The sequence below is a fragment of the Streptomyces actuosus genome, assembly GCF_016921115.1.
In the GTDB taxonomy this organism is placed as follows: domain Bacteria; phylum Actinomycetota; class Actinomycetes; order Streptomycetales; family Streptomycetaceae; genus Streptomyces; species Streptomyces actuosus_A.
On the sequence record NZ_JAFFZS010000035.1, the window covers coordinates 1 to 57,671 of the forward strand.

A 57,671-nucleotide genomic window follows, 5' to 3' on the forward strand; every position below is an offset into this window, starting at 1 on the left:
ACGCAACCGGATACTTCTTCTGCGAGGACACGACACCCCTGCCCGGCCGAACGGAAACGACAAGGGGAGCCTGCCCGACCCTCAACTCCACCAACCAGAACAATACTTAGCCGCAACAATCTACTAGCTCAAGCGATCGGGAGCGTCCTCCCGGCGCCCGGACCCCATTGCTCGTCTGTGGGTCACCGCGGCCGTGCCGGACATCGTCCTCGAACCCCCGCACCGCGGAACGGGCTCCTGGTCAGGCGCCAGCCACCTCGACGGCGCCGTCGGCGCTCGCCGCACACGGACCCGCCCCCTCGACCGGAGCGGGATGTCCCTCGATGACTTCGTGCGGTGTTGGAACGCTGACGTTCCCGCTGCGGTCGCCGTCGTGGACATCCTCACCCAGCGGGCCGCGCCGCGGGTCAGAGAGGTACCGGCCGCCCGGGCAGCACCGGCCGGGAGGTGAAGCTCCGACCGGTGGAGCATCCGCCCCCGGCACAGTGCGCAACTCGCACCGCGGGCGGGCCCGGGGTGCGGCTGTGCCGGACAGCCCGGACCTCTGCCAGCCGGTCAGCGCGGCCGTACCGGTGGAACGGCGACGCGGGAGCCGCCGCCCGGCAAGGGCCGGCCCCGCGTGTCGTGATCGAACCCGGTTCCACCGAGGGCTGGGAGATGAGGGACGTGGCGGAACGGCAGAACGGAACCGTGAAGTGGTTCAACGAGGAGAAGGGCTACGGCTTCATCACTTCGGAGTCCGGCCCCGATCTCTTCGTGCACTTCAGGGCGATCGAAGGCAACCCAGTCCAGGGCCAAAAGGGCATGCAAGCCGACAAGGTCCAGGTGGTCGGATAGCCCCGCTTGGGCGTCATCCCGGGCGACCAGCCCCATCGAGGCTGCCGGTGCAGCCGGTGAATCGAGGGTGTCCGCAAGGAGGGCGGCCGCGACGACGATCGCCCCGGCGGCCGCCGTGATGGTGACGGCGTGGTTCACCCCAACAGGTACGCGTGAGCTGCCAGATGATCAAGGGGTTCTGTTGCAACCGTCGTTGGCGCCGCGACCCTGACCATGGCGGGAACTCGTATGCGTTGCGGACACCAGGAAATCGTCGACGATTTCCTGGTGTCCCGGCTTCCCCTTCTGGGTGAGCGTGGTGATTGCCGGACGGTCGAGGCCGGCCTCACTCCCGCAGGCCGCGGGTGTCGTCGACAATGCTGGGGGCAGACGCCCTGCAGCCCGAGGCGATCACCGCAGGCGCGCCGTCGGCCCAGCGGGTGCGAAACCGCGTACCCGTCGCGGTGCCCGGCCGGACCGCAGCCAAGCGCCCGCTGTGACCACCAGAGCGGCGACCCCGTACGCCCACGCCTGAAGTGGGAAGCCCGGAAGGAGTCGGCCCGCGAGGAAGAGGACGGTCCCTGCGAGGGTGACGGTCAGCCACTCCCAACGGCCGTCCAGGGCGACGAAAGCGATGACGAGCAGGGAGTACCAGGGGTAGCTGGGCGAGAAGAGGAGCAGCGCCGTGCCGGTCAGCAGCAGGGCGCCGCGCCATGGGCGGGCCGGGTCGCCGCGCCACCACACGTACAGGGCGGTCAGGGCGAGCAGCACGGCTGCCGTGGCACCCGCGGCGGCGTTCGGCAGCAGGAGTCGCAGCAGGGCGAAGCGACGTACATGGTCCGGGTCGTAGCCCTCCTCGTGGAGGTATCCGGGAAGGTAGCCCAGGACGCCCGTGCCGGAGGCGAGGACGTAGGGCAGGTAGGCGAGCGCGACCGCCGCAACGGTGCATGCGAGGACGCGCAGCACGCGTGCCGGATCGCGCTGCCCGGACAGGGCACCGGGTAGCGCGAGGACCGGCAGGATCTTCACGGCGACGGCGGCGCCGAGCAGCGCGCCGCTGCGGGCTCCCGCGGTCGTGGTGCCGAGCGCGAGTACGGCGAACAGGACGCCGAGCGTGTCGATGTGGGCGTTGCTGACCGCTTCGAAGGCCGCGGCCGGGCACCAGGCCCACAGGGCGGCCCGGGCCGGTGCCCGCTCCGGGTCCCCGCGTCGGCGCAGGACGTCGAGCAGGACCACGGTCGTACCGAACGCCAGGACCGCGCCGCCGACTTGGAGTGGCTTGTGGCGGCTGTCGGGCGGGGAGACGGCGTGGACGGCCAGGTACCAGCCTTCCGTGACGGGCGGGTAGATGGTGGGGACGGTGGGCCGGTTGATGCTGACGCACAGGCCACTGTCGGTGTGGGTCAGCGCCCAGCCCTCGCAGGTCGGGCCGCTGGGAAAGAGCCAGTTGTCGCGCAAGGGGGCCAGTTCGGGGGCGGCGGGCGGGTAGGCGTAGGGGGAGATACCGGCGGCCTGGACACGACCGTCCCAGGCGTAGCGGTACATGTCGTTGCTGGTACGGGGCTGCGTGGCGAGCCCGGCCAGCGCCACGGCCGCCGCGCCGAGCAGCACCAGAACGGTCGCGGCGCGGGCCGGAGCCCGCCGTACGGTCCACGCGGCGGCGGCGAACAGGGCCCAGGCGACGGCGTATCCGGCAAGCAGGCGGCCGGGGTTGCTCAGGTTGTCGCCTGCGTTGAGGGTGTCGACGACGACGGCGGTGAGCGCGGTCAGGAGCACCGCGGCAGCGGTGACGGCGATCCGGGACCGGCGGCGCTTCGCCGGAGTGGCGGATCGAGGAGGAGGCGGCGTGGAAGGTCCGGAGTCCTGTCGGTGAGGGGCTGCGGTGTCGGTCATGGGCGTGTGGGCCCTCTGCGGGCCGTGAGGTGCTCGTCGTGCGTCCTGGGCGACCGGCGGACCTGCATGGCCCGGCCGCACGAAGTACGTCCTGTTCGATCTCGACGGTGCGTCGCCACTTCGTCGGCCGGCGCGAGGCGGTCCCGCACATCCTGTCCTTCGCGTTCGACGCTCACGGGAATGCCATGACCTGATTCCTCTTCCTCGACACCAGGCATCCAGCCGCGCCCCGGACCCGCAGCGGACCGTACGGCAGGGGGACGTCACAGGCTGGTGAGCCCTCCGGGGGTCACCACGTCGTCGCCGTTGCGCGACACCGCCACTGTCAGCAGCGCGAAGCCCAGAGCGAAGCCCAGCATGGTGAACACACCCCGGGGCCAGAAGATGTGGCTGTCGACGAACGACCAGCACGCGGCGAGCAGCACCAGCGCACCCGGCAGCACCCGGACCCCGTGCCGCCGCCAGAGCACCACGCACGTGGCGAGAGAAGCGACGGTCAGCCCGTACACGCCCGCCCGGCCCAACTCGTCGCCGGTCGCGAACAGCCGCCCGGCCGCCCCGTGGACGCCGTGGCCCACCACCGTGCCGGCGGAGATCCCGGCAACCGCGTCGAGACCGGAGTAGTAGACGGCGTAGCACAGGCATCCGGCCCAGGCCAGCACGGTCAGGCCCCCCTCGGCATCGCGGCGCGGCCTCCCCCACAACGGCACCACCAGGCCCAGCACAAGGAAGGGGAACACGGCCAGCAGGGCTATGTGCAGTCCGGCCCACTGGCCCGCCGTCGCCGCCGTCAGGTGCCGGGGGTGCACCAGCCCGGTGACAGCCAGCACCAGGGGAGCGGCTGTCACCAGGCCTGTCGTACGAAGAACTCCGAAGGTTCGCATCCGCTCACCGTAGGAGGCCGGCTCGCTGTACAGCGCACCTGCGGGCAAAGCGTAAGACACACGTAAGACGGCGGAGCAGGATGTGCCCCGCCCTTGCTCACGACGGTGGCCGCCGACCGCGGGTGAATCTCCGCACGGCCATCGACAGCACCGTCACCATGGCGACGGCGACCAGTGCGACCAGCCAGTTGCGCAGATAATCCAGGGGCAGCACCGAAGAGTTGGCCCGCGGCCCCGGCCGCAACAGCACCGGCAGCGCCACCACCGTCAACGCGCCCGCCACCACCAGGGCCCCACGCACCGGCCCGCGCACACCACCGCGCACCAGGAGCAGCCCGATCAGCAGCACCAACGGCGCGATGAGCGCGTCGTGCAGCACCACCGCCCCGCCCAACCAGACCAGCACGCCGCTCAGGTCACGGACGTCCATGAGCAGAGACACACCGACGCCCATGAGCGCCAGGCCGGCCGCACCCCCGAGGAATCGTGTCACCTTCATGCCAGCACCTCCAGTCGGCTTCATGCCAGCACCTCCAGTCGGCCCACCCACTTGGTCTGCAGCACGCCGGGACGGTTGGGGGCGATGAGCCGTGCCGGGTAGCCATGGTCGGGATCGAGTTCCTCGCCGTTCAGGCGCAGGGCCAGCAGGGTCAGGGGATCTCGGGCGTGCTCGTGGCCCATCTCCGACACCCGGTATCCGCCGCGCAGTTGCAGCGACACCACCCGCACCCGCGCATGCCGCGGTGCGTCCGCCCGCTCCAGCAGGTCGACGACCCGCACACCCGTCCACTGCGCGGACTTGCTCCAGCCTTCCACGCAGGCGATCGGCAGCCGCACCTCGTGCTGAGGCAGCGCACGCAGTTCCTCCAGCGTCAGGGTGTACGGTCGCGGCCCGGCCACCACCAGGCGGTACTCCTCGTCCTCGATCCGGCCGACCCCGGCGGCCGCGGCGGTCCGGTTGACGGGCAGGTCCTGCGGACCATGGTCCGGATGGCGAGGCGCCAACAGGATCAAGCTCTTCAGAGGAGTGAAGGACTGGCCGACCGTGGTGAGGGTGACGGCACTCACGGCCGCGCCCACCGCGGTGAGCAAGGACCGACGTTCCGGACCGTCCTGAGCCGGCAGCGCGAGGGTGCCCGGCGACCGCCGGCTCCAATGCGTTCGAATCTCGGGGGCCTTGACCGCGATGTGCAGGATGAGCGCCCCGACCACCAGCCACGCCACTGCGTAGTGCACCGGCACGAACGAGAACGGCCACGGATACCACTGGGCCGTGTTCAGCAGACCGGTCGCCAGCTCGAAGCCGGCTCCGCCGACGAGCACCGCGACCGACAACCGCTCCAGCGCGTGTCGGACCGACCGCAGAGGCGGCCACTCGAACAAGCGCGGATACACGGTCCACAACTTGGCCAGCAGCAGCGGAATCGCAGCGATGCCGGAAGCGACATGCAGGCCCTGAGAGACCCGGTAGCCCCACGCCGGACGGCTCGGGATGTGGTTGGCCAGCCAGTCCGGCGGATGTTGCATGTAATGGCTGATCAGACCAGTGAGGAAGCAGACGACGAAGGCCGCCCCCAGCCACCGGCCGATCGAGGTCGCCGTGCGGGCGTCATGCAGCCTGCCCTTGAACACCGGTGGAGAGACACGCAGTTTCATGCTCTCCATCCCACCCGGCACGAGGCCGTTCCGGAACCTTTGAGGTCTTACGGAGCGGGGACGTCTCCGGGCAGACGTGACCGTCGGCGGCGTAGATCTACGTGCCCCGGCGGCATGCTGGTGAGTTTGGGCGATCGTGGAATCCACGCTGACGTCCCACGTGCTCAGGCCTTTCGCATCAGCAGCGACCTGCAACTACTCGAAGATCCGCTTCCAGGTGCCGTCGCGGTGCCAGTGCCGGAACAGGTCGCAGGCCCGGCCCCACGGCCCGTGCCGCTCGGGCACGTCCCGCTATGGGGCCCAGTCCTGGTCCGCCCCCGTAGGCCGTCTGTCAACTGCCGCAGGGTCCGCACCGGCGGACGGCCCGGCTCCCTGCCTCTCGGCGGCAACGGCTCAAGCCAGGCCCACTGGATGTTCGTCAGATCGCCACGCCCCACGGCAGGTGATCCTGCACGACCAAGATCGACTTTCGCGGCACGCCCCAGCAGGACTCGACTGGGGACGGGTAGGACCACCGCACGAAGGTAGCCGTGCTCTCAACGCGGTTGGATGCGGGCATCGTTGACTTCGTTACGATCTCTCCTTCCGAGTACTGGAGGTCGCAGTGAGTGAACGCCATGTCCACACGGTCGAGGTGCCGTTGGGGGACGACAGTGACGAAGCGATCCGCGTTCAGATCCGTGAGGTGGACGAAGCCCTGGTCCGAGTGGGCCGCGGTGGCCGCTCCGTAGCCCGGGCCGAGCGGTCGTTCGGACAGATGTTGGACACGGTGCGGCCAGTGGCGGAGAGCTTCGTGGGCAGGTTCCGGGGCCTGGCGAACGCACCGGACGAGATCACGCTGGAGTTCGGGGTGTCGCTGTCGGCCGAGGCGGACGTGGTCATCGCCAGCACCGCCACGGCGGCCAACTTCTCCGTGAGCCTGACGTGGCACAGAAGTGACGCAGCGGACCCAAGTTGACCTGTTCCCCGCTAAGTTGACCTGGCCGGCCCACGGGGGACGAGGAGGTCACGATGTCGGGGGAAGAGTCACGGAGTGCCGACGATGCACTGAACGCGGCGGTCGCCCGGATCAGGGGAGAGAACGGTGCGATCGCCGGGGCTGGTGTCCTCGTCACGCCGGACCGCCTGCTGACCTGCGCCCATGTCGTGTCGGATGCGCTGGGGAGGAAACGGCACCTCAACGTCGCCGTCGGAACCACGGTGCTGGTTGACTTCCCACTGGCCGACGGAGCCAGGGGGCAAGAATTCACTGCCAAGGTCGAGCGGTGGATACCGGAGGAGCCCAAGCAATGCGGGGACCTCGCGGTCCTTCGGCTGCGGGACGCGGTTCCCGGCACGTGTCCGCTGCCCATGGCCGACTCTGACGACCTTTCGCGCCGTCCGGTGCGTGTTGTGGGATTTCCGGACGGTGAGCCGGGCGTGATCTGGCACCGAGGGGAACTCAGCGGGAAGTCAGAAGGGGACTGGGTTCAGCTCTCCCGAGCCGACATACGGACGGCTCACGTCACAGAGGGCTTCAGCGGCAGCCCTGTCTGGGACGAGCAGCGGGGTGCGGCGGTCGGCATCGTCGCCGCGGCCCAAAGCAAGCACGACGACACCCAGCAGGCCTTCGGGATCAGTGTGAAGTCGGTGCTGCAGAAGCTGCCCGGTCTCGCTCGCGCCCTGACTCAGGACCCCTTTCGTGGTCTGGCCACCTTCCAGGAGAATCACGAGGAGATCTTCTTCGGGCGCAGCGACGACATCAAGAAGGTGGTCACGGCCCTGAAGGGGGACCATCCGGCCGTCATACTCTGCGGGCCATCGGGCTGCGGGAAGTCCTCCTTGACGCTGGCCGGAGTGGTACCCAAGATGCGCCGGGACAAGGAGGACGGCCCGTACGATGCCGTGGTGGTGAACGCCGGGGCCGACGGGACCTTGCTGTCCGGTCTGGCCACCGACCTGTACGAGGCCGTTCGTACCAGGCGGTACGGGGATCCGCGGGTGGAGAACGTCGCCCAGGTGGAGGGATGGCTCGCGGACAGGGGCCTCGTGGACACGCTGAACCGACTTCGCGGTAAGGCGGGAGGCAAGTACATCGTCGTACTCGACCAGGCCGAGGCCCTCCTGGACCGGACCGAGGCCGAGATCGACGAAGCCGCCCGGCTGCTCTTCCCCCGAGGCGGCACGGGGACTGCATCACGGCTGCTGGTCACACTCCGGTCCGACTTCATGGATGCGGCACTCAAGCACCCTCGGCTCGGCCCCCTGCTGCGGGACAGCAGGACACTCCCCCTGACGCCGATGTCCCGGGACCAGCTCAAAGAAGTGATCAACAAGCCGCTGGAGAAGGCCCCGGCTGTGGCCTACGACCCAGGACTGGCTCAGCGCATCCTCGACGATGCCTGCGGCCAGCCGGAGAACCTGCCGCTCCTCGGATTCCTGCTGCGACAACTGTGGGACGACCAGTTCGCCGGCCGGCTGCGCATGACGACGTACGAGGCAATGCACGGTGTGAAGGGCGCACTGGCGGAGCACTGCAACCAGGCCTGGAAGCAGTGCGTAGGGGAGAACGAGAAGGTCGCCGCGGCGCGGCTGCTCAGAGGCCTGGTCAGGGTGCTGCCCGGGAGTGAGACACCGCTTCGCCGCAGGGTCACCCGAGAGGAGGCGGGGGAGGAGGCGTGGAAGCTCGCGAGGTCTTTCGCCGACCGACGGCTACTCGTTCTGCGCGGAGGCAAGGGAGAACCGCAGACCGCCGAGCTGGCCCACGAGATGCTGATCAACGTCTGGCCCGCGCTGAGGAAGCAGGTACAGGAGGACGACAAGTTCCTGGCGGGCCGCGCGGAACTGAACCATGACCGCGACCGTTGGACGAAGCAAGGCAGGTCGGGCACTCTACTGCCCGGTGCGATGCAACTGGTCGCCATCAAAGGTTGGTTGAAGGACCGAGAAAGTGAACTGAGCGAGGAGGAGCGGGAGTTCCTGGCGCGCGCACGACAGCGCCAGCGTGCATACCGAGCCCGCATCCGCACCGCCTGGACTGCGGCCGCCATGGTGCTCGCACTGATTGCCAGCCTCGGCACCCTCCTCGCGTATCAGCGACGTGTCAGTACCCAACGCGAGGCGGAGTCGCGTTCGCGTCTGCTGGCCAGCTACTCCGCCGAAGTGGCGAAGCAGGATCCGGGGCAGGCCGCGTTGATCGCCATCGGGGCGTACGAGACAGCGCCGACGGATGAGGCCCGCAACGCCATGCTCCGCAGGTACGACCAGTTCAAGGAGGCCGCATGGGTGCTGACCGGGGCAGAGGGGAGGATCCGGAACACGGCGACGAGCGTGGACGGCACGGTGACGCTCGTGGTGACCGACAACGGGCGCGCCACATTGTTCGTACGCCAGGCCGGGGGAAGAACGCAACGACTCCACCTCGACCTCGATGAGATGGCCTTCCATCCGCTGGTCAGCCGGGACGGCCTACGGATCGCCTATGTGTCGGCGACGGGGGCGTTCATCTGGCACGACGTCGACCCCACCACCGACGAACCCGAGGACCTGCTCGGAGCGCCGCACACCCTGCGAGCCGCGGATTTCAAGGACATCGCCGACCGGATGGCCTGGCTGAGCGAGGACGAGAGCTTCATGGCCTTCGGACCCGACTCCGGACACCTGGCCACGATCGTGGATGGACGGCTACGGCTGTGGGATCTGGCGACGGAACGCCACCAGGACGTGCCTGGCCGGATGCCCACGAACCACGTGTCCGTGTGGTTCGGGCCGGACGAGAACACACTGGTGGTGAGACACGCCCCCTCCAATACCGGCGCATATGACCTGGAAGTAGTGCAAGCCGACACGGGAAGGGTGCGTGAACTGGCGGACCAGGTCGCCGGGAGCGCGCTGTACGGCTCGCCCACCGCGCTGTCGGGGGACGGCAGCGTGCTGGTCGTGTGCGACCAGGTGAAACAGGGCGACGAGACCGGCGCCGCCTACCGCGCCCTGCGCGTGGCCGATGGACGGGCGCTGAACGGCTACACCTATACGGGGCCCAACAGTGACTGTGGAAGCATCGCCGTCGACGAGAAAGGCGAGCACTTCGCGGCGAGCCACGGCAATTCGTGGATGATCGTCGACACCCGGCACGACCGCCGCGTGCAGCAGGCTATGGCGCCCTCGCCCGCGATGGTCATCGGCCGTCTCCTCGCAGACCCGCGTCACCTGGTCGTGCTCACGGTCGCAGACGGCGGCAACGCACTGACCGCCCTGCCACTGACCCCGACTGATGTCGACGGCTCCGACATCGTTGTGGGCTCGCCGCGGCTGATCGACGGTGGCAAGAGCCTGGTGGCCCGCGTCAGGCACTGGGACAGACCCAGCGGCGAAACCCTGGCGCTCATCGATGCGGCCTCCGGACAGATCACAACCTCGGTGAAGCGACCCGAGTCACCCGCGGCACCCGAGCCGGCCGCAGAAAACTCACTGACGGTGAACGACGTCGGAACCCTCGTAGCAGATGTGGTCGGCCGGAACACGATCCTGATCCGGCAGATACCGTCCCTGCGCGCGCTGGCGGAGATCACCACACTCCCGCCTCCCGTCGACAGCCGCGGAAACGTGGAGCCGCTGACGGTCACCTTTCTCCGGGGCGGCGACGAACTCCTGACGCTCTCCGGCAGCAGGATCGAGCACTGGAACGCCCGGACCGGCCGCCGCCTGTCCGAGACTCTCGAAGCCCGTGCGCTCAAGCTCAGCGCGAAGAACCCGCCCCGCTTTGGCACGTCCGAGAAAGCCGACTCGGGTTTCGCGATGAACAGCCACCCCGAATCGGGCTACGTACAGATCATGATCTACGGCGACCCGGTACTGCACGCAGTACGTCTGAGCACGGGTAAGGAGAACAAGGCTCTACGTGTTCGCCTGGGCCAGGATGTCGATCGGGCCTTTCTGGACAGCAGTGGCCGCTACGCAGCCGCGAAGACGCCAGGCGGCATGGTGGAGTTGTGGTCGGCTGAGGCCGGACAACGGCCCAGCAGAGTGGTCGGCCCACTCGGGCCGCTGGGCTCGAATGACAGATTCACCGGTGACGGGTTCATCATCAACTTCTCCAGGAACGACGGCGAGTTCTATGTAGCCAACGGAAGTTCCGTGCGCTTCCAGCAGCTGTCAGACCCCAACAACTTCAAGACGTACGACTTCGCGTCGAACCAGTACTTCATGGCGGCCACCAAGGACGGCAAGACCCTGCTGCGGACCCGGTCCGAAAGCGGCTTCGGAGGCAACGACGGCAGCGGCCGCTTGGACCTGATCCACCTGGACCCCGAACTCTGGAAACGCCACCTGTGCGACGCTGTCGGCCGTGACCTCACCGATGACGAGCGCCGCGGTCTGCCGTCGGGGCTGCCAAAGGTGATTTGTCCGTCCTACTAGCATTCCTGCGTGGTGATCGGCACTGCCCATATGCGGGCTACTCCGCAGGGACGAGTGGGTGACGGGCTGGCCGAGCTGGGTGGGGCGGGTGGTGGCCGTCTGGATGACGAAGTCCTCGTCGTCACGACTGAGCGGGCGGGGACGGCCTCCCGCCCCACCGAGGGTCCGGGCAGGCCAGGCCGATCTCAGCGAACCGGTGGATCACGTCGCCCACGGTGTCCTCGTCTGCCTGCACCAGCTCCGCGATCACCGGGGCGTCGGTTCCCGCCGGCCGGGGCCAGCAGCATCATCGCGCGCCGGTAGAGCACCGCAATGGTGCCGCCCCGGCGCACGATCTGCTGCAGCTTCACCGGTGCTCACCGCCTCGCGGGGAGCACCGACGTCGCCGCCAGCCTGCGGCGCAACGCCCGCGATGCCTGGCAGGCCGGTCGCCCTCCTCGGGCACACATGATCACGAAGCGGACGGCGCATCACTTCGCCGAAGCCGCGCAGGGGTGCCCGGTTCCGCTTGACTCGCCGACAACCGCACTCACGGTAGAGAGGTAGCCGCGACGTTGGCCCACCGCAGTCGGGTGAAAGGAAGCAAAGCTCGGTGTCACCAACGCATTGATCCATGTCGGGATTTCCCCGGGTCCGCACACTCCGTGGCCAGCGAAAGAGCGGCGCACATCGGCGAATCTGAATCCTTGCTCCTTGCCGGTCCTCCGAATGAGGTCGTCCAACTGATCCGTCAGGGCGTTGATCCGGATCCGCCGTTCAGGAGTGCCGTACGGGCACGCGCTCGTTCCTGTTTCAAGCAGATGAGGGTACCCCGCCAATACCACCCTTGCTTTGGGGGCAGCTGCGGCGACGTCCTGGTACGTGCGCCGCAGGTTGCCGGGAAGCTCGTTCTGCAGGATGTATTCCGAATAATTGAGCGCCGCGTCGCAGACCGCATCGGTACTCGTGGGGAGCAGGCATGCGGCGACAGCCGTGGAAAAACCCAGGTCGTTCCCTCCGACGGTGAGAGTCACCAACGTGGTGGCCCGTGATACTTCAGGCACCTGGTTCTGCTGTACATCGGTCGTAGTCGCCCCGCTGCACGCGATGAACTGGAACGCCTTCGGGCGGTGCGCCGCAGCCCAGAGGGGGCCATAGGCGCGTGGGCTGCGGTAGCAGTCGCCGCTGGCCGGGATGTAGTCGCCAGCGCCCACACCGGATGCGAACGAGTCGCCGAGCGCGGCGTACCGTGTCTTGCCCTGCCCTCCGTGTGCCGACGTGTCGGCATGGGCGGGAGACGCGCCCAGCGCAAGAGGAAGAGACAGCACACCGGCGATGACAGACTTGGTTCCCAGGACTTTCACGAAGGCTCCATACCGGTAGTAATACACGGCGTTCATGTAACTACTGAGTAGATATCATGGATCATCAGTTTCTGAGACGCAGACACGCCCCGGAACGTGACGGACCCAGGGCTCCGTCGTTCTCGCGGCCGGCCCGATGCAGTCGTCATGGGCCTGATGCTGCGATGCGGACCTCATGGTGCTGGATCGGCGGGAAGAGCGCGGGCCCGGCTTCCGGTGATCATGGAGTGTCGAGTTCGCCTTATCACCACAGCGGAAGACCGTGTCTGCTGCGCCGTCATCGCCCATCCCTGCCGGGCTGGAGCGCTCCGCAGGGCTTCGGCGTAGCGGTGAGGAGCCCGGTTCGTGACGAACTATCAGCTTGGCGGTATTCCGGGAACGAGACAGGCACGGACTCCCGAGATCATGGAGTTCTCGATGCCCCGTGTTCGGATTGAAAGACCGTGCCTGTCAACGCATCATCGCCGATCCCGACTGCTCTTGACCAATTCCACGGCCATCCACGAATCGAACCCGCACACGTGCCGCGTCTGCTGGAACGGCTGACCGAAGTACCCGACCCGCGTGACCGTGCGGAGTGCGGCACGCCCCGGTCGACGTGCTCGCGCTCACTGCGTGTGGTCGGTGGTTTCGATGTGTCGGCCGGGGACGAGCTTGAGGGGCTTGGTGGTGCGGTGTCGGATGCGCGGGGTTCGGCGCTGGGGTCGTTGACGGCGGTGCCGCAGGTGATGTGAGCGGGCGGCGTCGTGCGGGCCGTTGCGTCGGCGGGTCGGTTCGTGGCGGTGCGCGGCCCGGTCGGGGACCCGCTTGTTCGTGTGGTGGTCGGGGTGTGTCTCGGTGGCCCTGCGGAGCGAGGGGGCTGGGAGGCATGGGCGTGGTCTCGCGTTCGGCATAGGGGGTGGTTGTCGCATGTGGGTTGTGGGTGAGGGTTGGTGGGTCGGTTCGTGGTCTCGTGGTCGGTCGCTGGGGTGGCGCGGGGGCCGGGGGGAGTGTGTCGGCCGTGGGCGTGAGCCCGTACTGGGCGGCCTGGGCGTTGAACATCCCCTGATTCAGGGAGCCCTCGCGGTCCATCAGGTCTTCGTGGATGCCGTCCTCGACGACGCACCCCTGATCGAGGACGTAGCTGTGGGCGTGCATGGTCGCGGGCGGCCGGTGGGTGACGAGCACGACCGCGTGCCCCTGTTCGGCCCGGGACCACAGGCTCTTGGAACGCGGCGATCTCCGCGTGTGGATCCAGGGCGCTGGTCGGCTCATCGACCCGCAGGAACGACGCCTGGCCCCCGCGCCGAGGTCCTCATCGGCTGTGTCCGACAGCCGGGCATGAGACGTGTTCGGCCGATCGATGTCGACCGGCTGCCTGACGGTTCGGACCGGGGTCCATCCAGATCGTGGTCAGTCCCTACGATTGCGTGATCCGGTCGCGTAGCCAGGAGTCGACGCCGCTGAGCGCCGTCCTGGCCATTGCCGTGGGGTGGCTCGTGAAGCCGTGGGGTGACTCGGGGTAGACCCGGAGCTCGACGTCATTGCCGGCCGCTGACAACCGACCTGCCAGCGCCAGGTTGTCTTCCAGCAACACGTCTGCGCTTCCGACGATCAGCAGTGTGGGAGGAAGCCCGCCAAGAACGCCGTAGACGGGAGAGATCCCGGGAACAGTGCGGTCTTCCGCGTGGCCGACATACGCCTGGATGAAGTATTCGTCCGCGATGCGGCGACCGGCCGGGGTCCGTGCGCTCAAGTCATAGGCCCCGAATTGGAGCGCAGCGCCGGTGAATTGGCCGACTGCGCCTCTGTCTCTCAGTCGGAGCAGGGTCGCCAGGGCGAGTGTGGCTCCCGCGGAGCTCCCACCGATCGCAAGTCGGGACGTTCCGAAACGGGCTTCGGCTTCTTCGACCAGCCAGAGCGCCGCCGCTTCACAGTCGTCGGGTGCCGCCGGCCAGGGGTGCTCCGGGGCCAGCCGGTAGTCGACGCTGACAACGGCGAAGCGCAGGGCGTCTGCGAACTCGCGGTTGCGTCTGTCTCCTCGTGCTGCGGAGTCCATGTAGAAGCCGCCGCCGTGTATGTCCAGGTAGACGCCCCGCGGCGGACCGCCGACAGGCGTGAAGATCCTTACAGGGACGCGCGCTTCCGCGGCTTCGATCGTCTCTTCGAGGGCTGGCGGATCGGCGGCTTGAGGAGCGGACCGCTTCGCCCGTGCCTCCTTCAGCTCCTCCAGTGTGCTGGGGCCACGGCCTGCCACCCTCGACTTGTAGAAGTCACGAGCTTCGTCGACCTGCTCCGCGGGCACGTCAGCGAACAGTGCGTCCAGCGCGAATCGCATGCGCCCTCCTCATCGTCGTGGTGTCGACTCCACGCTGTCGAGGAAGTGTGCGGACTGAGCTGCTCCAGGATCGGTGGAGGCTCCGGCCTGCACAAAGTCGGGACACCTGATTCAACGCTACAGGTTCCGCACGCTCCTGGAGCGGCTCGCGCGGGCGGCGCTCGAGGTCGTGCTGCCGGCCGCTCGGACGGCTTCCCCATCGGTGCGTATCGGGCCTCCTCGGGCGCCTCGATGCATTGCGTCGCGACAGGGGCGTCGATGGCGTCCTTGATGCCCTCCGCCGCTGAGTCCGCGTGACCGAGGCCTGCCCCCGAGGTCGTCGCCGAACTCCAGGGTCCCGCCGTTGCCCCCGTGAGCTGCCCACAGGCGCATGCTTTGGAGCGCGGGGCCAACAACACGGCAGCGTCACGCCCTGACACGCCCTCACCTGGACTCTGGCCGACAAGCTGCAACGGCCCTGCCGTGTCCTCAATACATCCTTTCCACAGACCGCAATACTGTGTGTGGCGGACTGCGCGAGTGCCTGACCGTTCCTGCGCGTGCCGTGTCCCTGCCTGCCGGGTGCGCACACGCCGACGATGCCCGCAACCTGTGCGGGCATCGTCGTGTTCTGTGGCAGGGCCGGAGCCGGGAAGGGAAGGTGGTCGGCCATGCCACCGGTGCGCCTGCCGGCATCACACGTAGGTGAAGCCTCCGGTGACGGTGGCGGACCCCGCCGTGGTGGTTACCACGACCGCTGCGTTTCCGACCGTTCCGGCCGGTGTGATGCCGGCGAGTACCGTCCCGGTGGGGTCGACGATGACGTTGGTCGCCGCCGCTCCTCCGATGGTGACGGTGGCGCCCGACAGATTTGAGCCCGTGATGGCGAACGGAGTGCCGCCCGCGGCGGGGCCTGAAGTCGGCGTGATGGCCGTGGCCGTGGGCAGGGCCGGCCCGACGTAGGTGAATCCGCCGGGAACGGTGGTGGTGCCGTCCGGCGTGGTCACCTGGACGGAGACGAGGCCCGCGGCGTGAGGAGGAGTGACGCCGGTGAGGAGGATTCCGCCGAGCACGTTCACGCTGGTGGCGGGGACACCATCGAAGGTGACCGAAGCACCCGTGAGGTTGGCGCCGATGATCGTGAAGGGGGTGCCGCCCTCGGTCGGTCCGCTCTGGGGCGTGATGGCCAGCGCGATGGGCGGCGGCGTCACGGGCGTCACGTAGGTGTAGTTGGCCGGAGTGCTGGCCCCGGCGGGGGTGGTGACGACGACCGGCACGTTGCCGGCCGCGTGCGGCGGGGCGATGACGGTGAGCAGGACTCCCAGGGGGTCCTGTGCGACGATCGACGCGGGTACGCCGTCGAAGGTGACGGAGGTCGCCCCGCCCAGATTGGTGCCGATGAGGAGGACCACGTTGCCCCCGGTGGTCGGGCCGCAGCCCGGGACGGCGGCGATCAGGGTCGGCTGCGTCAGGAGCTGCGGGAGGGGGGAGAGGATTGCGACGGACATGGTTGTCTCCTTCTGTGGAGCAGGGGTTGAGGTGTTGCCGCTGGGGTGCCCCATCGGTGGGCGTGAGCATGGGGGTGTACCCCCACGCGGTACGCGGCCGTGAGTGACGGTCACCGGTCGCAGGCCGGGCCGGCTATGAGCAAGACCGGGCGGGTGAGGCAGGCGACGGAATCTGCGGGCGGCGCTGCGCGGCTGGCGTGTCTTGCTGCTTGGGCGGCGCAGCTCCTGCGCGAACTCGTTCGCGCCTTGAGAGACCGGCGAAGCAGTGTCGCGCTGTCCGGCTGAATGGGCGAACTGCCGGTGTCTCTAGTGACCCATACGAATGAAAGCAGAGGCAAGGGGAGGAACGGAACATCGACCGTATGGCGGGCGTGCACGAGGAATCGGCAGGCGGGGGCGCACAACCTGGTCCAGGCTGTTTCCTCAAGCACGCCTCCCGCCGTGCGCCGCACCGTGGGCCCGGCCATCAGGTCCGACACGGTCCTGCGACGGTTGCACCGCGAGCACGCCGGCTGGGGCATCCGCGTCCTGGGTGCCCTTGCGCGCCCGACCGCCTCCTGGGTGGCACAGGCCGTGGAGAACCTCGTCATGGACCTCGATGACGGCGGCTGCCGTGTGCGGTTCCCATCCGGCACCGGGAGGGGAAGTCCCCGCCCTGCTCGACGCCGTGCTGATCGACGCGGGGATCGACGTGGTGCTCAGCGCATCCGGATACCGTGGAAGAACGCACCGACTCGCGTGTCTTGGACGACGTGGAACTGGTCCGCACGGTGCCCGCGATCCGCGGCGACCACCGCGCCGCCGAGACCTACCGCTGAGGGCCGGGACCGCCCCTGGAACGCCTTGTCACGGCGGTCACGGCAACGACGGCCCCAGGACGAGACGCCCGGTCGTCCTGTCTCCTCTCAGCACGTGGAAGGTCCGCGACGGGACGGCCCCCCGGCTCTTCGCAGTCGGCCGCCTCCTTGACCCTGGACTGATCACCGGAATCACCGGGCGGTGCGGGTCGTGTCGTATCTCGCACAGCATCCGATCGAGCAGGGCGATCACCTTCACGCCGATGTCGTGGCAGCGGGCCGAACTCGTCACCGAGGTCAACGCCGTGGGCGTCCTGGGCATGCTGGAGGCGATCCGCATCGTCTCCAGCATGCCCGCCTCGCCACTGGCCTGGTGACGGACGTACTCGGAGCCACGGCCTGACCGGAGCCCGACTCGACGCCCATCCCCTCTCCAAGGTTCCCGACGTCAAGCTGAAGCAGAGACGCCGAACTGAAACGCCGAAGTGAGCCGACCCGGAGCGCAGTCGGCGGCCGCGGGCGGGGCGGTGGGTGGCCTGGCCTCCGCACCGGCCGTGACGTGCAGAGCGGTGGCGTGCGGATCAGGGGCTTTTCCCTGCACGTTCACCGGATGGTTCGTCCAGACCTGCCTGGGCCGCGCGTCGCCGAGAGCCGACCCGAAGGAGTGAATATGCCCCCGGCACCTTGCAGCATGCGCCGAATCACTGCGTCACTGTACATATCCAATCGGTGGGCAGCCCACGTCTCTCAGGGACGTGACGATGGTGCGGCTCGCGCTCCCTGCGCGCGGGGGGTACGGACGCACCAGAGTCGCGATGGGCACCCGGAGAGAATTGGATCGCCAGTCGGTGCCGCTCACGCGGCACCGACTGGTCGTACGACATGGCTCGTCCGCCGCGTGGCGCATACCCGGCAGCCGTCGCACCGCCCCGGCGTGGGACGCACAACGCTCTGAGCTCCGGCCGGAGCCTCGGACGCAGGACCGTCTGCCCCCCTCGTCCTGGGGCGCATGCTTGTGGCGCCTGCCGGAGTCGTGTCTGACAGTGTGCTGCTCCGTACAGGTGAACAAGGGAGCTGACGCCTTGCCGGCATCACCCCCGTATGGGCTAGTTGATGTAGCAAACCGGTGGGCCGCCCATCCAGTAGCCAGGGGTCGTGAGGGCGATTCCCTCCGTCCTTCCTTGTTGCCCACACTCGACGCCACCGCCCACACCGGCACCTACCAGGACGTGCAGCTCGGTACGGCCGGCGCACCGGTGGGCGGCACGGACACCGCGGCGACCTCCAACGGCAGCACCTCCTACCGAGGCCGCTGTCGGCGGCGGCACGGTCCCGGCGGGCCTGCTCGCCATCACGACCGACGTGCGCGGCGGCGCCACGAGCCGGCAGTACACCGCAACCGGCGACCTTGCGCAGGTCGCCGACCCGGTGGGCGTGGTCACCTCGTAGGCCAGGAGGCCAGGCGTTCTGCCTTGGGTGGGTCCGCGCCGGGGACGGAGCAGGTGAGGGCTGCGACGCGGGCGGCGAAGGAACAGGCGTCGGAGGTGTCGTCGAGGGTGAGGGCTTCGAGCCGGCCGCCGAGGTGTCCGAGTGCGGTGAGGCGGTGCAGCAGGCCGGCGGTGAAGGCGTCTCCTGCGCCCACGGTGTCGGCGACGGCGACGGCCGGAGCGGGGACGGACGTACGTGCGCCGTCGAGGGAGGCGAGGGCGCCACGTCCGCCGAGGGTGATGACGACGAGGCGGGCGCCGGCCGCGTGCCAGGTGTCGCAGGCTTCTTCGGGGGTGGCCCCGGGCAGGAGGAGGGCGAGGTCGTCCTCGCTGAGGCGGAGGATGTCGGCGAGGGCGCACCAGTGGTGGAGCCGTCGGTGGTAGGCGGCGGGCGATACGAGCAGGGGGCGGACGTTGGGGTCGATGGAGACGGTGGCGTTCTCGCGCGCCTTGGCGAGGTGGTCCTCGATGTGACGGCCGCCGGGCGGGCGTATGAGTGCCAGAGAGCCGGTGTGGACGGCGACGGTGTCTCCGTCCGGCGCGGTGGCGGACAGCTCGTCCGGGGTCCACTGCCAGTCGCCGGCGCCGTCGGCGAAGAAGGAGTAGGTGGCCTGGCCGGTTTCGTCGAGGTCGGCGATGGCGAGGGTACTGGGTTCGGCGGCGGTCACACTGTCCGTCAGGTCGACGCCGGAGGCGCTGAGGTGGTTACGGAAGAAGGCACCGAAGACATCGTCGGAGAACCGGGCGAGGAAGCGGGTGGGGGTGCCGAGCCGGGCGAGGGCGACGGCGGTGTTGGCGGGGCCGCCGCCGGGCAGGACGTTCAGCGCGAGTCGGGCGGGGAGGGAGCGGGCGGGATCGGTGAAGGCGTCGGCGACGCACTCACCGATGACGGTGATGCTGCTGGCGGCCGTGTTCATGGGCTGTCTCTCTGTGGATGAGGCGTAGTGCGCGTGGTGACTCAGCCCTTGACGGCAGAGCTGGCGACGCCCTGGACGAACCACCGCTGGAAGAACGCGAAGACGATCAGCACGGGCAGGATCAGCAGGACGCCGAAGGCGAGGACCTGGCCCCAGTCCACGGGCATCTGGCCCTGGAACACGCTCATCTCCAGGGGCAGGGGGCGTACCAAGGGGTCGGAGACCATCAGGACCGGCCAGAGGAAGGAACCCCACTGGGTGAGGAAGGTCAGGATGGCGACCGAGGCGAACACCGGCTTGCTCATGGGAACGATGATCGCGAAGAAGGTACGCCAGGGGCCGGCGCCGTCGATGCGGGCGGCTTCTTCGATGCTGGGCGGGATCGCGCGGAAGAAGGTGGCGAACTGGTAGATGGAGAAGGCGTTGGCGATGAAGGGGACGGCCTGGATGTAGATGGTGTTGCGCTGGTCGTTGAACAGGTAGAACAGCGGGACGGCCACCGCTTCGAAGGGGACCAGCATCAACAGCAGGACGAGGGTGAAGACAGCGCCCTGGCCCTTCCACCGGAGTCGGGCAAGGCCGTAGGCGGCCATGGAGTTGATGATCAGCCCGCCGAGGACGACGACGGTGGACAGGAGCAGCGAGACGCCCATGAAACGCCAGAAGTAGCCGGTGGCGTCGGAGTTGAAACTGTCCAGAACGGCCTTGTAGTTGTCGAAGGACAGGTGGGTGGGGAGGAAGCCGGCCAGGCCGCTCAGGACTTCGCCCGAGGGCTTGAAGCTGCCGAGGATCAGGTAGAGGACGGGCAGGACGAAGACGAAGGCCAGCACGCTCAGGACGGTGTAGTCGAGGAAGCGGCGCAGTGGTGTACGGGTTCGGGCCATGGGATCAGTCCTCGTTGCCGGTGCGGGCGACACGCCGCTGGATGAGGGTCAGGGCGACGACGACCAGGAAGAAGACGACGGTGATCGCGGACGCCTGGCCGATGTTGTTCTGGTCGAAGGCGGTGGTGACGGCCTGGTACATCACGGTGCGGGTGGAGTCCTCGTCGAGTCCGCCGCCCTTGACGAGGATGTAGATCTGGTCGAAGACGCGGAAGGACAGCACCGAGGTGAGCATGGCGACGAAGACGAGGGTGCCGCGGATGCCGGGCAGGGTCACGTGGCGGAACTGCTGCCACGCCGAGGCGCGGTCGAGTTGGGCGGCCTCGTAGAGCTCGCCGGGGATCTGCTGGAGGCCGGCGAGGAGGATGACCATCTGGAAGCCGACGCCCTGCCAGACCGACAGCACGATGATCGAGGCCATGGCGGTGAGGCTGTCGCCGAGCCAGTCGAAGGCGCCCCAGTTGCCGAAGCTCACCACGTTCAGGGCGGAGTTGAGCAGGCCGTCGCCGCCGCGGGCGAGGATGAGCCGCCAGATGACGGCGACCAGGGCCATGGGGAAGACGACCGGCAGGAAGAACAGTGACCGGAACAGGCCGATGGCCTTGAGTTTGCGGTTGAGGAGGATCGCCAGTGCCAGGGCGAGGCCGGTCTGCACGGGGACCACGACCGCGGCGAAGGTCAGGTTGTTCAGCAGGGACCTGAGGAACGGGCCGGACATGTCTGGGTCGGTGAAGATCCGCCGGTACTGCTCCAGGCCGAAGAAGCGGGGTGGCAGCGGCGAGCCGAGGCGCACGTTGTAGAAGGAGAGCACGACCGCGTAGACGAACGGTACGCCGACGAAGGCGATGAGACCGCCGAGGGCGGGTGCGGACATCAGCAGCCCGTGCACCCGGTCGCGGTTTTTGTGCCCGGACCGCCGGGGTGCGGCGGAAGCCGGTGTCGGAGCCGGTTCGCGTCCGGCGGGCGTGGCAGGTGCGGGGTTCACGATGGTCACGGTTGGGTCCTCTTCCGGGCCGGGAGTGACGGACACGGTCACGGGGACGCCCGTCCCTCCCGGCGACTGGATGTCGGCTACGGCAGCTGGTAGCCGTCGTTGTCCGAGAAGTCCTGGTCGATGGCTCGGGCGGCCTTGGCCAGGGCGGTCTCGGGGTCGGCCCCGCCGTAGACGTCGCTGAGCGCTTGGCTGAACTTGGCGGTGACCGTGGGGTATCCGGCGGTGACCGGGCGGGTCACGGCCACACAGGACGTGCCGATGCGTGAGTCGCCGCAGGGCTTGGCGAGCTGGTCGGCGAAGAGCTGGAGTGGGCCGCCCTGCTTGTACAGGTCACTCTTCGCCAGCACGGACACGGTCCCGGGAGGGGCACCGTTGGCCGTGGTCATCGCGGTGACGTTGGTGTCGTTGAGGAGGGAGTCGAGGAAGGCTCCGGCAGCCTTGCCGTTCTTGGTGCCGGCGCTGATGCCCCACTGCCAGGATCCCTGGCCGGTCTTGGGGCCGTTGCCGAAGTCGGGCAGCGGCAGGACTATGAGGTCGTCACCGAGGGCCTTGCTGTAGGTGGGGTACATCCAGTGGCCGACCCAGCTCAGTGCGACCCTGCCCTTGGCGAAGGCGTTGCCGTCGGTGTTGGGGTCGACGTACGTCTTCCAGGACTGGAAGGTCTTCAGGGCCGAGACCACGGCCGGGGTGTCGAGGGCGCCCTCGGCCTTGCCGTCCTTCAGCAGGGAGCCGCCGGACGACCAGACGACGGGGGAGAAGCCGTAGGTGCCCCATTCGGTGGCCAGCCCGTTGCCTTCCTGGATGTCGAGGGTCCTGCCGTCCGCGTCCTTGGCCTTGAGTGCCTGGAGCGCGGCCGTGAACTCGGCTGCCGTCCAGTCGTCGGACAGGCCCTCGGGATACTTCACGCCGGCGGCGTCGAGGAGCTTCTTGTTGCCGTAGATGCCGAGCCCGGAGTCGTACATGCCCAGGCCGTAGTGCTTGCCGTCGATCTCGCCCTGGGCCTTGATGGCGTCTGTGGCGTTGGCCATCGTCCTGACCGAGACGTAGTCGTCGATCGAGGCGAGTTTCTTGTTGTAGACGAAGTTCGCCATGGTCGGGCCGTCGAACTCCATCACGTCCGGCAGCTTGGAGGCGTCGGTGGCGGTGATGGTCTTGGTGTAGTCGGTGTCGGGGATCAGGGTCAGCTTGACGTGGGTGTTCTTCTGCGAGGAGTTGAACGACTTCACCGCGTTCTGCAGGGCGCTCGCCTCGCTCGCCTGGCCCTGGTGGGCCCAGACGGTGATGGTGGCGCTGCCCTTCTCGGCGGAGGTGTCGGTGCTGCTGCCGCCCCCGCAGGCGGCCAGCGCGGCCAGGGGAAGGGCGAGGGCCAGGGCCGTACAGGCCGTCCGGCGGGATCTCCCGCTTGGGGTGTTCATGGTGGGTGCCTCCGGTGTGTGGTGCGGGTGCGGGTGGACGGTGCGGATGTGCGTGGGGGGATTCGGGATCGTCACGGAGCCGTGGCCACGGCTCCGTGACGACGGTTCCGTCAGGGGGACTGCTCGTGCGGCAGTCCGGTGCCGGCGCTCGGCTCCTCGACCGTGAGGGGCAGCAGCTCCCACGCCTCGACCGCGTAGGTCAGGCGGGCGTCGGGCGCGCTGCGGGCCTCGAGCCGCCACGGGGCGTCGCCCGTCGGGTAGAAGCGCAGGGTGAGCACCTGGCCGGTGGAGGTCAGGAAGACTTCGGCGATGGAGTGGTCGACGACCACCCGCAGCTCGACCGGTCGGCCGGCGGGGCACGGCATCCGGTACGTGCCGCCCTGGGCACGGGTGTCCAGCGAGGCGCGGTCGCGGTCGACGGCCAGTTCCCCGGCGGCCGGATCGAGGCGGATGTCGAGGAACTCGGAGCCGTCCGGGCCGGTCAGGAGCCGCAACCCGGTCGGTCCGGTGGCCTCCAGACGGGCCGTGAGATCGAAAGCACGGCCCACGCCCCCGAGGTCCACCGCCTGCGGGCCGTAGATCTCGCCGTCGGCGTGGACGGTGTGCTCGCCACGCAGGGCGAGCAACTCGGCGGCGGGCTGCTGCCGAACGACGCCGTCACCGTGGGCGGAGATCTCGCGGGGCAGGGTGAGCATGCCGGCCCATCCGTCCGCGACCGCCCACGCGTCCTCGCGGGCTTCCCAGGACCAGCCCCACAGCAGCCATCGGCCGTCCGGAGCGGGCAGCAGCGCGGGTGCGTAGCACTCCGGTCCGTGGTCGACGAGGACGGGCGGGCCGGCTGCGAAGGTGTTGCCGCGTTCCTCGCCGACCAGGGCGGTGACGCAGCGGTCGCCGCCGTTGTCGTTCCAGGCGCTGAAGATGAGGGCGCCGGGCCCCCGGGAGCTCGCCGGGAGGTACTGGGGGCACTCCCAGCCCTCGCCGGTGTGCAGGTCGGTGCCGCCGACCGGCTCCTGTGTGCGGGCGTCGAAGGGGCCCAGGTAGCTCCAGTTCTCCAGGTCGGGCGACGCGTACAGCAGTGCCGCGCCGCGGCCGTCGGCGAGCGCGGCGCCGACCAGCATGCGCCAGCCCGCACCGTCGCACCACACGTACGGGTCGCGGTACATGGTGCAGTCCTCGGGCCACTCGGGGATGAGCAGCTCCGTGCGTGGGGTGAAGGTCCGGCCGCCGTCGAGGGAGGTGGCTGTGGTGACCGGCTGGTGCTGCGGTGAGCGGTCCAGGCGGTTCGCGGAGTAGAAGGCGACCAGCCGGCCGCCGTCGGAGACGGCGTTGCCGGAGAAGCAGCCGTCGGCGTCCTCGCCGCCCGGGGTCGGGGACAGCGCGACCGGCAGCAGTTCCCAGCTCAGCAGGTCGGGGCTGCGGAAGTGGCCCCAGTGCATGTTCGCGTGCGTCGCACCGTAGGGGTTGTACTGGTGGAAGACGTGGTAGTGGCCGTCATGGAAGACCAGCCCGTTGGGGTCGTTGATCCAGTTGCGGGGCGGGCGCAGGTGCGCGACGGGCCGGAACGGATCACGAGGCGCGGTGGACACACACGTGCCTTTCGGTGAGTACACGGGACGGGCGGAGAGCGGTCACCGGACGAAATCCGGTCCCGGCCCCACGCAGAACTCGCAGAAGGTGGCCTCCGCCAGAACTCGCGACCAGCCCCTGGCGGCATGACGACGGGAGCGGCGTCCGGCAGATGCCGGAGGCGAGCTGCGGGAGGAGGCTGCTGAGGCGCCGACACGGCAGTCGGCGAGGAGCGGGAGGGGTCAGTAGCCTCGCGCCACGGCGGCCCAGGCACCGGCGGGGTGGAAGGAACGGGCGGAGCCCCACTCGTCCACGGCTGTCGGATCGGTGGGGGCGACGCCGGGTATCAGCAGGCTGCGGCGGCTCGGTGGCGCATTGAGAATCTCAGGGGACATGCGTGTACCCTCGCTGTGTTCCAAGTTACTGACAGGGATGACGACCGGTCGCAACGGTCGCCTGTCATGGTGCACATTGCTTCGCCGTCCCGGGGTCAGAGTCGGGGCGGCGAAGCGACCGATGCCCGCGCCACCAGCGGGCAAAGCAGCAATGCGTTAGTGTCCGGGCCCGGTGGCCGGCCCGGAGTCTTGGTGAGCGCGAGCAACTGGGCCACAGCCCGTGCCCCCATCTCGTAGTGCGGGAGCTGAACCGTGCTCAGCGCCGGATAGACCGACTCGCAGACCAGCTCCTGATTGTCGAATCCGATGACCGACAATTGGCCGGGGATGGACAGCCCCAGCTCAGCGGCAGCCCTGTAGGCGCCGGCGGCCATCCGGTCGTTGAAGCAGAACAGCGCCGTGGGCCGCTGCTCCGCCGTCAGCAGACGCCGTGCGGCCCGGTAGCCGGTCTCCACATCACCCGGGGTCGTATTGAACGGCACTGCCGTCTCGGCGGCGACCAACGACGGGTCATAAGGGATACCTGCCTCGGCCAGTGCCTTGCGGTAGCCTTCCAGGCGGCCTTGGCGGGCGGGAAGGTCGACGGTCTGGACGGTCACGCCGATCCTGCGGTGCCCGTGGTGGATCAGCTCTCGCACCGCCGTGTAGCCGCCCTGCACCTCGTCGGGCACCACGAAGGGGACGGCAGGGTCTTCGGAGCGCGCGTCGAGCAAGACCGTGGGCGTCGCGCCCAGGCTCTCCGGTAGGCGCACGGTGCGGTGGTACATCGCCGCGTACAGCACGCCGTCCACCTGCCGCTGGAGCAGCATCTCGATGCTGGTGCGCTCCAGTTCGGCGTCCCCGCTGGTGTTGACCAGCAGCAGCAGCAGGCCCTCGGCGGCGGCGGCCTCCTGGGCCCCCAGGATCATCCGGCCGGCGTGGGGGGTGGTGGCGATCTCGTCGCTGACGAAGCCGATGGTCTGCGACCGCTGCAGCCTCAGACCGCGGGCGAGACCGTTCGGGGCGTACCCGAGTTCCTCCGCGGCCTGCCAGACGCGCTGCCGGGTCTTCTGACCGATCCGCTTGCCTTCGACCCGGTTCAGGACATGCGACACGGTCGCGGTCGACACACCTGCCGCCGCCGCCACGTCCTTGATCCCGATCCGACGCGCCATTACCTCTGTCCAAAGTAGGAGACACCGGGTTGGTTAATCGTTTAGCCAACCGTGCGGACACGAGAATGCCCATGGCCGGAGCTCCTGTCAACGGGTCGTCACAGACTCTTACGGGCCGGCCCGAAAATGACGTCTGAACGCCGGGCCGTCAGGCCGCCGGTTCAGGGTGCGCCAGCTGCTTGCGGCGGTCAGCAGTCGATTCCAGCGGGAGCGGTGAGAAGGCTGGGGACGGCCCCCCGTGACGTCCCCACCCGTGATCAGCTCAACGACCAGCCGGACCGCCGGTCTTGTCCGGCATGGGCTGGTGGATCCGGTCGTGCGGCGGCGGAAGCGGTCGGATCACAAGGACCGGTCTCGACTGGATCGACGCGCGACCGGGAACCGGCGGCAAGGCGGCGGATCGCCGGTCTCCCCGCCGACGACCACGCTGTGCGGCGGCTGAACGCGCTGACGGCAGGGGGCGCACTGCTTCACCTCGCCCTGCCCGACTCGTCTTCCCTCACCTCGTACTCCTCGGCCCCGCCCTCCTCGCCTTCGCCAGGAGCGCCGAAACCGGCACGGGGCATGGCGCCCCACACCCGGGGCGAGCGGCGCAGCGCGTCCCACATGCCACGCAACCGCCACCAGGCCGTCAGCTGGCGGTATCCGATGTTCTCGGCGACCACTCCGACGAGGGCGCCCCAGACGTCTCGCCACCGCGTGAACCGGTGGAAGGCGTACTCCTCCACCGCGACCGACAGCAGACTGACCACGATGGCGTAGGCGTAGGCGGCGAGGAGGAAACGCCACAGGTAGTCGGCGTTCACCGCGCCGATCAGCACACTCAGCGGCACCAGTACCATTCCCGCGAGTTCCACGACCGGGGCCAGCAGTTCGAAGAGCACGTAGAACGGCAGTGCCAGCAGGCCGATGCGGCCGTAGCGGGGATTGCCGATCATGCGGTGGTGCTTGAGCATGATCTCCGTCAGGCCGCGGTGCCAGCGCCGGCGCTGGCGGGCCAGGACCTTCCCGCTGGTGGGCGCCTCGCTCCAGGAGATCGGCTCGGTGACGAAGACGACGCGGTAGTCGCGGCCCTGCTCGCGCAGATGCCGGTGGAGGCGGATGACCAGTTCGGCGTCCTCACCGATGCAGTCCGGATCCATCCCGCCGGCCGCCACCACCACGTCCTTGCGGAAGAGCCCGAAGGCGCCCGAGATGATCAGTAGGCCGCCGAGCTTCGACCATCCGATACGGCCCAGGAAGAAGGCGCGCAGATACTCCACGACCTGGACGCGGCCGAGCGTGTCGCGGGGGACGTGCGGTTCGACCACCCGTCCGGCCACGACGGTGCATCCGTTGGCGAGGCCGATCACACCGCCGGAGGCGACCACTCGCATCGGGTCGTCGCTGAACGGCTTGACCACCGCGAGCAGCGCCTGCGAGTCGAGGACCGAGTCCGCATCCACCATGCACACCAGCGGATAGCGCGCCAGATTGATCCCCGCGTTGAGCGCGTCGGCCTTGCCGCCGTTCTCCTTGCGGGCCACCAGCAGGGGCACCGGGCCGCCCCTGGGCAGATGGACCGATGTGACCCTGCCGCGCACCCGCACGTCGTCGGGCATCACGTACTCCACCTCGGCGAGGTCGAACGCCTTCCGCAGGACGTCCAACGTGCCGTCGGTGGAACCGTCGTCGACGACGACGGCCTCGAAGGCCGGATAGTGCAGCAGCAGCATGGCCCGGACCGCTTCCACGATGCCGGCCGCCTCGTTGTGTGCGGGCATGATCACCGACACGGGCGGCGTGAACGGGCTGGCGGCGGCGTCGTCGTAGCCCGCGAAGGGAGCGCGGCCCGCCCTTTTGACGAACTCGCCCAGAGCGAGGAGGTTCAGCACCAGGTAGCAGGTGTTGATGGTCAGGAAATAGGCGATCACCAGGTGGTCGCACATGGTGATCAGGCTGTGCAGGCCGCCCTCGAGGGACGCCCACGGACCGGCTCCCGTTCCGCTCACAGCGCCACCTCCGCACGGACACCGTGGCGGGCGCCCCCGACCGCGACCTCGGCAAGCGCGGCCCTGGCTTGGGCGGAGGCCGGTCCGCCCGCGCGGTCGTCGGCCACCGCACGCAGCGCACCCTGTCCCGCCGGGCCGAGCCGCAGCAGCGCGCGAGCCGCGGTGGAAGCCACACGAGGGGTGGCATCGCCGAGCAACTCCACCAGCCGGTCCGTGGCGGCGACGGCTCCCAGGCTGCCGAGGGCCCCGACGCTCACGGTGCGCAGGGCGGTCGGCCGGTCGGGTCCGACCGCGGCCAGCAGCGGCTCCAGGCCGTCGGGCATGCCCAGTCTGCCGAGCGCGCGTGCCGCCTTGATCCGTACCTCGGTCTCGGGGTCCTCACGCAGTGCGCGGGCGATCTCGGACGTACGGGAGGCCGCGCCGATCGCACCGAGGACCTCGATCGCCACGGCCCTGACCAGAGGCTCCTGCCGGAGCCCGGCCGCGACCTGCCGCTGTGCCCCGGGGCCCAGCGAGACCAGCGACCTGATGACCGCACCGGGCGGCACGGACCGCGGCATGTGGAGGGACTCCAGCAGGTCCGGTACGGCCGCCGGGTCCCCGATCCGGCCCAGGGCCCGCGCGGCGGCCAGGCGCACCTCCGGGTCGCGATCGGCCAGCAGACGGCACAGCGGCGCCACCGCGGGACGGTGGGCGAGCTGACCGAGCACCTGTGCGGCCCGCCCGCGCCGGGACGCCCTGTGACTGTTCAGCGCGGCGACGGCGTCCCGGGCGGCTCCGCGCAGCTCGTACAGGCGGATCAGCGCGGTGCGGGCTCCTCCGGCGACCTTTCCCAGCAGTGTGGTGAGGGTCGGCTCCAGGGCGGTCCAGGTCCGCTTGTCGATCTCCGCCAGACGGTGCAGCAATGCGCTCTGGTCGTCCTCCTCCGCGCACAGCAGGCGCAGCAGGAGGGCGCGTACGGGTGCCGCGATCCGCTCGCGTCTGCGCTGCCGGTAGCGGCGCCCGCAGCGGATGCAGACGATCAGCAGGGTGAGTGCCAGGACGACGGCGGACAGACCCACCAGCGCGCCGCGGACGATACCGGTGGGAATCACCGCTCGACCCGGTTGAGCAGCGCGGTGACCCGGCTGGACAGCTCCCGCGGGCTGAACGGTTTGATGATGTAGTCGTCGGCGCCCGCCGCGAAGCCGACCTCGACGTCCCCCTCCTGGGAGCGGGCGGTGATCAGAATGACGGGGAGTGTCGCGGTCTCGGGCGCGGCACGCAGCTCCCGGCAGACGTCCAGGCCCGACATCCGAGGCATCCGTATGTCGAGCAGCGCCATGTCCACAGGCTGCTCACGCACCGTCTTGAGGGCGGCCATGCCGTCCTGTACGGCCGTGACCCGGTGACCGCCCTGGGCCAGCTTGAACGCCACCAGATCCCGTATGTCCGCGTCGTCGTCGGCTATCAGGACGTGAGCCATTGCACCTCCCTGCCCACGAAGGCAGATCATTTACACGATAAGAGCATGTGTCGCCTTTCTCCATATATGCCCCATCAGGTGTGGTCGAGCGCGGGGACTCGGGGAGCCGCTCAGGGACTCGCATGCCGCTGCGCGCAGACGTGGGTCAACCGTGGCAGGGCGAGGGCGACCGTCGAGGCGGCGAGCGCGGCCGCCACGCACGGCACCGCGTAGCCCGTCGAGGCCCCTGCGGCGTCGACCACCCACCCGGCCAGGGCGTAGCCCAGCGCCAACCCGACGGACAGGCCCGAGACGGTCCAGGTGATGCACTCGGTGAGCCGGGCGGCCGGCGCCAGGTGGCTCACCAGCTCCGTCGTGGTGATGAGGGTCGGCGCGAGGGACATGCCCGCCACGAACAGCATCACCCCCAGCACCGCGAGACCCGGGGCGAACAGCAGCGGTACCGAGGTCACCGCCATCGCACAGACGCTGACCAGCAACCGTGTCGTGATCGCCCCCCGCGGCCCGATCGCACCCAGGGCCGCGCCGGCCAGGCCCGAGCCGAGCGCGTACCCGCCCAGCAGCAGGCCGGAGAGCGCCTTGTCGTGGTGGGCGCCGGCGAACGCGACCGTCACGACGTCCACCGAACCGTAGGACGCGCCCACCGCCGTCTGCGTCAGCACCAGCAGGCCGAGTCCGGGGACGCGGGGCGCCCAGCCCCTGGCAGGGAAGGGCGCGAGGCGCACCGGCGGTTGCGTACGCCGCTGAGCAGCGAAGAGCAGGACGCCGGCGGCGAGCAGGAGCGCGGCTGCCAGTGGCCCGGCCTCGGGGCGGATCCTGGTCGACAGCGTGATCACCAGGACCGGGCCGAGGACGTAGACCACCTCGTCGAGCACCGACTCCAGCGAGTACGCGGCGTGCAGCAGCCGCGCCGAGGTGCGGTGGACCTCCGCCCAGCGGGCTCTGACGAACGCGCCCATGCTGGGCATGCATCCCGCTGCCGCCGCCGCGAGGTACAGCGTCCAGTCCGCAGTGCCGCGCCGGGCGCACAGGGCCAGCGCGCCGATGGCGGCGACCGTCGCGGTCATCGCCGGGAGGGCGACCGCGCGCTGACCGTGTCGGTCCGCCAGACGGGAGATCTGCGGGCCGATCGCGGAGGCCGCGAGCGCCTGCGTTGCGGAGACCGAGCCGGCGAGCCGGTACCCGGCGCCGAGCTGAGAGAGCATGGTGACGATGCCCACGCCCGTCATCGACTGCGGAAGCCGTGCGACGAAGCCCGCAGCGCAGAAGAGCAGAGTGCCTGGAGGAGAGAAGATCCGGCGGTAGTCGGAGAGCATGGGCGCTCCATGCTCCGTCAGGAGCCTGAGGTCGCTGGACGGGTCTCGAACAGGTTCGCGCGTCCCTCATTCTCGTGCACGGCGCGGAATCCGGCGACCGGGCCGGGTGTACCACGACCCGGAGCCGGCTCGGGGAATGGTCCTTCGACAGCCCGGTCTCGTGCTTTCGCCGTCGTCAGGTGTCGTTCGCCCTGCTCGGTCCGACCGATGAGTGGCCGTCCCCGCAGGTGAGTTGGGGTGAATGCGCGACTGCGGAGGCAAGTCGCGATGGACGCCGTCGGCACATGTGTCGTCGCGCCGGCGACGTTTGTCCGGGCCTTGGTGCTGATCCCGATGTCGCGTTCACCGAGAACCGCGTCGAGCGCGTCACGCGTCCGGGCCGGGCTGCGAGGATTCGAAGAACGCCGCTTGGTTCTTGCCCGCGGCCTTGGCCCGGTAGAGGGCGGTGTCGGCGTCCCGCAGCGCTTCGGTGGGCGTGGTCGGCTCGGTGATCCGCCGTGCTCCGATGCTTGTCGTCACGCACACCGACTGTCCCCGGGCGAGGGTGAACGGGTCTTTGAAGGAGTCGAGGATCCGCGCGGTGTAGTCGTGCAGCGTGCACGCGTCCACCCCTTCCACGACGAGCGCGAACTCGTCTCCGCCGAGCCTGGCCACCATGTCCTGTTCACGGACCCTGCTCATCAGCCGCTGTGCGACGTCGATCAGCAGTTTGTCGCCGACGGCATGCCCCAGCGTGTCGTTGACGTCCTTGAAACCGTCGATGTCGAGTATCAGCAGTCCGGCGGCGAAGAGGGCGGAGCACCTGCCGAGTGCGGACTCCAGACGTTCGCTCAGGAGCGCCCGGTTGGCCAGACCCGTCAGGGGGTCGTGGGTCGCCTGATGACTCAGCTGCTTCTGGAGTTCTGCCTGCTCACGCAGTGATGTCGCGAGGCGGTGAGCATGCGCATGTGCTTCGGCGGCCATGTTCTGGGCGTACTGCGCCAGCAGCGCGAGGCGCAGCACCAGCAGCAGCGAGAGGCCGGCCGTCATGGTGACGACCACCGCGACGTCCGTGGGGTGCTCCCTGATGCCACCGACATTGGCCAGCACGGCCGACGGCCCCATCAGAATCAGGGCGATCAGGACCGTCAGGCGACGCTTCCGCGGCCTTTCCTGGTCTTCCGCCGACCGCGTCGGCCAGGCGACGGACGGGTGCAGCGCCGACGCTCCCAGCAGCAGGGAGGAGGCCATCCATGCTATTTCGGACACGTTCTGCGCGATCGCGGTCCCGTTCGTCGCCATCGTCCCGTAGTAGAGGCCGTCGGCGGCGAGCAGGAGCAGCAGCCAGCCGACGCACAGGAGGAACGAGGGTGTGCGCGTGCCCGTGGTGAGCATCAGCCGCGCGGTCAGGGACAACAGCACCAGGTCGGTCACGGGATAGGCGAGGGACACCGCGAGCGGCCACGCGGACAACTCGCTGCGCAGGTAGGGCGCGACGACGAACGCCCACGTCAGCGTGGCGAACCCCAGTGTGACGATGCTCGCGTCCAGCAGCCCCGCCCAGTGCAGCCGCCCCGTTCGATGCCGGGCCAGCGCCACCAGGCCCGCGGCGAACATCAGGTAGCTGCCCAGGTAGAGGAGGTCGGCCACGCCGGGGAACGGCACCTCTTCGCCGCGTACCTGGTAGATGCCCCAGATCGTGTCCGCCGCCGCGAACGGTGCCATGGCCGCCGCGAGGAGGTACCACGGAAGGACCGACCGTGGCCGGTGTCTGGCCACTCCCACCGGGATCGCGAGGACGACCGAGCCGGAAATGAGTTCGGGCAGCAGATATCGCTTCGCGGAGGAAGTGACCACGTAGGTGACGATCACCGCGGTCCCTGCCGCCGCGTACGCCCAGACCAACGCGTCGCGACGGGAGTCCAACCGGACGTGCACCTTGCCCACGGGCTCTCCTTCCCTGGGCCGGTCCGCGCTTTCGGGGCCGGGTGCGCGGACCGGCCCCTATTCGTGGCCGGGAAGGGGGGAGCGCAGCGTCTCGAGGATGCGGCAGGTCCGGTCGAGTTCGTCCCGGAGACGGGGGGCGGTCTCGGCCAGTGAGGCCGGGTCTCCAGCCCTGGCGTGCTCCTCAAGCTCGTGGCAGCAGGCGGCGAGGCTGTGGGCCCCGATGTTGCCTGCGGCGCCTTTGATGCTGTGGGCCTGGTTCGCGATCCCCGGGGCGTCGTGGCGGTCGAGCGCGTGGACGAGCGCACGGGCCATCTCGGGGGCGCGGGCGAGGAAGTGGTCCACCAGCCGGTCCACCAGCGCCTGCTCGGCCGGCGTCCCATCGCCGCGCAACTCGTCGAGCCGCTGTTCGACGGAGCCGCGCAGGCCCTCGTCGTCCGCCTGAGGGCGGTCCGGGTGGACCCAGCGGTCGAGGGCTTGCTCCAGCTTCCGGGCGGTGACGGGTTTGGCGATGTAGTCGTCCATGCCCGCGGCCAGGCAGCGGTCCCGGTCTTCGGCGAGGGCGCCGGCGGTCATGGCGATCACCGGCAGGTGACGGCCGCCCTCCCGTTCCCGGCGGCGCAGTTCCCGGGTGGCGCTGTAGCCGTCCATTCGGGGCATCTGGCAGTCCATCAACACGGCCTGATAGCTGTGCTCCCCGGCCATGTCCAAGGCCTGAACGCCGTCGACGGCGGTGTCCGCGCTGTAACCGAGCCGGGTGAGCAGGCCCTGGGCGACCATCTGGTTGACCTCGTTGTCCTCGACCAGCAGGACATGGCCGCGGTGAGCGGTCGGGGACGGGGTGGGCGCCGCCGTTGCCGGGGTGGCTGTCTGCCCTGTCCGGCCGGTGAGTCCGACCAGTGCGTCCATGAGTTCGGATCCCTGGACGGGCTTGGACAGGCTGCGGGCGATCCCGGCCGCCTGGAGTTCGGCGGCGGACAGCGGGCTGCCGGACATGAGCAACAGCAGCCGGGTGGGGGCGAGACTGTGGTCGGTGGTGATACGGCGGGCGAGTTCCAGGCCGTCCATGTCGGGCATGGCCATGTCGAGGACGGCCAGCGGGAAGGGACGGCCGGCGGCCACCGCCTCGTGCAGGACCACCAGGGCCTGGGGGCCGCCGGCGACCGTGGTGGGCCGCATGCGCCATCTGCGCAGCTGGGAGTCGAGGATCAGCCGGTTGGTCTCGTTGTCGTCGACGACGAGGACCCGCTGCCCGCGCAGGACGTCGGGTTGCGGCGGGGCCGGCGGCGGCTCGGGGGTGCCGGGTGCGCGCACGGGCACGGTGAAGGAGAACGTGCTGCCCTCGCCGTACCGGCTGGTGACCTCGATGGAGCCGCCCATGGCCTCGGTGAGCCTGCGGCAGATGGCCAGCCCCAGACCGGTGCCTCCGTAGCGCCGGGTGGTGGAGGCGTCCGCCTGGGAGAAGGCGTCGAACATCCGCTCCTGATCGTCCTCGGCTATGCCGATGCCGGTGTCAGCCACCTCGAAGTGCAGCCACGGCACATGCTCCGCGGGCGGCCGGGAGGGGGCCGGGCGGGCGCGCAGCACCACCTCGCCGGATTCGGTGAACTTCACGGCGTTGGAGGCCAGGTTCAGCAGGATCTGCCGCAGCCGGCCGGCGTCCCCGAGCACCAGGGCGGGCAGTTCCGGATCGCAGTCACCGAGGAGTTCCAGGCCATGGGCCTGTGAGGTCTGTGCCACCAGCGCGATGACCTCCTCCACCAGCGCCTGCGGGCTGAAGGCGACCTCGTCGAGTTCGAGTCTGCCCGCCTCCAGCTTGGAGAAGTCCAGGATGTCGTTGATCAGCGACAGCAGTGCCGTGCCGGCCGCCTGGATGCCCTCCGCGTAGCGGCGCTGCTCCGCGTCCAGCGCGGTGCCCAGCAGCAGGTTGCTCAGTCCGATGACCCCGTTCATGGGGGTGCGGATCTCGTGGCTCACGGAGGCCACGAACCGCGATTTCGCCCGGCACGCGGCGATCGCCTGGTCGCGTGCCTCCGCCAGAGCGGCCTCGGTCTGCTTGCGCTCGCTGACGTCCCGGACGAAGGCGTTGAAGCACCGCGCCTTCGCCGACTTCAGTCGCCACACCGCCAGTTCGACCGGGATCTCGTGGCCGTCACGGTGCAGGGCGGTCAACTCGACCTGCCGGCCCAGCACGTGGGACTGCGCTCCCGCCAGCACCCGTTGCAGGCCGGCCTCGTGCGCGGCGCGGTACCGCTCGGGAATGATCGTCTCGGTCAGCGGACGGCCCATCGCCTCGTGGTGGGTGAACCCGAACAGCCGCTCGGCGCTCTGGTTCCAGTCGATCACCAGGCCGTCCTCGTCGATGGAGACGAAGGCGTCGCGCGCGGTGTCGATGACCGAGCGCGCCTGTTCCTGCAGCAATCGCAGGGCTTCCGCACGGCGCCGCTGGCCCTCCGCCTCCCGGATGAACCCCCGCACCTCCAGCGGCTCGCCCGCGGCGTCCCGCACCACCCAGGACGTCGTCTCCGTCCAGATCCAGTGCTGGTCGGCATGGCGCAGGCGCAGACACACCACCACGCGGCCGCCCCGGAACAGGTCCCGCTCGGCCCACTCGAACTCCTCCACGTCGCCCGGATGCACCCAGGAGCCCGCCGACGTCCCCACGATCCGCTCGGTCGGTCGCCCGAGCAATGTCTGCCCCGGGGCGGACACCTCCAGGTAGACGCCCTCGATCGTCCGGCGGTAGACCATGTCCGCGGAGTTCTTCAGCAGGAGACGGAAGCGCTCCTCGTCGTCTGACGCGTACTGCCGTGGCGTGGCCGTGGGTTCCAGTTCCATCGTGCGCCTCCGCATGCCGGGCACGACCACAGGGCGTGGTCGGGATCACCGGCGGATGCTCGTGACCACGAGGGCCGCACACTCACCCAGTGGTGCTGACGCCGGCACACCCACGGGCCAACAGTGGTCATGACGGAGATCGGGCGGCCTGCGAATCGGACATCTCCAGCGAAGAATGAACGACTGAAGATCGCAAATCGAGGTACTGAGGACAGGGCCACTTCAACCGCGGTGGCGTGCTGCACCGACACGTCCGGTTCGGCGCGCCACCGAACCGGACGAGGTCGTCATCGACCGGTCCGCCGCCCACGTGCGGGATGCGCCGTCCGCGGCCGCTCCGGCCCCGGTGGTCCCCCCCCCGAATGACCCCGGTCGGTGTGCCGGCGGCCCGGTGCGGGGCGACACTGGGCGCATGCCGGGATGCGCCGAGGACCATCCACGGGCCGCTGCCGGGCCCGCCGCTGTCCGCCACCCGCGTGTGCGCGTCGCCGGTGACCGTCGCGGTGGTGGTCGCGCACGGGAGGGGGAGCAGCCGTGCTGCCCGGATTCCTGATCAGGGTCATGGATGTGCTGCTCGGCCGGGAGGGCCGCTCACTGCACCTGAAGGCCGCGGGCGGTGCCACGGCAGTCCTGGCGATCACGATGCTGACCGGTTCGTGGGCGGTGGTGGCCGCCGAAGAGGGCGCGCGCAACGCGAATCTGACGACGTACCCGAGGGCGCTCTGGTGGTCTGTCGAGACGGCCACCACGGTGGGCTACGGGGATTTCTACCCGGTGACGCCATGGGGCCGGGTCATCGGCGCGGTCGTGATGGTCGTCGGCATCACCACGTACGGCATCGTCACCGCGGCCCTGGCGACCTGGTTCGTGGGCCGGGAGGACAGGCGGCGCAGGCGCATGGCCCGGAGCGTGGAGGAGGCCGTGCACAAGCTGTCCGACGAGACCGCGAACGCGCTGCACGAACGCTTCGACCGCGTCGAGCGGATGCTCAGTACGAAGGGAGAACCGGAGGCAGGCGCCGGATGAGTTACGGCCGCCCTGAAGGGGAAGGGTGAACCCGCAGGCCGGACGGCGTCCGCGGGGTGTCGGCGGGCGTGTCCGACCCGGTGACCGCCCGGCCCGGCTGCCCGCCGGCACCGCCGGGCGGGGCCGACGGTTCCCCGCAGAGACAACCGAAGCGTCGGTCGGGCGGGCAGCCGGATGCCCGGGTGAGGCCGTGCCCGATCACCACTGTCGGGCGCAGGGCTGTCGGTGGAACGCCGGTCGGGCGTAGAACGGGCTGGAGCGCAGGAGTTCGTCGTGGGTACCCGTCGAGCGGACGAGGCCGTCCTTTCGACCTCCGGGGAGAAGGAGCACAGGGCGGCCTCGGGGCGGCCGGGGAGTCAGCGCGCCGACCACGGTGGTGGGCCCGGTGAGGGCGATCCGGACGGTCATGGCTCGGTCCGGGTCCGCGGCTCCGCCCGCGTGGTCGCCGTGCGCGGCCGGTGTGAACGCCCCGCCGGCGATGCCGGTGTACAGGGCCGGCGCACGGAACAGGTGCTCGTGCAGAGGGTGAGGACCCGGGACAGGCGACCCACCCGGTGGAGGAAGCCGGCGAGAAGCAACATGCCCATGTCGGTGAATCGACCGGGACGGCCTGTTGACCGCTCCTGTCTCAGGCCCGTTCCGTCGGTTCGGCGAGCCGGCGGGCGGGCAGGGTGGCCGAGGGAATCGGGTGCCCGTCTTGCGCGGTGCCGTGCAACCGCCGCAGGTACTGCTCCCGGGGCACGAGAACACCGCCCAGAGCGCGCACGTGCGGGCTGTCGCGCTGCGCGTCGAGCAGCACCCCGCCGGCCTGTTCGAAGCGGACCGCGAGGTCCGCCACCGCGACCTTCGAGGCATCGGGGCGGTGGAAGAACATGGAGTCCATGCTGAACACGGACCCGATGCGTACGCCGAAGACACCACCGACCAGCTCACCGCCCTCCCACACCTCGACGCTGTGCGCGTGGCCCTGATCGTGCAGCCGCACCAGGCTCGCGACCAGTTCTTCGGTGAGCCACAGCGGGGTCCGGTCGGCGCGGCACGCACGGACGACCTCCTCGAACCGCCGGTCCAGGCTGGTCGACCACGGCAGTCGGTTGCGCAGCCGCCGTGCGAGGCTTCGGCTGATGTGCCTGGCCGTGACCGGTACCACCGGCCTGGGATCGGGCGACCACCAGGAGACGGCGTACGGATCGGCCGTATCGTCCCCCACGACCGCGATGGCACCCTCCTCGACCAGGTCCGCGAAAGCCACCTCGTTGAGGGCGTGCGCGTATTCGTCGGACACGGGGAACGGATAGACACCGGCTCGGTAGGCGGCCAGCAGGCTCGTGGGACCGAGGTCGGAGGAGAAGGCCACCGGGCCGTCGGGGGCCGCCGACGACACGTCCAGCGACTCCCAGCCGGGACACCGGCTCACCACCGTGGCGCTCCCTGCCCCTGGCTGTCCGCCGGCCGTACGAAGTCCGCCTCCTGCAGGTAGTCGAGGTGACGGTCCATCATCGCTGCGTCGACCGGGGGAACCTCGACGCCGGCGTTCTGCAGCGCCCGCTGCACATTGTCGCGCGTGAACTCCGGGAAGACGCCCTGGAAGTACATCTCGCTCACCGTGATGTCGGCGCGGTGGCACCGGTCGACGAAGAGCGGGACGAAGGGGGTGAGCGGGTCGGTGGGATGCCCGGCCGCGTACGTCACCAGCGAGTCGACCCACTCGGCGTAGGGGATCTCCTGCACCGGGTGGCCCCGGTGGCGCAGCCGTTCGGCGAGCGAGTGCAGCAGCGTGGGACGGGGATTGGTGAGATGGTAGACCTCGCCGCGAGCGGGCAGGTGGGTGGAGATGTGCCCGATGGCACGGGCCATCTGGTCGCCCGGCAGGAAGTCCAGCGGCAGCCGCACGTCGGGGCACAGCCCGGTCCGCGCGATGAAGCCGATGAGGGCGGCCATCTCGCTGCTGGTGTTCATCACGCCCGTTCCGCTGCCGCCCGTGATGTCCATCAGGCGGTAGACGGCGACCGGCAGGCCCGCGTCGGCCGCTTTCTTCAGCAGGGCCTCCGCGACCCACTTGGTCTCCACGTATCCCACCGAGAGATAGTCGGGGTGGCGCAGCGGAGTGCTCTCCGTCACCTCGCGCACCCCGGCCGGCCCGAACCCGGCGATCACCGCCATGCTGGAGGTGAAGTGGACGGGGACGCCCCGGCCGGCGGCCAGACGGATGATCTCGTAGGTTCCGTCGACATTGGCCGGGCGCAACTCATGGTACGGGTAGACGAAGTTGACCTGACCGCCGAAGTGGTAGACGGCGTCGACGGTGGATCCCAGCTCCTCGAACCGGCCGGGGGACAGCCCCAGATCCGGCTTGCTCAGATCGCCGACGACCACCTGGACGCGTTCGCTGGTCAGCGCGCTGTGGACGTAGCGCTGGTGGCTCGCCCGGATCCGGTCCAGGCCGTGCTGCTCGTCGGAGGCCCTGACCAGGCAGAGGATCCGTCCCGTCGTGCGGCGGAGCAGTTCGCCGATCATGTAGGCGCCGCAGAACCCCGTGGCTCCCGTGAGCAGGAGGTCACCGGGGCGGCCGGGGCCGGGAGCCGGCGCGACACGTGCGAGTGCCGGGAACGGCCGGTCGCCCTCGGCGGTGAAGTCCACGCCCACCCCGTCCGCACGGGCCAGTGTGCCGGCCCGCGCCCGGCGCACCGACTCCGCGAACGCGGCGAGCGTCGGATACCGCAGCAGGGAATGCGTCAGGTCGCGGATCTGTGAGACGCCGATACCGAACATGACCCGGGTCCGGGCGAGCATCTCCATGGCCAGTAGCGAGTTGCCGCCCAGCTCGAAGAAGTCGTCGTGCGGACGGACGTGGTCCACGTCCAGGATCTGGCCCCACAACCGGGCCATCCCCTGCGACACCGGACGGTCGTCGGCGGGTGCGGTCTTCGAGGTGGCCCTGGTCTGCGACACCGCCTTGCGGTCGAGCTTTCCACTGGGTGCGACGGGCAGCCGCTCCACCGCGTGGAAGGCCGCCGGGACCATGTACCCGGGCAGGGACTCGGCGAGCGCCGACCGCAGCCGTGCCCGCAGCTCCGTATCGTCGCCGGTCGGTGACGCGGCGGGCGTGTAGTACGCCACGAGGTCCCGTTCGCCGTTGTCGTGCACCCGGGGCACCACCATGGCCTGGCCGATCTCCGGGCGGGAGACGAGCGCCGCCTCGATCTCGGCCGGGTCGACCCGGAACCCGCGGATCTTCATCTGGTCGTCGATCCGGCCTAGGATCTCCAGGTTGCCGTCCGGGCGCAGACGACCCAGGTCCCCGGTGTGGTACATACGGTCGCCGGGAGCGAAACCGTACGGGTCCGGCAGGAACTGCTGTGCCGTCAGGACCGGCTCTTGCCGGATGCCGCGGGCCAGCGCACGGCCGCCGATGTAGATCTCGCCGCGCTCGCCCGGGGGCACCGGACGCAGTTCGCGGTCCAGCACATGGACGAGACTGCCTTCGAGGGGTCTGCCGACCGGGGCGACGGCCGTGTCCGTCGCGGCGAGCACCTGCTCGTCCAGGTCGCACAGGGTGGAGGTGATGGTGGTCTCGGTGAGGCCGTAGGCGTTGACCAGCCGCACGCCGGGGATCCGGTGCAGTATGGCGCGGCAGTCCTTCGCGGTGACGATCTCTCCGCCGACGACGGCGAGCCGCAGCGAGGCGAGGTTCCGGCCGCCGCCGGCGACGGAGATCATGCGGTGCCAGTAGGAGGGGGTCAGGTCGGCGACGGTGATCCCGTACTCCGGGAGGCGGTGCAGCAGATCGGTGGGCGCCCAGGTCCGGGCGCCCGCGAGGACGAGCGCCGCGCCGCTGATCAGGGGCGCGAAGATCTGTTCCAACGCGGTGTCGAAGCCGAGTGCGGCGGCGTTGAGCACCCGGTCGCCGGGCGCCAGCCGGTAGGCCCGGGCCGCCGCACTGAGGGAGTGGGCCAGCGACCGGTGGGTGACCAGCACGCCCTTGGGGGGCCCGGTGGATCCGGAGGTGTAGATCACGTAGGCGAGGTCGTCCGGCCGGGGGCCGTACTCCGGCAGCCGCGGCTTGCGCGGTGCCGTGCGGGGGGCGGGGCCACCGGCGTGGACGACGCGGGCCCGGCAGTCACCGAACAGCCGGGCGTGTTCGCGGCTCGAGACGATGAGGCGTGATCCGGTCTCCGTGACCAGCGCGGTCATCCGCTGTCGCGGCGTCGCCGGGTCGAGGAGGAGGAACGCCCCGCCGGAGTTCAGCACCGCCAGCAGCGTCACGACCAGTTCGGGAACGCGGTCGAGGCACACGGTGACGACGTCCTCCCCGCCGACGCCGGACTTTCGCAGGTCGTCGGCGAGCCGGTCGGCGCGGTCGGTGAGCTCGGAGTAGCTCAGGCGGCCCTCGTCCGAGAGCACCGCGAGAGCGGACGGAGCGCGCCTGGCCTGCTCGCGCACCAGCTCGGGGACGGCGTCCGGCCCGGGATCCACCACGGGCAGCCGCTCGTCGCGGGCGCTCGCCGGCCGCATGTCGGTCCATCGGCGGTCGACCAGGTTCGCGCACGAGGCAGCGGGCGCGGGCCCGCCGATCAGCTGCCACCCGGCCGGAACCCGTTGACCGGCGGGCCAGATCGCGTACTGGTCCTCGTCGTTGCGCAGCACGAGGCACAGCGCTGCGGGCTCCCGCGACGGCAGATCACGTTGCGTCACCTTGGGTCTCCTGCCTCGCGCGGCGCCCTGCGGAGCAGGGCGTGTGCCGGTCACGGAAGCGGGCTACCGTCACCGCTTCCTCTCCACGGGCGCCTCGGGCACGCCGGCCAGACGGCCGAGCGGCGGCGCGAGGACGAGCTGTCCCGCCTCCTCGGCGCTGACCGGTTCGGCGAACAGGTACCCCTGGCCGAACCGGCAGCCCATGGCGATCAGCGACTCCTGCTGCCTCACGTCCTCCACTCCTTCGGCGATCACCGTGAGACCGAGTGTGTCCGCGAGATGAGTGATGCCCTCGACCAGGGCGTACTGTTCGGGAGAGCGCCCGAGTTCGTCGATGAAGGACTTGTCGATCTTGAGTATCGAGATCGGGAACTCACGCAGATAGCTCAGCGACGAGTAACCCGTTCCGAAGTCGTCGATGGCGATCCGGACACCCAGTTCGGTGAGCGCACTCATCTCCGCCAGGATACGGTCGTCGTTGTACATCAACAAACTCTCGGTCAGTTCCAGTACGAGGGACGACGGTCTGATGTCGGAAAGGTCCAGGGCGCGGCGGACCACGTTGTAGAACTCGGTGTCCCGGAACTGACGCGGTGACACGTTGACGCTGACGTAGGGCGCGTGACGGTCGGCCGGCCCCCGGCGGCCGACGGTCTTACGCCACCGGACGGCCTCACCGGCGGCCTGATCGAGCACCCAGGCACCCAGCGGGACGATCTGCCCGCTCTCCTCGGCCAGCGTGATGAACTGCTCCGGCAGCACCATGCCGCGGGTGGAGTGCGGCCAGCGCACGAGCGCCTCGTAGCCGGCGATCCGGCCGCTGGTCAGCTCCACGATCGGCTGGTACAGCACCATGAAGGACGTCTCGATGGACGAATTGTCCAGGCCCTCCTGCAGCATGGCCCGCTCGGCCATGCCCCGCTGCAGGTCCGGGTGGTAGCGGCGCCACTGGCGTTTGCCCGCCGTCTTCGCCGCGTACAGCGCGAGATCGGCGTGCGAGAGCAGTTCGACCGCGTCGATGCTGTCCTCCGTCGTGGCGACGCCGACGCTGGCGTACGTGCTCACCGGCCCCACGCTCAGCCGGAACGGCTCGGCGAACACGCTCATCACGTGCTCGGTGAACCGTTCCACGCCCTCGGGCCCGATGGAGCCCTCCACCAGGAGGGCGAACTCGTCGCCGCCGATGCGCGCGGCGGTGTCGGAGGCGCGGACCGTGGTCTGCAGCCGCAGCGACAGCGCGACCAGGAGTTCGTCGCCCACGCTGTGGCCGTTCATGTCGTTGACGACCTTGAAGTCGTCCACGTCGACGAAGAGCACGCCGACCACCGTGCCGTCACGCTGGGCCTGTATCAGGGCGTGGTTGACCCGCTCCTGGAAGAGCACGCGGTTGGCCAGGCCGGTGAGTGAGTCGTGGAAGGCCTGGTGGGTGAGTTCGCGTTCCAGCTTGCGCTGCTCGGTCACGTCCCGCAGGGTCAGCACCACCCCGCCCACGGTCGCCTCCTCGCGCAGGTCGCTCCACCGCACCTCGACCTCGATGGACGTCCGGTCGACACGGAGCATGCGCCAGTGCTCGCGTCGGGCCTGGTACTCGTGGCTGCGGATCCGGCCGAGCGTCTCGACCACCGCGCGGCTGTCCTGCGGCGGCACCAGATCGACGAACTGGGTTCCCTCCAGGTCGGGAACGCCCAGCATCTGGTCGGCGGACGGGCTGGCGTAGTGGACGCGGTCGTGGTCGTCGAGGATCAGGATGACGTCGGAGGCGTTCTGGACGAGGGTGCGGAAGTAGGCCTCGCTGTTGCGCCGGTTGACCTCCTGGGCGAGGGCGACCCGGGTCACCGTGAGCGCCGTCTGCGCGGCCAGGGTCGCCAGGGCGTCGCGAAGCACCAGCAGGTTCCGTTCGGCGCCGGCCACCATCAGCGCCCCGATGAGCGGACCGGCCGAGGGGTGGTTCTGCGAGGTGAGCGGGCACACCATCACGGGGCCGGTGTGCGGCGGCCCGTCGTCCGGGCCCGCGAGACGGGCGGCGAGATCGGGTCCGACACCGTCGAGGGCCACCAGCCGGTTGTCACCGGACGCGGTGAGTTCCCGTACCGCCGCGGTCACCCGCACGGGCACGGCCTCGGGCGCGGCGTCGTGCACCCCGTTCACCCAGAGGGTGTCGTCCGGCATGGTGAGCAGCGCCGAGCGGGGCATGTTGTTCGGCATCAGCTTCGTCACCGTGGAGTGGACGACGCGGGCCACGTCCCGCAGGTCGCCCGCTCCGCCCAGCTGCGACACCGCTCTGCGCAGCACCTTCTCCCGGCCGAGTGCCTGGCGGTGGGTCGCCGCCACGCCCGCCAGCCGGTACAGCACAAGGACGAAGAGCACCGCTGAGAACACCCCGATGACACCGACGTTGTTGTGCGCACCGCGCACCGCGTCGGTGATCAGGATGGCCGGCGCGATCAGTGACGCCAGGGTGAGCAGGCTGAGTCTGCCCAAGCTGGTGTCCGTGTGCCATTCCGCCGCCGGCTGGGTGAGGGTCCGCATGGACGGATCCAGCGCGGCGGCAGCCCAGAAGCCGTAGAGGACGGCCCAGCCGAGTTCGACCGCGCTGCCCGGGCGCCAGGTCCCGTGCAGCTGGATCAGGCCGTAGAGCACGTCGGCGGTGAGCAGGCCGACGGTGCCCACGGTGAGCAGTACCAGCGCGCGGCTCTTTCGCCCGCGGCCGGCGAGCAGACGCAGCAGCATCGCCAGGACGAGGATGTCACCGAGCGGATAGGCGATGGAGAATGCCTTCTGGACCCAGGTGAGCCCCGGGGCCTGGGCGAACGGCACGATGAGAATGAGCCACGACAGCAGTGCCAACCCGGCGGTCAGCGTCAGCGCGTCCACGAGGCTCGCCCGGTCCCGCAGACCCGTGCGCCAGCGGACGAATCCCAGCAGGCCGGCCGCATAGAGCGGATATGCGGCGAGATAGAAACCGTCGGCGACCGACGGAAAGGGGGGCTGGTCCTCCATTTCGAGGAGAATGATCTGGGCCGCCTCGCCCGAGGCGAAGACGAGGTTTCCCAAGGCGAGCATCAGCCAGGGCAGCCGGTGCGAAGGTCGGTTGAGCCGGACACCCAGAAGAATTCCGACGACACCGGTCGCCCCGATGGCGACGAAGATCATCCGTTGTTCGGGATAGAGGTAGTAGAACCCGGTCAGTACGACGATGCACGCACTCACGACGGTCAACGCGGTGTGGCTGCGCTGTCGTGTGTCCAACCCGACTCACCTCCTGGGAGGGCCACGCGTAGGGTCCGACCGAGCGGGCGAACGGCACCGGACAACGGCGGAGAAACCCTTGGGATCGGGACTGAGATAAGGAGCTTCCTCGGACGCTGGGCTCCCGGCCCCGGGCCGGGGTGTACCAGCTCCTCGCCGAGGCGTCGACGTATCTTCATTCAGCTTACCCGGGTGGCCAATTACCGCACGCTCACAAGGACATCCCCCGGGGGGATGCGGCGCTTCGTGCGGCAATGAAGCACGCGGAACCCGGGAAATCGGCCGCCTTCGGCGCCGCTGGCCCCGCAGCCGTGGTCCAGCGGCCGTCACCGTGCCGTACGGTCGTGCGCGGTGAAACGGTCGAGCAGCGCGTCCAGACCTGCTGTCAGGCCCTCGGCCCCGCCGCGCTCGGCAAGGGCCGGGGCGGTTCGGCGCAGCCGTGGAAGTGCCTGCGGCGGAATGCGGTGCAGTCCGAGGCGGAACGCCGGGTCGGACTCCTCGGGGTTGTCCACCATGGGCTGCAGTTCCACGGACACGTACCCCAGGAGCCAGGCGGTGAAGGCCCGGAAGGCCGCGGAGGCGTCCGCCTCGTCGAACCCGGCCTCCGCCAGCAGGGCGAGCACGCGCTCGTGGTGCCTGAGGACGGCCGCCGGCCGGCGCGCCAGGGGAACGGCCAGCATGCGGGTGGCCAGCAGCGGCACCGCCTGAGGATGCGTGAGACAGACGTCGTACATCGTCCGCGCGACGCGGTGCAGGCCGCTGCGCCACGCGGGCGCCGCGTCCGCCGCAGGGCCACCCGGCTCGGCAGCCAGCCGTTCCTCCAGTTCGAGGTGGAGCGCCTCCACCAGGCCGTCCAGAAGGGCGTCCTTGCTCGACGCGTACCGGTAGAGTGCCATGGCCTCCACGCCGAGCTCGCCGCCCAGGCGGCGCATGCTCAGGGCGCCCAGGCCTTCCCGGTCCACCAGCTCGAGCGCACTGGCCAGTACGCGTTCGCGGCTCAGCTGGCCGTAGCGGCCGCGGTCGCTGGCGTGGCGCGTCGGCCCGGCGCCCAACGGTTCGTCCATCGCGCTGTCTCCTTGGCGCTGGATGAGTCGGCAGGACAGCGGATACAATGTAAATATACGCGTTCACCCCCCTCTTCGGCGCTCTCCGGCACGGAAGAGTACTCAGGACGCGAACAGCCCTGATCGGCTGGAATGCCCTTCTCGTCCGCCCGGGCTACGCTCCTTGCGTGGAGGCAGTCGCACCGGCCCGTGGGCCCGGACTGCGCGGGCCCCGGCCTCCGGCAGGCAGGAGAAGGCCGTGAACGCACCCGCTGTGCTCCTGACGGACACGTCCGCCGGGCCCATGCGCGTGACCACTCCGGCGCCCCGGGAGACCTGGTGGCGGTTCGTGGACCAGGACCCGGCGACCAAGGTCTCCCAGACCCCCGCCTGGCTCGACTGCGTCCGTGCCGGCGGGCCGTACGAGGACACCAGCCGCCTGTACGAGTTCGAGGGGGGCGACCGGATGGTGCTCCCGCTGGTGTCCCGGCGCCGGCGCCCGCGATGGCTGGAGACGGAGGAATCCTGGCCGGGTGAGTGGGGCGTGGGCGGTCCCGTGGCCCCGGGGAGCATCGGCCCGCAGCAGGCCCGGGCGGTGTTCGACGACCTGGCGCGGCGACCGGCCCTGCGCGTCGGCCTGCGGCTGCGCCCCGAGGACGCCGCGACGTGGGCACACGCCGTGCCGGCGGGCTTCCGGGAGGATCTGCACACGGTCCATGTTCTCGATCTGGACGGCGGGTTCGGCGCGGTCTGGGAGCGGCGCTTCCGCCAGAGGATGCGGCGCGCCGTCCGCCGGGCCGAGCGCTCGGACGTCGAGGTGGAAGTGGACCGCACCGGCCGTCTGGTCCCGGAGTTCTACACGCTGTTCGAGCAGTCGATCGAACGCTGGGCGGCCCGGCAGCACGAGCCGATGGCGCTCGCCCGGTGGCGCAGAACGCGCGCCTTCCCCAGGAAGCGCGTGGAGACGGTTGCCGACCGGCTGGGGGAGGCGTGCGCGATCTGGGTGGCCCGGCACGCCGGGGAGCCCGCCGCGGCGATCGTCGTCCTGCGCCACGGAACGCACGCCAAGCTGTGGCACGCGGCCATGAACAGGGATCTGGCCCATCCGGTCCGGGCCACCCCCCTGCTCCACGCGCTGGCGATCGAGGACGCGTGCGCGGCGGGCTGCCGGGAGTACGACCTGGGCGGGTCCCGCCAGGGTGCGTCCCTGGCCCGGTTCAAGGACGGCTTCGGAGCGGATGTCGTCGCATCTCCCCGCTACTACCGGGAACGGCTTCCCGTCTCCGCCGTCGACCGCGGCCTGCGGAAGGCCGTCAAGCGCGTGATCGGCTTCCAGGGCTGACCCGCGCCGGTGCGTCAGCTCCTCCTCCCGGCCCGGTGACGGGCGTCGAGGGCCTTGAGCGCGATCCGCCTCAGCGCCGGACTTCCCGCCACCACCGCCCGCATCCGCTGGGCCGACGCCGCCTGGGCGTGCCGGAGCTTGGCCGGCGCGGTGCCCGTGGACACCCACCCCTCACCCAGCGGCCGGTCGCCCGTCTTCATCTCCTGCTTGTACCGCTCGTCGCCCTTTCCGAGGTCGAGGTACTCGATGCCCTGGGCCGCCGCGGCCTCGGCCATCTTCAGCAGCAGCAGGATGCCGGGCGAGAAGCGCGCGGCCTCCGGGGCGTAGGCGGGGAACCAGTACTGCAGCACGTTGCGTGAGCGCAGCCCGAAATGGACGGCGACGGGCCGCTCGCCCGCGTACAGCGTCGACGGGATGCCCGAGCAGTCGGCGGACCGGGTCTGGTGCAGGTCCCGCAGCAGTGCCGCGACCGAGGGTGATGCGAACAGGTCCACCTGTCCCTTGGCCCGGTACTGGGCCGACTTCCACCGCATCAGCGTGTCGAGGGACGCGGGCGACGGGTCGTCGAACACCAGTCGAATCTCGCCCAGGGTGCGCCGAAGCCGCCGTTCCTTTGCCTGCAGTTGTTTCGTCCGTTCCCGGGACTTGGCACTCAGCCTCGCTGCGTACGCCTCGAAGCCCTGCGCCAGGTCGAGGACCGGCGACGTGGACCGGCGCACCACCCCGCTGTCGAAAGGCCCTTGGTCTGCGGTGAGATGGTCGTACCGCCACAGGTGCAGTCGGCAGGCTCGCAACAGCTCCTGCACGTCCCAGTCCAGCCCCGGGGCGTGGATGAGCCCCTGCGCATCACACAGGCCGCTGCCGATGGGCGTCCCGAGTCCCAGCCTGTGGCGCTCGAAGGGGAAGTAGCCCACCGGTCCGGATCCGTCCGAGAGCACCGCGACCCGGGCCGAGGGCCGCTGCCGTCCAACGGCTCGGGCGAACTGCGGGGACAGGAACGGGCTGGCCAGCGCCGGAGAGGACTGCTGCAGGGCACACCAGGCGGTGAGGTCTCTCGCGGTGAGACCGTCAGGGGTGTGCACGGTCACCGTCATGGTGTGGCTCCTCTCTGCAACCCTGCGATGAGCAGGGCGTAGTCCTCGATCGAGGACCCGGGAGTGCCGTCGTGGAGATTGTGGTCGAAGGCCCACATCAGTCCCTTGAGTCCGCAGGCCTTCAGTTGGCGCCCGGCCTCGTTCATGACGCCCGGGTAGTACGCGGCCACGTGGGGTCCTGCGCTCTCTCCGCTGACGGTGAAGCCCTCGTGGGCGGCGATCCGGGAGATCCACCGCACCGACGACCACGCCCGCACCCGGTCCTCCGGCCCGCGGCCCCGGGCCAGGGCGTCGAGGTCGACGGCGCGGTCCGAGGGCCGGCAGGCGTTGTTCCTCGGTGTGCCGGACCCGTCCACCAGGGCCGTGGAGACCAGTTGGACGCCGGGCCGGTGGTCGATGAGCCCGATCGTGCGGTAGAAGCCGGCGCCGCGGCTGAGGAGCCCGCCGGCGGCGGTGGCCCCCAGGTGTGCGCGCAGGGCGGTGGACAGGTCGCCCGGATAGAACCCGGCGCCGGGGACCAGCACCAGCAGACGTCCGGTGTAGCCCAGCGCCTCGTACTGCCGGATCTGCCAGTTCACCGCATCGGCCAGCGCGGTGAGGTACCAGTCGTACCACCGGGACACCTGCCCCGTGGTCATGGGCGCGCCCCGATACCCGGGCTGCCCCGGCCGCCACCCGGGAAAGGGATTCGGCGCGACGGTCGCGGGCCGGCCGGGATCCGCTCCGCTCGCCTGCGCGTGCCGGTCGAAGGCCCAGTACGATGCGTGGCCCGCGGTGCCCGGGGCCGGCCGCGGATAGGTGAACTCTCCGGTGTCGTTCACACCGATACGCAAGGCCCAGAAGCTGCGCAGGCCGATCTGCCGGTCCAGCTGTCGCAGATAGCCTGCCACCTCGTTGCGGACCTCCTGGCTGAACACCAGGTTCGGGGCCTCGGTGAAGCGTGCGCCGTCCTGGTCGGTGAAGGCGGCGTCCGGATACCTGTCGAAGAGCCAGGACGGCGGGCTGTTGAGGCCGAGGCCCGCCTCCACACGCAGGCCCGCGTCGTGGAAGACCCGCACCTTCTCCTTGATCGTGGCGACGTAGGCCTGGTCCACCTGCCCGGGAGCCGGTTCGAACCGGTTCCAGTGGACCGTCATATGGGCCACGCCGATCCCGTGTTCCGCGCTCACCCGTGCGGTGCGCGGGCTCGTCTGAAGCGTGCCGAAGAAGTACCTCTCGTGGTGGTCGTTGCCTTTGCCGAGCCGGCTGAAGGAGAGCACCGCGGCGACGACGGCGGCGACCGCGAGGTACACGACCCACCGGCGGGTGCGCAGGCGCCTCCCGGCGCCCCCGGACCGGTCCGTCATGGCAGCAACTCCTGGTACAGCCGGGTGTACTGCGACAGGAACCGAGCCTCACCGTAATGTTCCTCGACCGCCGCGCGGCCCCGTTCCGCCAGCTGCTGCCACCACCCGGGCCGTTGCCACAACTGCGACAGGAGGCGGCCGGTACCGAGGCAGTCGCCCGGCGTGGCCCGCACCACGGTGTCGTGCAGGGGCTCGAACTGCGGAAGCTCGCTCAGGATGACGGGGCGCCCGGTGGCCAGGGCCTGGAGCACGGTGAGCGGAATGTCCGCCTTGCCGCCGAGCACCCGCGGAACGTAGAGGAGGACGTCCGCGGCTGCCAGGAGACCATGCATGTCGTCGACGTGTCCCAACACCTCGGTCTCGGGCAGGCCCGCACGGGCCGCGCCGGCCCGCAGCGCCCGCTCCCGCGCACGTGTGTCCTGTCCCGGCCGGTCGCGCAGCGCAAGCACCAGCCGGAAGCGGGCTCCCGCACGCGAGGCGACCGCTGCCGAGGCAACGGCTTCCTCGGCACCGCCACCCTCATCGTGATGCCCGGTGACCAGCACGGTCGGCGGATCCGTGGACGGCCGGGGCCGCCGGGGCCACGCGTCGAGCGGGACGACGGGGGGGATCACCCGGACGTCCTCGAACCCGGCGGTGCGCAGGGCCTGCGCGGTGACCTCGGACAGCGCCACGGTGGGGCCGAGTGGGCGACACTGCGCGAGAAGAGCGGGATCCATGACGCCGGGGACGGTGTGCAGGACCGGCGTGCCACCGAGGAGCCTCGGCCAGACACGGGAGAACCGGGGGAACCCGCTGCCGATCGTCAGCACGGCATGCACGAGATCGGACCGCCGGGTGAGTACGGTCCCGACGGCCGCCGCCTGCATCCGCTCCGGCAGGCGGGGGACACCGTCCAGGGAGACGAGGGGCACCGGCGCCCCCGGGAGGTCCCGCACCCTCGCGTCAGGCCGGGGCCATTTCCGGAACCAGTGGTACCGCACGTCCGGGATGCCCCGCGCGAGGGCCATCGCGAGGTCGGTGTCTCCTCCCAGTCCCCCGTCCACCGGGCCGCTGGTGAGGAGCAGGACACGAGGACGGCAGCGGTCAGCGGCCATGACCGGTGCCCGTCCGCACGTCCCCGGCCGCCGAGGGCGCCGGGGCGCGCTCCGTGCCGGGCGGTAGTGGCAGCTTGTACAGCGCGAGGGTGCCGTAGGAACGCCCGGGGAAGGAGAACACCAGGCGCCCCTCGCCCGCGAGGCGCTGGGCCGTACCGGCGTCCATCCTGCCGTACCCCTGGTCGATCACCTTCCAGGGGACGACCAGATAGCGCGCGTGCGCGCGGGACCGGTCCTCGCGCGTGACCCAGTCGCCCACCTTGTACTTGTCCCGCAGCGCCCATGACGAGACTCCGCCGCTGGCCCCGCCGTCGGCTGCGATGACGGCGCTGCCCGCGGGCACGTGCTTGTCCATGTAGTCGCGCAGTTGGGCGTATCCGTCGTCGCGGCCGGTGCGCACCTTGGCGTAGGAGGTGCCGGAGAAGGCCAGGGCCGCGGTGACGAAGCCGGCGGTGGCCACCAGCAGGACGCGGCGCCGCACCGCTCGTCCGTCCCGCTGCCGGTACCACTGCATCCCGACGGAGAGAGCGGCACCCAGCGTCACCAGAGTCGGCACGATCAGCAGGTACAGCGCCTGTTCCTCCAGCGTCCCGTGGGCGAGCGCGAACAGCAGGGTGAGTCCGGCACACAGATGGAACAGCCCCAGCATCCTGAGCACGGGGTCCTTGCGGCGGAGCAGAACCACCAGAGCGATCGGTCCCACGAGCAGCAGCGCGTACGTGGAGGCGTACGTCGTCGCCTGGTCGGCGAGCCGACTGCTCAGCGACGGAGTGCCGGGCGCGTTGAACCCGGACTCCTGGACGACCCCGATCAGGCGGGCCGCTCCGTGGTACTTGGCGTGCCAGAACGGGACGATGTGGCCGCAGAGGGCCACCAGGCCCACGTACAGGCCGTACGGCAGCACGCTCGTTCCCAGCGTGGTGAGCATCAGCCGCCGCGGTGCACCCCAGCCCAGGGACAGCGCGATGAGCAGCGGAAGCAGGGTGATCAGCGCCGCGTGGTCCTTGGTCAGCAGCGCCAGTCCGAAGAGCAGGCCTGCCGCCGCGGCCCTGAGGCGGGGCCGACCGGGCAGCGGCTCGCGGGAGAGAGTGAGGAGCACCAGGTATCCGGCCAGTACGAACAGCATGGCCTGGGTGTCCAGCATCACCCGGTCGTTCTGCCGGATGATGTACGGGTCCAGCGCGAACAGCAGGGCGGCCACCACCCCGGTCGTGCGGGATCCGGCCATGGTGACCAGGAGCAGCACCAGGACAGCCGTGGCGGCGCCCAGAAGGACGTTCACCAGCCGGGCCTGGTACACACCGGTGACGAGGTCGGGGCCGAAGCCGACGAGTTTGCCCCAGCCCGCCTCCACGTAGAAGTAGCCCGGCGGGTGCAGGAAGAAGAGACCCTCCGAGGTACGGGGGAATCCGCCCTGCGCGGCGCTGACGCCCAGTTGCCGGTAGATCAGCTCGTCCACGAAGAGGTCGGCGGAGCGGCCCACGTTCACCAGGCGCAGGGCCAGGGCGAGCAGGAAGACGCCTCCCGCCAGGACCGGCGTCGGCACCCTCCGGGAGGTCTGCCGGGGCAGGGTACGCACGCGTGCTGCCGCCGCGACGGTCATGAGGAGTCTCCGGGGAAGAGGTAGAACTCGGGGACGAGCGGGACCTGTCCGCCGGGGAACATGGCCTGGGCCTGCGTGCGGTAACCGAGGACCGAGGCCGCCTTGGCCTGGAGCCCCAGAGTCCAGGCCACCGGCCGGCCGAGGCTGTTGCGCTGTACGAAGGCTGCGTCGGGGACGTCCCGCCGGTCGTAGGGGAAGTCGGCGTAGTAGACCACGCGGCGCCCGCTCAGCTCGGCTGCGGTCCTGACCAGCAGATGGTCGGCGTGCCCGCCGACTGCGAGCGGTGCCAGGATCAGCGGCCCGCTCCCGCCCGGGCTGCTGGGGGCGCCCAGCGTCCTGACGATGCGGGCGACGTCCCGCAGCAGGCCGTCGTCGTGCCGCGAGATGCGCCCGGCGGCGAGATGCGCCCGGTACGTGGGGTAGACGTGGTCCCTTTCGGGCAGCAGCCGACTCGCCCGGCGGCTGCCCGCCGTCTTGCGGCGGAAGAGCCCGTCGGTGAATCCCGCGTGCTGCCAGGTGACGCCCATGGCTTCGAGCACCTCCCGGTCCTCGGCGCGCCGTGCGGCGTACAGTTGCTCGGCGTCCTGCATCCCGGCCAGCCGCAGGCAGCGGCGTCCGGACAGGGTGTAGGGCGGCGGAGTGCCGTTCGTGAACAGGGTGAGGACGGTGACGGGCACCTGCTGCCGGGCGTGCGCCATCAGCGCCCCGCACGACAGCACCGCGTCGTCGGTGTGGGGCGACAGCACCACCACCGGAGCGCCTTGTCCGACCGTGTCGGCGACGGCATCAGGAGTCATCGCGGATCGCCTCCCGCCGTACGTGACCCGGGGCGGCAGGGGTGGACGCCAGCACGCCGCGCACCAGGTCCGCATAGTGCCCGGTCATGCTCTCCCAGGTGTACCGCTGCGACGCCGTATGCGCCTGCCGGCCGAGCGCACGGCGGACGTCCGGGTCCGAGGCGAGGCGGCCGATCTCCTTGGCCATCGCCTCGACGTCGAAGGGGGGAACACCGACGTTTCCCTTGCCGTCCATCCACCGCAGAGAGGGCAGGTCGAAGTGGATCACCGGCTTGCCGTGCGCCATGCTCTCGAGCGCCACGAGGCCGAAGGTCTCGCTGCGTGAGGGCATGACCATGAAGGCGCTGTCCGCCAGCAGCCGCTGTTTGGGTTCGCGGTCGACGTGGCCGAGCCACCGGGCGTCGCTGTTCGTCCGGGCGAGCATCGCCTTCACCGTGCGTTCCTGGGCCTGCGTGCCGTGTCCGGCGATGTACAGGGGCAGCTCCGGGGCGGCCGCCTCGTAGGCCTTGAGCAGCAGGTCCAGACCCTTCAGCCGCAGGTCCACCCGGCCGAGGAAGAGGATGTGCCCGCCGCTTCCGAAGGAGGTGCCGTCGACGTGCTGCTGGTCCACGCCGTTCTCGATGAGGTGCACCGCCGCCTTCGGGCTGTGTCTCCGGGCGTCCGCGGCGTCCGCCTGGTTGAGGACCACTATGTGCCGGTAGCGGCGAAGACCGAGGCGTTCGAGGCGGAGGGCGGGGATGTGGTACTTCAGCCAGGTGGCCTCCCCGCAGCGGCACTGGTTGATCCCGATGACGGGCCGCCGGGAGAGGAGGGGCAGAAGGCCGGTGGTGAAGGGCGGGGTGAAGTTCTCCAGCCACACATCGTGCCGGACCCTTCGTGCGATGAGCGGCAGCGCCGCCTGGAACAGCAGCTGGGCGGCCCGTGGGCCGGCCCAGCAGACGGGCACGAAGCGGTAGCGCAGCCCGTCGCGCACCTGCGTCCCGCCGTGTCGTGCCGCGGTGACCACGGTGACGTCGAACTCCTGTGCAAGCCGCCGGGCGACGTGTTCGACGACGACCGATCCGCCGCCGCGGTAGTCCGTGTTCCGGCTGTTGTCGAAGTTCGAGATGACCACATGCCTGCCCCGGGCAGGTGTGGTGCCGTCGTGGTCGGGCCGGTCCTGCGGCAGGCTGCCGCCGTGTGCCGTGACGAGCCGCACGGCGGTGTCCGCGGCGGCGGCCGGTGTGGCGGCGAGCGCGTCGAGTGGGGCGACACCGCCCGCGTCGGGCGCCCAACGGCGGTAGCGTTCCTGCCGGTGTCGGCCCGGCTCCGCGTCGTCCGGCTCGGCCCCATGGCTCTCCAGGAGCAGCGTCACGTCGTAGGCACCGGCGAGGCGGCGGAAGAGCGCGGCGGTCCGTGAGCCGTCCGGGGGGTCGAACTTCGCCAGGCAGTCGAGCGGTCCTCGGTCCGTGAGTATCACGCCCGGGCGGCCCGTCAGACCGTGCACCGCGGCCCGAAGCCGCGCCGCGCCCAGCCGCACGGCGATCTCGGACGCATCGATGCGGGCGTGGACGGCGTCGAACCAGGCCCCGACCGGGGACCGCGAGCCCGTCGGCTGCGTCGACCGGGGACGGCCGGGGAAGCGGCGGCACATCACGCAGCCGTAGCAGTAGGTCCTCGTGACCGTGCAGCCGCGCCGACGCAGCGTCGCCGCCATCTGGCGGACCAGGGTGGTCTTGCCGGAATCGTCGGGGCCGGACACCGCCACCAGGAGGCCGCTGGAGGACCGGAGACGGCTCCTCAGCCCGGTACGGACGCTCGGTCCGGGACGGCGGCGCGGCGTGCGGGAGCCGTGTCGGAGGCTCATGGGGTTCCCCTCTTCCGGGTCTTGGCGACGCACAGCGGCACCCTGAGCGCAGCCTCGCGTACGGCGCCCGCGAGGTGTTTCTCGCGCAGCAGACGGGGGGTGTGTTCCGCCGCCACGCGAAGCGAGACCGGGACGGGAAGCGGCACGGGCAGGGTTACGGTCTCCCCCCGGTCGAGCCGTCCGATGGCCGCGACGGCCGTCGACAGGGCCTGGCTGTGGGCGGTGCCCCAGCCCTCCCGGCCCGCTTCCCGGCGGGATTCGGCAACCACTTCGGGCCGCAGGAGCGGCCGGACGGCAAGCAGTTCGGACAGCTCGAAGGACAGGTTCTGGAAGAGCGCGTGGGCGAGCCAGATGCACAGGCGGTCGGCGGGACAGGGCTCCAGCCAGGGGTCCCCCTGCACGGCCCGGGCGCGCGCGAACAGCCGGGCGTTGGGCATGACAGGGACGCCGAACCATCCCACGGACGCGTGCAGGTGGGCGGCGGGCCCGCTCGCGGGCCACAGCAGCACCTTCGACGAGCGCTCCAGCCAGTACCGCTCGCGGCGCACGCACCAGCCGGACAGGGCCCTTTCCGCCACCGCCCACTGCCCGTCGGGGACCACCACGTCGAAGTCGCCGCCGAGGTGCTCGCCCGGTCCGTCGGCCTTGATGAGGACACTGGGGACGCCGGCGGTCAGCAGACGCTGCGTCGCCTCGCGCGCAGTGCTGCGAAACACCGCGTCGCGCGCTTCCACCTCGGTCACGGTCGCGGCCAGTTGCCGCGGGTAGGCCCGGGCGAGCAGGGCCTCCGTCCGGCAGGCCCGGGCGACCCGCAGTGCGTCGCGCAGCTCGTCGTCCCCCGCGGGCCGGACGTCGCGGCGCCACACGGCGTCGAGGAGGAGCCGGAGGGGTACGGTGTCGCCGTTCGGGTGCCCGTCACCTGGGTGGCCGCCACCGGGCCGGACGCCGACCGCGTCGGGTTCGTCCGCGGCACCCGTGGACGCCGTGGAGGCTCGTGCGGGCCGCCCCGGGGTGTCCTGTGCAGGCCCGGAGGCCTCCGACGGCCCCTGCGCGGAGGCCGTGGTGCGGTGGCGCAGGAAACGAACGGTCGCCAGGACCGCCACGGCTGTCGCGGCGATCAGCCACACGACGGGGACCGGGCGCAGCGCCACGAGCACGCCGATGACGACGATCGGTTCGACCAGCGGCAGCTGCGCGAAGACGTGGAAGCCCTGCTTGCGTACCAGCAGGTGTGCCACCAGCAGCAGCGCCGCCAACGCGCCGCAACAGCCACCGATCGCGAGCCCGAGCACTCCTGCGGCCTTCCAGCCGGCCAGCAGACCCGCGACGAAGAGCAGCACTCCGACGGCCTGGCGGTACTGGCAGGACTGGTCGTTGACCGCCTGGAAGAAGGTGGAGACGAGGTTGATGCCGCCGACGGCGAACCCCGAAACCGCGGTGAACACCACCAGCCGGCTGATCAGGCCGTAGTCCGACGGGAAGACCACGTCGAACACCTCGGGGGGTGTGGTCGCGTACACGGCCGTGAGAGGCAGGGCTACGATGAGGTACATCCGCATGGCACTCCCGGCCAGGGGAGTTCCCATGCGGCGCCGGGACAGCGCGGGGAAGAAGGCGACCGAGATGGCGCCGGCCAGGAAGAGGGGCGCCCGGCCCATCATCACGCTCGCCTGGTAGCTGGCCGTGGCCGGGCCGTCGGCCGGGAGCAGGGTGATCAGGACGAGGTCGACGGAGGCCATCAGGGCCACCAGGCTCTGCACCGTACCCAGTCCGAGCGCACGGCGCCACAGGTCGCGGTTGGCGCGTGCGTCCGCCCACCATCCGCCCCCGCGGGTCATCCGGTACGGCCACCAGATCAGCAGGGGGATCGCAGCGACCCCGAAAGCTGCCAGGGCGCCCGTGGCCCCGAATCCGAGGACCGAGACGAGGAACAGGCCGACCACGACCTTCAGGACCGCCTCACCGGTGAGGGCCCAGGCCAGGGTGCGCATCCGCTCGGTGCCCTGGAGCCAGCCGCCGCTGACCCGCGTGACGTAGATCAGGAGGGTGGCACCGCCTAGGGCGGCGACCGCGCCCGCGCCGGCGAACCGGGTGGCGACCAGGGCGACGGTCGCGCTCGCCAGAACGCCGCCGGTCACCGCGATCACCACGGAGAATCGCACGGCATCGCTGCGCTCGGCCTGCGAACGGGCGCGTGCCAGAGCCTGTGCCAGCACCCAGGGGATCGCGACGAGAGCCACGGTCGCGGCGCAGAGCACCAGCGCCTGCCCCGCGGCGAAGGTCGCGAAGTCGTCGACGTCCAGCAGCCGCGTCAGCAGCAGGGCGTAGCCGTAGTTGAGTGCTCCGATGGCGAGCCATGCGGCGGTGACCCAGCGCGCTCCCTGCACGGCGATGACGTCATCGCGCCGGGCGCTCGTGCGGGGGGCGGAGGCGTTGAGGGAGGTCATGGCGTGGTCCGGCCGTTGTCGCTGAGAGTGCCGCCGAGGCGGACGGAAAGCGGGCCTGCCGCCCCGGTCGGCCCCGGCACCGGGCGTCCGGCCGCCGGTTCCGGCCCTGCGGGAACGGCCGTTCCCACCAGGACGTCCTGGCGGCTCGCCAGAGAGAGTTCGCTGAGTTCACCGGGGTCGACCCCCAGGCGTCGCAGGGCCCGTACGGCGCGGACCTCGTCGCAGCCGTGCAGGAGCACCCGGAAGGTGTTCCCCTGCCGGTCCCAGGCGTCGGTCAGTCGCAGCGCGTTGCGGAGGAAGCGCTCCATCGCGTTGCCGTCCGCCACGAGGAAGGTGCCGATGACGGAGAGATCGCTCGGCCGGCGCCGGGAGTGCCGGTGCCGCCGGGTCCGCGCCATCTCCTCCAGGACAACGGCGGCCAGCCGCTCGGCGCTGCTGTCCCAGGAGAAGGTGGCCGCCCAGGACCGGCACCGGGCCGCCGTCCGCTCCCGCGCGCCGGGGGCGGCGAGCTCGCCCAGCGCGTCGGCGATCCCGTGGGCCAGATCCGATTCCGGCGGCAGGAGCCATCCGGTCCGGCCGGGCCGGACCGCGTCGCGCAGACCCGGCACGTCGTAGACGACGGCAGGGGTACCGACGGCGTTGGCTTCGATGACGGTCAGGCCCCAGCCCTCGGCCACGGACGGGGCGACCGTGAGCCATGCCCGGGCCAGCATCTCCCACTTGCGTGCCGCGCTCACCCGGCCGTGGAAGGTGACGGCGTGGCCGACCCCCTCGCGCACGGCGAGGGCCCGCAGGAGGGCGAGTTCGCTTCCGTCGCCGGCGATGTCGAGGCGTACGTCCGGCATCTTCTGCGTCAGCGTGGGCATCGCCCGCACCAGCAGTTCCAGCCGCTTCTGCGGGACCAGTCTGCTGACGACCGCGATGGCGGGTGTGCGGCTGCGCGGTACGCCGAGTGCGGCGCGTGGTCCGTCGCAGGCACCGTCGGGCGGGGTCCCGTTGGGCACGATGTAGGCGGGGTTGCGGAAGCCGAGTTCGCGCCGGATCCCCTCCAGGGTGGACGGCGAGACCACGACGACCGGCCGCCCGTGGTAGACGGCACGGCTGACCTGCTTCTCCAGGAGTCGGCCGACGACGTTCAGGGGCCGGGGCAG

The 57,671-nt window shown here is 70.5% G+C and carries 37 protein-coding genes and 1 pseudogene (1 of these 38 running past the window's edge); 5 read left to right on the forward strand and 33 right to left on the reverse strand.

The features are described 5' to 3' along the window. Positions 1-666 precede the first annotated feature (666 nt). Complete coding sequence (locus JS756_RS29600; RefSeq protein WP_307791216.1) at positions 667-837, forward strand: cold-shock protein; 171 nt, start codon at positions 667-669, stop codon at positions 835-837. Between the two features lie 390 nt (positions 838-1,227). Here the strand turns inward: JS756_RS29600 and JS756_RS29605 are convergent, their stop codons facing one another. The 4 genes from JS756_RS29605 to JS756_RS29620 form a co-directional block, all read right to left on the reverse strand. Beyond that, the gene (locus tag JS756_RS29605) at positions 1,228-2,592 is read right to left on the reverse strand and encodes a glycosyltransferase 87 family protein (RefSeq protein ID WP_307791205.1); all 1,365 of its coding nucleotides are present in this window, start codon (positions 2,590-2,592) and stop codon (positions 1,228-1,230) included. Between the two features lie 380 nt (positions 2,593-2,972). Then, positions 2,973-3,593: a hypothetical protein gene (locus tag JS756_RS29610; RefSeq protein WP_205386325.1), complete on the reverse strand. Its 621-nt coding sequence runs from the start codon at positions 3,591-3,593 to the stop codon at positions 2,973-2,975. Between the two features lie 97 nt (positions 3,594-3,690). Further along, positions 3,691-4,092 (reverse strand): hypothetical protein, encoded by a 402-nt coding sequence (locus JS756_RS29615; RefSeq protein WP_205386326.1) that lies wholly within the window; start codon positions 4,090-4,092, stop codon positions 3,691-3,693. Positions 4,093-4,112: 20 nt separating this feature from the next. Then, the gene (locus JS756_RS29620) at positions 4,113-5,258 is read right to left on the reverse strand and encodes a molybdopterin-dependent oxidoreductase (RefSeq protein WP_205386327.1); all 1,146 of its coding nucleotides are present in this window, start codon (positions 5,256-5,258) and stop codon (positions 4,113-4,115) included. Positions 5,259-5,853: 595 nt separating this feature from the next. Here JS756_RS29620 and JS756_RS29625 point away from each other — a divergent pair. Beyond that, positions 5,854-6,207, forward strand: coding sequence for a CU044_2847 family protein (locus JS756_RS29625; protein WP_205386328.1), 354 nt, complete (start codon positions 5,854-5,856; stop codon positions 6,205-6,207). 53 nt (positions 6,208-6,260) lie between these two features. Next, the gene (locus JS756_RS29630; RefSeq protein WP_205386329.1) at positions 6,261-10,646 is read left to right on the forward strand and encodes a S1 family peptidase; all 4,386 of its coding nucleotides are present in this window, start codon (positions 6,261-6,263) and stop codon (positions 10,644-10,646) included. A 42-nt stretch (positions 10,647-10,688) separates the two neighbouring features. Here the strand turns inward: JS756_RS29630 and JS756_RS37110 are convergent. From JS756_RS37110 to JS756_RS29720, 17 genes and pseudogenes are all read right to left on the reverse strand, one after another. Then, positions 10,689-10,996: pseudogene (locus JS756_RS37110) on the reverse strand (helix-turn-helix domain-containing protein); the annotation flags it as partial. 120 nt (positions 10,997-11,116) lie between these two features. Continuing rightward, on the reverse strand, positions 11,117-12,025 hold the full coding sequence (locus JS756_RS29635) for an SGNH/GDSL hydrolase family protein (RefSeq protein ID WP_205386330.1): 909 nt from the start codon (positions 12,023-12,025) through the stop codon (positions 11,117-11,119). 1,363 nt (positions 12,026-13,388) lie between these two features. Continuing rightward, positions 13,389-14,306 (reverse strand): alpha/beta hydrolase, encoded by a 918-nt coding sequence (locus JS756_RS29640; RefSeq protein ID WP_205386331.1) that lies wholly within the window; start codon positions 14,304-14,306, stop codon positions 13,389-13,391. Between the two features lie 674 nt (positions 14,307-14,980). Then, complete coding sequence (locus tag JS756_RS29645) at positions 14,981-15,793, reverse strand: IPT/TIG domain-containing protein (RefSeq protein ID WP_205386332.1); 813 nt, start codon at positions 15,791-15,793, stop codon at positions 14,981-14,983. A 2,235-nt stretch (positions 15,794-18,028) separates the two neighbouring features. Next, the gene (locus JS756_RS29660) at positions 18,029-18,994 is read right to left on the reverse strand and encodes a carbohydrate kinase family protein (protein ID WP_205386333.1); all 966 of its coding nucleotides are present in this window, start codon (positions 18,992-18,994) and stop codon (positions 18,029-18,031) included. 41 nt (positions 18,995-19,035) lie between these two features. After that, positions 19,036-19,878, reverse strand: coding sequence for a carbohydrate ABC transporter permease (locus JS756_RS29665; RefSeq protein WP_205386334.1), 843 nt, complete (start codon positions 19,876-19,878; stop codon positions 19,036-19,038). Between the two features lie 4 nt (positions 19,879-19,882). Further along, positions 19,883-20,872: a carbohydrate ABC transporter permease gene (locus JS756_RS29670; RefSeq protein ID WP_307791207.1), complete on the reverse strand. Its 990-nt coding sequence runs from the start codon at positions 20,870-20,872 to the stop codon at positions 19,883-19,885. 77 nt (positions 20,873-20,949) lie between these two features. Further along, positions 20,950-22,287, reverse strand: coding sequence for an ABC transporter substrate-binding protein (locus JS756_RS29675; RefSeq protein WP_205386335.1), 1,338 nt, complete (start codon positions 22,285-22,287; stop codon positions 20,950-20,952). Positions 22,288-22,397: 110 nt separating this feature from the next. Then, entirely contained in the window at positions 22,398-23,873 is a 1,476-nt protein-coding gene (locus JS756_RS29680; RefSeq protein ID WP_205386336.1) for a glycoside hydrolase family 32 protein, read from the reverse strand. 222 nt (positions 23,874-24,095) lie between these two features. Beyond that, entirely contained in the window at positions 24,096-24,248 is a 153-nt protein-coding gene (locus tag JS756_RS29685) for a hypothetical protein (RefSeq protein WP_205386337.1), read from the reverse strand. 95 nt (positions 24,249-24,343) lie between these two features. Next, entirely contained in the window at positions 24,344-25,402 is a 1,059-nt protein-coding gene (locus tag JS756_RS29690) for a LacI family DNA-binding transcriptional regulator (protein WP_205386338.1), read from the reverse strand. Between the two features lie 470 nt (positions 25,403-25,872). After that, positions 25,873-27,393 carry a glycosyltransferase family 2 protein gene (locus JS756_RS29695; RefSeq protein WP_205386339.1) on the reverse strand — a complete coding sequence of 507 codons (1,521 nt, stop codon included), beginning with the start codon at positions 27,391-27,393 and terminating at the stop codon, positions 25,873-25,875. Continuing rightward, positions 27,390-28,487, reverse strand: a complete 1,098-nt coding sequence (locus JS756_RS29700) for a HEAT repeat domain-containing protein (protein ID WP_205386340.1) — start codon at positions 28,485-28,487, stop codon at positions 27,390-27,392. Before JS756_RS29700 ends, JS756_RS29695 begins: the two co-directional genes overlap by 4 nt. After that, entirely contained in the window at positions 28,484-28,858 is a 375-nt protein-coding gene (locus JS756_RS29705; protein WP_205386341.1) for a response regulator transcription factor, read from the reverse strand. Before JS756_RS29705 ends, JS756_RS29700 begins: the two co-directional genes overlap by 4 nt. A gap of 110 nt (positions 28,859-28,968) precedes the next feature. Beyond that, positions 28,969-30,174, reverse strand: coding sequence for an MFS transporter (locus JS756_RS29710; RefSeq protein ID WP_205386342.1), 1,206 nt, complete (start codon positions 30,172-30,174; stop codon positions 28,969-28,971). Positions 30,175-30,540: 366 nt separating this feature from the next. Next, the gene (locus tag JS756_RS37885; protein WP_205386343.1) at positions 30,541-32,100 is read right to left on the reverse strand and encodes a GGDEF domain-containing protein; all 1,560 of its coding nucleotides are present in this window, start codon (positions 32,098-32,100) and stop codon (positions 30,541-30,543) included. Positions 32,101-32,157: 57 nt separating this feature from the next. Continuing rightward, positions 32,158-34,935, reverse strand: a complete 2,778-nt coding sequence (locus tag JS756_RS29720) for a response regulator (protein WP_205386344.1) — start codon at positions 34,933-34,935, stop codon at positions 32,158-32,160. 534 nt (positions 34,936-35,469) lie between these two features. On the opposite strand from JS756_RS29720, the gene JS756_RS29725 reads away from it, so the two are divergent. After that, a complete protein-coding gene (locus JS756_RS29725; protein WP_307791209.1) occupies positions 35,470-35,961 on the forward strand; it encodes a potassium channel family protein in 492 nt (163 codons plus the stop codon). A gap of 628 nt (positions 35,962-36,589) precedes the next feature. Here JS756_RS29725 and JS756_RS29730 read toward each other — a convergent pair. The 4 genes from JS756_RS29730 to JS756_RS29745 all read right to left on the reverse strand — a co-directional run bounded on the left by JS756_RS29730 (position 36,590) and on the right by JS756_RS29745 (position 44,969). Beyond that, positions 36,590-37,378 (reverse strand): leucyl/phenylalanyl-tRNA--protein transferase, encoded by a 789-nt coding sequence (locus tag JS756_RS29730; RefSeq protein ID WP_307791211.1) that lies wholly within the window; start codon positions 37,376-37,378, stop codon positions 36,590-36,592. Then, positions 37,375-40,656, reverse strand: coding sequence for an amino acid adenylation domain-containing protein (locus tag JS756_RS29735; protein ID WP_205386346.1), 3,282 nt, complete (start codon positions 40,654-40,656; stop codon positions 37,375-37,377). Before JS756_RS29735 ends, JS756_RS29730 begins: the two co-directional genes overlap by 4 nt. Before the next feature lie 69 nt (positions 40,657-40,725). Further along, on the reverse strand, positions 40,726-43,905 hold the full coding sequence (locus JS756_RS29740; RefSeq protein WP_205386347.1) for a putative bifunctional diguanylate cyclase/phosphodiesterase: 3,180 nt from the start codon (positions 43,903-43,905) through the stop codon (positions 40,726-40,728). A 326-nt stretch (positions 43,906-44,231) separates the two neighbouring features. Continuing rightward, positions 44,232-44,969: a TetR/AcrR family transcriptional regulator gene (locus JS756_RS29745; RefSeq protein WP_205386348.1), complete on the reverse strand. Its 738-nt coding sequence runs from the start codon at positions 44,967-44,969 to the stop codon at positions 44,232-44,234. Positions 44,970-45,207: 238 nt separating this feature from the next. Between JS756_RS29745 and JS756_RS37665 the strand changes: the two genes are divergently transcribed. Beyond that, positions 45,208-46,290: a GNAT family N-acetyltransferase gene (locus JS756_RS37665; protein WP_205386349.1), complete on the forward strand. Its 1,083-nt coding sequence runs from the start codon at positions 45,208-45,210 to the stop codon at positions 46,288-46,290. A 14-nt stretch (positions 46,291-46,304) separates the two neighbouring features. On the opposite strand, the gene JS756_RS29755 is transcribed toward JS756_RS37665, so the two are convergent. The 8 genes in view from JS756_RS29755 to JS756_RS37670 are tightly spaced (each overlapping or abutting the next) and all read right to left on the reverse strand, a layout consistent with a single transcriptional unit that may run on beyond the window. Further along, the gene (locus JS756_RS29755; protein ID WP_205386350.1) at positions 46,305-47,384 is read right to left on the reverse strand and encodes a GNAT family N-acetyltransferase; all 1,080 of its coding nucleotides are present in this window, start codon (positions 47,382-47,384) and stop codon (positions 46,305-46,307) included. Next, complete coding sequence (locus tag JS756_RS29760) at positions 47,381-48,730, reverse strand: beta-galactosidase (RefSeq protein WP_205386351.1); 1,350 nt, start codon at positions 48,728-48,730, stop codon at positions 47,381-47,383. Before JS756_RS29760 ends, JS756_RS29755 begins: the two co-directional genes overlap by 4 nt. After that, positions 48,727-49,827 (reverse strand): glycosyltransferase, encoded by a 1,101-nt coding sequence (locus tag JS756_RS29765; RefSeq protein ID WP_205386352.1) that lies wholly within the window; start codon positions 49,825-49,827, stop codon positions 48,727-48,729. The genes JS756_RS29760 and JS756_RS29765 overlap by 4 nt, the downstream gene beginning before the upstream one ends. Next, a complete protein-coding gene (locus JS756_RS29770) occupies positions 49,817-51,430 on the reverse strand; it encodes an ArnT family glycosyltransferase (RefSeq protein ID WP_205386353.1) in 1,614 nt (537 codons plus the stop codon). Before JS756_RS29770 ends, JS756_RS29765 begins: the two co-directional genes overlap by 11 nt. Further along, a complete protein-coding gene (locus JS756_RS29775; protein WP_205386354.1) occupies positions 51,427-52,227 on the reverse strand; it encodes a PIG-L deacetylase family protein in 801 nt (266 codons plus the stop codon). Before JS756_RS29775 ends, JS756_RS29770 begins: the two co-directional genes overlap by 4 nt. Beyond that, positions 52,217-54,073 carry a glycosyltransferase gene (locus tag JS756_RS29780; RefSeq protein ID WP_205386356.1) on the reverse strand — a complete coding sequence of 619 codons (1,857 nt, stop codon included), beginning with the start codon at positions 54,071-54,073 and terminating at the stop codon, positions 52,217-52,219. Before JS756_RS29780 ends, JS756_RS29775 begins: the two co-directional genes overlap by 11 nt. Next, positions 54,070-56,520, reverse strand: coding sequence for a lipopolysaccharide biosynthesis protein (locus tag JS756_RS29785; RefSeq protein WP_205386357.1), 2,451 nt, complete (start codon positions 56,518-56,520; stop codon positions 54,070-54,072). The genes JS756_RS29780 and JS756_RS29785 overlap by 4 nt, the downstream gene beginning before the upstream one ends. Next, positions 56,517-57,671, reverse strand: the 3' portion of a protein-coding gene (locus JS756_RS37670; RefSeq protein ID WP_275892748.1) for a glycosyltransferase family 4 protein. The gene runs 390 nt beyond the window's last position; 1,155 of the gene's 1,545 nt are visible here — the last part of the coding sequence; its start codon lies beyond the right edge, outside the window — the gene reads right to left on this strand; its stop codon occupies positions 56,517-56,519. The genes JS756_RS29785 and JS756_RS37670 overlap by 4 nt, the downstream gene beginning before the upstream one ends.

Bases quoted from the DNA above. Each gene is read 5' to 3' on its own strand.
- JS756_RS29775 (WP_205386354.1), bottom strand. From the start codon at position 52,227: ATGACTCCTGATGCCGTCGCCGACACGGTCGGACAAGGCGCTCCGGTG.
- JS756_RS29705 (WP_205386341.1), bottom strand. From the start codon at position 28,858: ATGGCTCACGTCCTGATAGCCGACGACGACGCGGACATACGGGATCTG.
- JS756_RS29755 (WP_205386350.1), bottom strand. From the start codon at position 47,384: ATGACGGTGACCGTGCACACCCCTGACGGTCTCACCGCGAGAGACCTC.
- JS756_RS29780 (WP_205386356.1), bottom strand. From the start codon at position 54,073: ATGAGCCTCCGACACGGCTCCCGCACGCCGCGCCGCCGTCCCGGACCG.
- JS756_RS29765 (WP_205386352.1), bottom strand. From the start codon at position 49,827: ATGGCCGCTGACCGCTGCCGTCCTCGTGTCCTGCTCCTCACCAGCGGC.
- JS756_RS29615 (WP_205386326.1), bottom strand. From the start codon at position 4,092: ATGAAGGTGACACGATTCCTCGGGGGTGCGGCCGGCCTGGCGCTCATG.
- JS756_RS29770 (WP_205386353.1), bottom strand. From the start codon at position 51,430: ATGACCGTCGCGGCGGCAGCACGCGTGCGTACCCTGCCCCGGCAGACC.
- JS756_RS29710 (WP_205386342.1), bottom strand. From the start codon at position 30,174: ATGCTCTCCGACTACCGCCGGATCTTCTCTCCTCCAGGCACTCTGCTC.
- JS756_RS29660 (WP_205386333.1), bottom strand. From the start codon at position 18,994: ATGAACACGGCCGCCAGCAGCATCACCGTCATCGGTGAGTGCGTCGCC.
- JS756_RS29620 (WP_205386327.1), bottom strand. From the start codon at position 5,258: ATGGAGAGCATGAAACTGCGTGTCTCTCCACCGGTGTTCAAGGGCAGG.
- JS756_RS29720 (WP_205386344.1), bottom strand. From the start codon at position 34,935: ATGGAACTGGAACCCACGGCCACGCCACGGCAGTACGCGTCAGACGAC.
- JS756_RS29665 (WP_205386334.1), bottom strand. From the start codon at position 19,878: ATGGCCCGAACCCGTACACCACTGCGCCGCTTCCTCGACTACACCGTC.
- JS756_RS29635 (WP_205386330.1), bottom strand. From the start codon at position 12,025: ATGAACGCCGTGTATTACTACCGGTATGGAGCCTTCGTGAAAGTCCTG.
- JS756_RS29610 (WP_205386325.1), bottom strand. From the start codon at position 3,593: ATGCGAACCTTCGGAGTTCTTCGTACGACAGGCCTGGTGACAGCCGCT.
- JS756_RS29675 (WP_205386335.1), bottom strand. From the start codon at position 22,287: ATGAACACCCCAAGCGGGAGATCCCGCCGGACGGCCTGTACGGCCCTG.
- JS756_RS29640 (WP_205386331.1), bottom strand. From the start codon at position 14,306: ATGCGATTCGCGCTGGACGCACTGTTCGCTGACGTGCCCGCGGAGCAG.
- JS756_RS29630 (WP_205386329.1), top strand. From the start codon at position 6,261: ATGTCGGGGGAAGAGTCACGGAGTGCCGACGATGCACTGAACGCGGCG.
- JS756_RS29645 (WP_205386332.1), bottom strand. From the start codon at position 15,793: ATGTCCGTCGCAATCCTCTCCCCCCTCCCGCAGCTCCTGACGCAGCCG.
- JS756_RS29685 (WP_205386337.1), bottom strand. From the start codon at position 24,248: ATGTCCCCTGAGATTCTCAATGCGCCACCGAGCCGCCGCAGCCTGCTG.
- JS756_RS29785 (WP_205386357.1), bottom strand. From the start codon at position 56,520: ATGACCTCCCTCAACGCCTCCGCCCCCCGCACGAGCGCCCGGCGCGAT.
- JS756_RS29745 (WP_205386348.1), bottom strand. From the start codon at position 44,969: ATGGACGAACCGTTGGGCGCCGGGCCGACGCGCCACGCCAGCGACCGC.
- JS756_RS29760 (WP_205386351.1), bottom strand. From the start codon at position 48,730: ATGACGGACCGGTCCGGGGGCGCCGGGAGGCGCCTGCGCACCCGCCGG.
- JS756_RS29690 (WP_205386338.1), bottom strand. From the start codon at position 25,402: ATGGCGCGTCGGATCGGGATCAAGGACGTGGCGGCGGCGGCAGGTGTG.